This is a genomic window from Gottfriedia acidiceleris (genome assembly GCF_002128425.1).
Taxonomy (GTDB): domain Bacteria; phylum Bacillota; class Bacilli; order Bacillales; family Bacillaceae_G; genus Gottfriedia; species Gottfriedia acidiceleris.
In genome coordinates, this window is the sequence record NZ_NESS01000002.1 from 461,372 (window position 1) to 519,042 (window position 57,671).

The following is a 57,671-nucleotide window of genomic DNA, read 5'->3' on the forward strand; positions in this document are numbered from 1 at the left end:
AATTAGGTAAATTGCAATAGACCAAATTATAATAGCCGATATTTTATTCACAATTAGCATAAATTTACCGAATTGATCAAGTTTCCCTGCCGTTCTTCCGGCTATTGCGAGTAACAAAAACCAGATCCACGAAACAGCAATACAAGTTACCGAAAAAGCAATTTTTTCAATTCCGTCATATTGAAGTGAATTTGTTCAAATTACACCTATTGTATCTAATATTGCATGAGGATTTAAAAGTGAAACTGATCCAGCAAAAAGTATTTGTTTTTTACTGAAAAATGTTCTTGATTAGTATTTACATTTGAAGTTTTAGATTTCCATGTTTGCGAGCTCATATAAGTTAAAAATAAAACGCCAAAGCATAAAAGAGCGGTTTTTAAATAAGGTGATGTTAAAATTAGCATTGAAACACCTGTAACAGATAAAGTAATTAATAAAGTATCGCAAATCGATGCAGTTGTTACAGCAGGAAGTACATTAATAAATCTATTTTGAGTTGCACCTTGTTGAAAAATAAAACGTTTTGTACCCCTAAAGGAAGAATTAATTCAAAAGATAATAAAGTTGCGTGTAAAATAGTTTGAATCATAAGTCCACCTAACTAACCATTTTTATGTAAACATCAATTCTTTTTGCGAATCTTGACTAAATTTGTAAATTTTAGGAAAGGATAATAAGAAACTGTAAAAGGAAGTGATGAGTATGTCTCAACAATTTGAAAATCTACCCGATTATGAATTATTAGCGAATAATCCAGCATTATCTTTACATGAACTGTCATATCACTATGATATGAGTTTTAATGATATTGCTGAAATTAGAGGAATCTCTGTAGAAGATTTAGTAAATTACTATCAGACAAATACTTCTCACGATTCATTATTTTATTTTGAATAATGTATACATAAAGCTGAGCCAATATAATATTGGAATCGGCTTTTTTGCGTAATAAATCTTCTACTTATTATATTGAAAAATAGTGAGAATACTAGAATTTTAGACAGACATAGCGAACAGGCATAGGTATTGGAATTAAATAAAGAAAGTTAAGCCATTTATAGACTTAACTTCATTTTTACATCTATATTTTACTTATTGACAATTTTTTTCTCTATTGAATAAAGTCGAAAAGAACAAACATCAAGCTAATTAGAAATAAGAGCTGATTTTTGTTTATTAGAAAAAGAACTACAATCAAAAGTAGATGATAAACAGTTTCCAAGATAAAAAAATATCTTTTTTGACTTAGGAATTCGCGTAGTTTTCGATAAAAAGAAGTGTTTGTTACAAAAATTCCATTTAAAATAAGGATGCATATTAATAGTAAACTATACATTAATTCAAACGGTTTAAAACTCAATATCAATAATAAAAACGTGACTGATAAAAAATATATTATAAAAGAAGCCCATATTAAGATTCCTTTCATAACATGCTCACAACCTCTTTTAGGACTTGAATAATTACTATACCAATATTTTATATTTATTTCACATTAACTTTACCACAATTTAACATAAAGTTATTCCTTGAGATGTGACAGAACAATGTATTTTTCAAACGTTTTCAAAGAGTGATAGTGAGAATATTCGAATAGGAAAATATAGAGTAAGCTTAAAAGGGCTGATTGAAGATAGTTCATCTTCAATCAGCCCTTTTACTATATATTTTAAATTTAATCCTGTTCAGTAAATTTCATCTGATAAGCTCTTACGATAATCCCATCATTTGCTGGTTCAAAGTCAAACTTTGGCAAACGTTTAAATCCGATTCTTTCATATAAACTTATGGCATTTTTCATAAATTCTCCAGTATGTAATCCAACCGCATCGAATCCTTTTTCCTTTGTGCGATTAATACATTCTAAAATTAGCGCAGAAGCAATTCCTTGACCGCGGCACTCTGAATCAACAGCAAGCATTCGGATTTCTGGATAATCAAGCTCGTCGATATAATCCTCATAAGCATTTATTTTGGCTGGAAATAAAGCGACGCTTCCAACAATTTTTCCTAAAACCGTGGCAACAATTAATTCCACACCTTCTTGTTCATCAACATTCGAGGAGATGGCCTTCTTTAAAGCATTCCAATGATTAACCGGTAAATCGTTGACATACTCACTATAAGCGTTAATTCTTTGTTCGCGAATGAATTGCAACATCTCTTTTTCGGCATTACAAATTTCTATTTTTACCATTTGGATCGCATCCTTTTGCATTAATGAATGAGGAACTTTTCTTTTTGTCCACTTAAAACTTCTCGATTGTGCTTCGAGTTCCAAATCGTAAGTTCTGGACCTTTTGGTAAAACTTTTGGTTCTTCCTTGTCGGGCGATATGGTAATTGATAAATGATAATGTCGCTTAATCGCTTCAAAATCAGTCGTGTCCCAAAATCCTGGTGTTTGATATAAATCTCGTACATAGCCCCATAAGTTTTTATACTCACGTATTAAATTTCGATTCGTATTGAAGGCTGTAAAGTAAGCAGCATCGAACCGAACTAGTGTTGTAAATAACCTAACATCGGTATCAGTAATTTTATCACCAAATAAAAAACGTTGATTAGTTAGGCGTTGCTCTAGCTCATCTAATCTATTAAATAATGTTTCATAAGCATCTTCATAAGCTTTCTGCGATTGAGCAAAACCACATTTGTAAACGCCATTGTTTATATCAGAGAAAATAATTTCGTTTAGCGCATCAATTTCTTGACGGATAGATTCTGGGTATAAATCGGGTGCATTCTTTTTATGATATGGCTTCCATGCAGTTTCGAAATAATTTGTAAGCTTAAAATAATCATTATTGACAATCTTACCAGAGCTAATATCAATAATTGCAGGTACTGTCGGACGTCCGGAATAGTTTTGATCAGATTTATGATAAATTTCACTCATATATCGAACGCCTAATATTGGATCAACTCCACTTGTATCCAAAGAAAATTCCCAATCCACATGGGGTAATCTTGGACGCATTGGACTGACAGTTCCTAAACTGATCGCATTTTCTAAGCCTAAAACTTTTCGGACAATAACAGAGCGGTGGGCCCATGGACAAGCAGCTGACCAAATGAGACGATATCGACCTGCTTCAACAGGAAGTTCTCCTGACTTATTTCCAAATGGTGTAGAAAAACGATTTAATTGGCGTCTAAAGAAACCTTCAACTGTTATTTCAGTTGGTTTAGTTTGATTCATACTTAAACTTCCTTTCTCACTACTTTGGAGAATATTTTTTCTTAAGAATTTTTGAAGGGGCACATAGAAGTAATTCTAATACTCTATTATACTCTAAATATTCAGAATATGTATTTTTTCTGGAAATTGATATGGCGACAATACTATATATTTAACTGTTGTTAGAAATTATCTCGAATTTGAGATATATTTAAGTTGATTAATAAATTAAGCAAACGAATATGTAAGTCTACTTAAAAATAGAAAAACGGATGAATAGTTTTATGGAAATAGGAATCAGTACATTTGTAGAAACAACGTCTGATGTTAAAACAGGTAAAGTAAAAAGCCATGCCGAACGTTTGCATGAAGTTGTTGAGGAGATTATTCTTGCAGATCAAGTTGGATTAGATGTATTTGGAGTACGGGAACATCATCGAAATGATTTTGCAGCATCATCGCCAGCAGTCGTTTTGGCTGCCGCTGCATCACAAACAAATCGTATTCGGCTAACAAGTGCCATAACTGTACTTTCATCAGCAGATCCCGTATGAGTATTTCAAGATTTTGCTACGCTTGATGGTATTTCGAATGGACGAGCTGAAATCATGGCGGGACGTGGTTCATTTATCGAATCTTTTCCTTTATTTGGCTATAATGTAAACGACTATGATGAGCTTTTTGAAGAAAAATTGGATTTATTGTTATCATTACAAAAATCCGAATTTGTAACATGGAGTGGAAAACATCGACCATCCATTAATAATATAGGAATCTATCCACGCCCAGTACAGGATCCCCTACCAATTTGGATTGGTAGAGGAGGAAACAGTGAATCAGTCGTTCGTGCTGGACTATTAGGACTTCCACTAGTACTTGCAATTATAGGGGGACGCCCAATTTAGTTTGCACCACTTGTCGAGTTATATAAAAAAGCAGCAGCTCATGCCGGTCATGATGTAACCAAATTACAAATTGTATCCCATTCACATGGGTTCATCGCAGAGGATACAATGACTGCAGCTGATAAATTTTTCCCATCAACACAGCAAGTCATGAATAAGCTTGGAAAGGAACGGGGTTGGGGAATTTATGACCGAGCTGCCTACCATGCGGCACGAAGCTTTGAAGGTGCACTTTATGCCGGTGATTCCGAAACAGTAGCACAAAAAATAATCCATCTTCGAAAAAATGTAGGTATTAAAAGATTTATGCTTCACTTACCAGTTGGTTCGATGCCTCATGCAGACATAATAAAAGCAATCGAACTATTAGGTCAGGAAGTTGCACCAATCGTTAGAGAAGAAATTGCAAAGTGGGAAACAATTCAGTAACTTGCAATAAATGAAAACTGTTTTCTATAAAGAAGATAGTTTTCTTATCTCGATTTAATTAAAAAAATTGTGATAATTTTCCATCATATGGAAAAGAATATTACATAGGAAAGGAGGTAATGCGAGTGTTAATTAAAAATTGGTTAACAAGACTAATTGTTTTTGCAACAATTTTACTTTTGGCAATACCAGTTAATATCAAAGCCTTTGCAGAATCTCAGATTTCACAGTCTGAACAAAGAGCACAAATCTTAGTTGAGCTAAATGATGATTACTTTAATCCAAAAACCATCACGATTCCAAATGGGGCAAAAACAACTTTAATATTGAAAAATAAAGGAAGTAAACCTCACACATTTACTGTGAAGATGCTCAATATCGATGTAGAAGTTCAGCCAGGAAAAGAAACGGCTATTAACGTGGAACCAAAACAAGCTAATACATATGATCTTACTTGTAAATACCATTTTAATGTTGGAATGGTAGGAAAAGTAATCGTCAAATAAAGGCAAGGCCACTGGGCCTTGCTTTTATTTGACGATTACAAATTTTCACTGTAAAGTAACGCCATAATTTCCAACTTAGAAAGGTATTTCATTACTTTTTGGCAAAACTTCCTCATACACTTAAAATGAGGAGGGATATGGATGGAGAACATCGATTTTCATATACTTCAATGGTTTTTTGGTACTACACCGATTCTTGGTTTAACATTAATGATGTTTATTGCTTCATCGCTTGGGAAACGCCCGGCTATACCAATTATTACAGTTTTAGTAACATCATGCTTGTGGTTTATTTGGAAGGAGCTTCCAAACGATATATGGCATAATATGGGAGCAAACGATAATGTTGGGCTGTACCAACATATAACATTTGCCTTAATTCTTGGTTTTGCCACATCGAGTATTCTCGGTTCATTTCAAAAAACTCGTTATGCTAAACATCATTAAATATGTGAATATGTGAATTACTTATAGGCTATGAATATATAGAGATGTATGCAATATACCAATAACTATGAAATTGAGCTTCTATCTTAGAAGCTTTTTTTATATTTAATGAAAAAAAAATTAAAATCAATATTCTAAATATAAAAGAAAACGAATTCATAAAAACAGAATTAAAAATAATAAAAAAATCATTTGACTCTACCCTTGGGAGAGGCTTTACATTATGTTTTGTAGAGTTTTAAAAGGGAGTTGAGTTAAGATGAAAAAACAAAACATAATGTTATCTTTAGTATTAATGAATTTATTCATTATATTTTTAGGAATTGGCTTAGTAATACCAGTCACACCTTCAATTATGAATGAGTTAAATATATCTGGTACAATTGTGGGCTATATGGTGGCTGCATTTGCTATTACACAATTATTTTTTTCACCAATTGCAGGTCGTTGGGTAGACCAGTTCGGACGTAAAAGAATGATTATAACTGGTTTATTAATCTTTAGTATCTCAGAGTTTTTATTCGGAATGGGTAAAATGATTGAGGTTTTATTTATTTCACGTATGCTAGGTGGAATAAGTGCAGCATTCATTATGCCTGCTGTAACAGCATTTATAGCAGATGTTACAACGGTCGATACAAGAGCAAAAGCACTTGGGTATATGTCGGCTGCAATTTCAACGGGGTTTATTGTTGGTCCTGGTGTTGGCGGATTTTTAGCAGAATATGGTCCACGCATACCATTTTTCTTTGCAGCAGGATTAGCCGTTTTCGCTGCGGTATTATCTATTACAGTCCTTCCTGAACCTGAACGAAATCAAGAAAATATTGAAGAAAATGAACAAAAACCAGGTTTTAAACGTATTTTTGAACCGATGTATTTTATATCGTTTATAGTCATATTGATTTCACAATTTGGTTTGTCAGCTTTTGAATCATTATTTTCACTGTTCACAAATCATAAATTTGGTTTTACACCAAAAGACATTGCAATCATGATTACTGGCGGTGGGATTATTGGTGCGATTGCGCAAGTAGCATTATTTGATCGATTAACAAAATGGATGGGAGAAATTCGTTTAATTCGATATAGTTTAATTCTTTCTACAATACTAGTCTTTTTTATGACAATTGTGAGCTCATACTTTATGATTTTACTTGTAACGATTACAGTATTTTTAGGCTTTGATTTAATGCGTCCAGCTGTGACAACCTATTTATCTAAAATTGCAGGTAATGAACAAGGCTTTGTAGGTGGAATGAATTCAATGTTTACTAGTTTTGGTAATGTAATAGGACCAATCATAGGTGGAATCCTATTTGATATAGACTTAAACTATCCATTTTATTTTGCAACAGTCTTATTAGCGAGTGGTGTTGGTTTAACAATCGCATGGAAAATGCCAGTTTATCGCACTGCTTAAGTAATCCAAAAGCGTAATCTTTGTTTACGAATAAAGATTACGCTTCTTTTGCTAAAATAAGAATGTGGAGGTGATTGAAGTGAAGGAAAAACTATATACAATAGGTGAGGTTTCCAAATTAGTTAATATTTCGATTAAAGCACTCCGATATTATGATAAAATCAACTTATTTAAACCAGCATATGTCGATCCAGATACGAATTATCGATATTACAAAGACTCACAAATTCATCTTCTCGATTTAATTAAATCATTAAAATATATTGGTACTCCATTAGAAGAGATGAAAGAGGTACAGGGACTAGAAAGGGATGAATTTTTCGCCTTTTTAACGGAACAAGAAAAAATTGTAAGAGAAAAAATTAATTCATTAATCGAAATCGAAAAAATCATCGCAAATGCTAAAAAGGGATTGCAAAAACAAAAAGATTATCCTCATTTTGGTGAAGTATTTTATTCGTATGAAGAAGAAATGCAGATCATTCAGACGAAAGCAAATGGGATTGACCCAAAAAATATTCTAAATGCTTCATACAGTAAATTGAAGAAATTTGCTGCATCGACAGAAGGTTTTAGAAACAATGGCTATGGCGCCACTTTCCCTTATAAGTCTTATACAAATGTTAATGAAGTAACATATCAATATTTATTTACACCTGTTTTAACAAAAAAACAAATTTCATTATTATTGCCGGGTACTGAGGTTTCAAAAATCCCAGAAGGAAAATACTTATGCATTACATTTAAGAGCGTATCATCTGATGATTATTTTACTAACTTACAAAGGCTCATTAAATACATAGAAAAACACTTAATAACTGTTAAAAGTGATATATATGAATCATTAATACATAATAATTATTCTCCGAATCAGAAAGAAGAATTTTTAATTGAAATGAGAGTATTGGTAGATGACGAAAGAGTATAACAAGACACAAAAATGATACTAAAAGACTCTCAGATGATTAATTAGCTATTTAGATTTAGATTTTAGACAGACTTCTTTAAGAGTCTGTTTTTTATTTTTAATTTTTTTAATATACAAATTGAATTATTTAATAAAAATATAAAGATTTATAGAGAAAATTAAATTTACACGTTAGAGGAATCAAATTATTTAATATGTTAATTCAATTATTTAATAAAAATAAATATTTTTATAAATAATTTTAAATTATAGTTTGAAAAAATAAATATATGGTGTATGATATGATTAAATAAAAGAAAGGAGAACTGTATGACGTATCCTTTACTCACTAATTGTCCTGTTTGTAGCAAGGCACTTAAAATTACTAAACTTCATTGTAATCATTGTCAAACAACGATCGAAAACGAATTTGAAGTTTCAAAATTGGCGGCTCTAGGGCAAGAACAACTGCATTTTATTGAGATTTTTCTTAAATGTCGAGGGAATATCAAAGAGGTCGAAAAGGAACTAGGAATTTCTTATCCGACTGTCAGAGGAAAATTAGACGAAATTATTTCTACTCTTGGATATTCCACTCAAAAGAAACCAGAAATAGATAAGTCAAAAATCGTAACATTATTAGAAAAAGGCGAAATTACTGCTGAGAAAGCCATTCAATTATTAAAAGAGGGGGAATAATAATGAAAGACGAGATTTCAAGAATCTTAACGTTGATGGAAGAAGGAAAGATTGATAAGGATAAAGCAAGTGAATTAATTAATATTTTACAAGAGAAAGATCAGCCAGAACGTATAACATTAAAAAAAGAAGCATATGGAAATAAAATCTTAAAGATTCGTGTGAACTCTGAAGTAGGAGATAATGTAAATGTTAATGTACCGATTAATCTTGTAAAGGCTGTTTTAAAAGTAGGTACAAATATTGCTGAAAAAATACCAGAAGCCGAAAAATATGTAAAAGATATTAACGTTGATCTGCTAATCGAAGCAATTGAAAACGAAATGGTAGGACAAATCGTAGACATCACTTCTTCTAACGGTGATAAAGTTTTTGTCGTGATTGAGTAAATTATGTTAAAGGTCAAATTGAAAGTAGAGGGAAAACGATTCTCCATTCCAATTCCTTATGCGGTTTTAAATTTAGCTTGTATGATCATTTCATCCAAACAAATTAATCGTATAATAAATAAAGCAATTAAAAAAAGTGACAACAAATTCATTTTTCCTGAAATTGAAAGAAAAGATTTAAAGCCGCTACTACAGGAACTTTCTAAAAACAGTGGACTGATCCTAGTTGATATGAAACCAAAAGATGGAACAGAGGTAGTAGTAAAGCTTTAGTAGAAAAAGTGTAGTCTTAACTCGTTTTGTTCCATCAATACTAAATTTAAATTATATTTTCTTTTTTCTTCAATTTAATAAAAGTAAGTTATTTATAATAATATTATGTAAACAAAATAAATTTAAAAAGAACCCCCCTTTTTCAAAATGGGGGTTTTTTTAATACTCTTCATCATCCCAAACATTACTTGCATTTTGAGTTCGATTCATCATTTTTGCTAAATAAAGTTCAGTCGTTTGAATACTTTCATGACCTAAACTTCGACTAACTTGATATATGCTCGCACCTTTTTCAATTGAACGACATGCATAATGATGTCGAAAGAAGTGAGGACTAATATTGTTAGTTCGATTATGATCTTTCACAAAAGTTAACTCAGAATCTTTTATCATTTCAATTACATATTTCGATAAATATTTATAAGAATAATGTTGATTTCGTTTATTTGGAAAGAATGGATTTGAATCAGTTTTAGAAATTATATTTGATAGACCACGTCGACTCCTTAGTTTACATAAATCTACAAATACATGATTTAATAATTTAACTTCTCGTTTTTTATTTCCTTTTCCAACAATTTCGAGCCAATAACCGTTTGAATCCTTTGTAACTTTACCCCAATTTGCCTCTGCTAGTTCTCGAATCCGCATACCAGTTGTAGCCAATAATTTGATTATAGTCGTTTTTAAAATGTTTCCATTATAAAAATTCAATAATGCTTTAACTTCACTTTCTTCTAAATCGCGATTTGGTAAGTCATCTTTAGTAATTTTTGCATTCAATATTCGAGTATATAGAGGTAATTGAACGTAATGACTATCAAATAAATATTTAAAAAAGCTTTTTAATATCACAAGTTTTCTTGAAAGAGTAGTAACACGATATGGTTGTTTTTTCAGACCGTACTGGTAAGTAGAGAGCCATTGTTGATAGGAATCGATATGTCTTTGCTTTAAATTTTTGAAAAATGAAGTTTCTATATAAGATTCTACATCCTGTCGCAAAAATTCCTCACTCTTTAACAAGTACCGATAAAACTGCATTAATTCTCGTATGTATTCCATCTTAGTACTTTCTTTTCGCTGTTTCGATTTTTGAATATCTTTTCTCTGATGGACAAAGTAATAGATCATATCTAAATCAGAAAAACTTTCATAAATCATTCGATGATTTTTTTCATTTTCAAACTTTGTTTGTAGAAGAGTAGGGAAGTAACTTTCATCTATTAAATACTCAATTAGATTGGATTCATTAAGATTTGTAGTTGGTATATGTACTGAATTTGTAATAAGTAGACTTGATTTTACTAACATATTACTCACCTCATAATCTATTATACATAAATCAATGTATTTATAGTATTAATTTGAATACTTTTTCCAATTAAATAATATAATTCAATTTTTTATAAATAGGTAATTATAGTAAAAGATTAAGGTAGAAAAATACACTATTATTCTACTTTAAACAAATAACGTATATTTTATTATTTATATACAAATAGATTTATTTTTATCGCATTAATTACTTTTTAACAATTTGTTGGAAATAATTATGATATAATGAGTTTATAAAACATTAAAAAAGGAAGAATTCAAATGTTAGAACAAGATCAAAAAAGGAAAGAGATTGTTACAACAAATGAGGCTGTGGAACTGTTAGGTGTATCGAAACAAACGATTTACAATTATGTAAAGGCTGGAAAACTTAAACTTGTTTATGAAGATTGGCAAATCGATGGTACGATGAGGTTTTACCAAGAGGATCTTAATCAGTTCAAGTCCCAAGCTGTAAAACCGGTCGGGCTAACTGTTCTTGAAACTGCTAATTTATTAAGAGTATCCAAAGCGACAATCCATCAATATATAAAACTTGGGAAAATTAACGCAAGTAAAGTGAATTTTAAAGGAAGACTAACTGTTTTTATTCCAGAAGAAGAAATTGCAAAACTAAAATCCTCACATAAAAATGCTCCAAGAAAGAAGTCTTTTTTTACAAAAGACCTAGAATTTTATTTATTCGGGCTATATGAAATTCCAAATTCGAATGAAAAAGCCCGGATTATCGAACTTAATGAGACCACAGAGATCGTAGCAAAAACGAATATGGGGGAACTTTTAAATAAAGAAGAACTTACAAGCCGTGGTTTTAAAAAGGCTTATGAAATAAAAAAAGCCAGTCATAGTACTAAAAGAGGCATGATAACATTTCAATTTCCAATACCTCAGTCAATTAGTGCCCCGATTTTTGGCATTATCGATACATTTTATAAACATATTGGACATCAAAATATGAATCTTTATATAATGAACAACTCAATTAAAGTCGAAATAAAACCTATTAAACTACCGTATTTTGATGCACAAATTGAACAAGATATTGAAATTTTACAAAACTGTTTGATTGATGGTAAGCTTTCTACTAGACCAGGTTTTATTGTCTTTACAAGTAATCAAGAACAACTAACTATTTTCGTGAAAGATTCAATAAAAGAAAAGATAAAACAACTTGCAATAGATCATCACACTGGAATTGAAGATATTACTGAGAAGCTTTTGCATATGGGTTTAAAGGAATTTGAAAAAAATAACTCATTTAATGACTAAATTAATCCTCCAATTTCCGACAACGAGATGGGTACTTGTATTAGAAATCAAATCTCGATGCGTCTATCAATCTAGTTTAGATAATTCTGAAAACCATAAAAAGGGGAATGAAAATGAAGTTTATCGATCTAAGAAGTGATACTGTAACAAATCCTACAGATGAAATGAGACAATCTATGTTTTCAGCTGAAGTTGGCGATGATGTTTATGGGGATGATCCAACTGTACAAAAATTAGAAAATCTAGCTGCTTCCATGATTGGCAAAGAAGCTGCATTATTTGTACCAAGTGGAACTTTTGGTAACCAACTTGCATTGTTTACACATTGTGATCGTGGTACAGAAGTTATTCTTGGGGAGGATTGTCATATATTCGAACATGAGGTTGGTGCTGCTTCTATTATTGCAGGGGTTCACTTAAGAACATTACAAACAACTCACGGTAAAATGGATATTAAACGAATTAAACATTCTATCAGACCTGATGATATCCACTATCCAGAAACTTCTTTAATCTGTTTAGAAAATGCCTATTCAAATGGATCCGTAGTTGATATCGATTATATGAAGCAAGTTTATAGCATTGCAAAAGATGTAAATATTCCTGTTCATTTAGATGGAGCAAGGATTTTTAACGCCGCAACTTATTTAAAAACAGATGTTAAAGAATTATCTCAATATAGTGATTCAGTAATGTTTTGCTTATCAAAAGGTCTTTGTGCTCCAGTAGGTTCTATCCTTGCAGGAAGTAAAGAATTTATTGAAAAAGCGAAAAAGAAACGTAAACTATTAGGTGGAGGCTGGAGACAATCTGGTTTTTTAGCAGCCGCTGGTATAATCGCATTAGAAAAAATGACGGAACGATTACATGAAGATCATGAAAATGCTCTATATTTAGCTAATAGACTAACTGAAATCCCAGGAATTAATGTTGACACATCTCAACTTCATATCAACTTAGTATTCTTCCAAATGACTGATATGAAAAGAAGTCCTGAGGAAATTGAACAAATATTTAAAGAGAACGGAATTATTACTTTTGCGCCTGAAGAAGATGGTATGATGCGTTTTGCTACACATTACTGGATTAAGAAAAATGATATTGATAAAGTAATTGATGTGATGAAAACAATCTAAATTTTGGATGTAAAATTAAAAAAAGAGGAAAATTCCTCTTTTTTTTATGGACTGTTAGAGTAAATGGGAATCTTCTTACTATCCAATTGACAAGATATGATAGTTAAACAAGGATTTCAGTAATTCGTGTCGAATAACATCTAAAAAATAATGAATTTTTCAGGTGAAATTTCAAATGAAAAATTTGAGGATATAGTATCACTTCATTTAAAAATATTCGGGAAAAAAATGACACCATTTTTTAATAGAAGGGAAAAAAATAATAGATATGAATCTGATTATCCGATTTTTCTTGTAAATTATAAAGCAGGAAAATTCTTATTAGAAATGCATTATCAAAAAATAACAAGGTGTTTTGGCAGCGCGCTTTTTCTTCTTAAAGTAAATAGCAAGTTGTTCAATAAGTAGAAGTTTGATTTCCTATTTGAATATCCAACAGTGAAAATAAAAAGAACTGTACTAGCGGGACAGTTCTTTTAAAGAGGTATTAATTTACTTAATTTACTTTTTTAGAGGTGAAATTACTTTGTTATAAAAATATCTTTCCCATTTAGATAATAAACTGTTCCCATTTTCACCTCGTTGTATTTCACTTTCATGTTTTTTATGAAATTCGGCTACTCGCTTATTATGTTCTTTATGCCAATTATGGAGAGATGTTTGCTTCATTCTTATTCCTCCTTCTATTTTTATCATAATGATTATAGCAGTAGAATTATTAATTAAAAAGCTATTTTAGCCAACAAGTTTTGACATAGTGGATGCAAATATTTTCTATTGAGGAGAGAGGTTAATCTTTATGAAAAACTATTTTATAAGATTGATATTCGGACTCGTTACATATGCTATTATTTTAGTTTTATCTTTTATTTTTAAGATTGATTTGTACAATTCAAAGCACCCCTTTATTAATTTTATTTTATTACTTCTTATATTAGCCGGAGGTTGGGGTGGCTGGTTTTTCCACAAGTTAAAAAAGAATAGTTTTTTATAGAACTAACGTATTAATGGAACAAAACGATCGGCTGAATAGTCGCTATTTTTAGCAGCTAAATGACAGTTTAATTTAATAAGCAACGAACTTTCAACAGAATATTAATTACAAAATATTCCAATTTCATTTATACTAAAGATAGATTTTAATTATGAATATAGACTTAGAAAATCTCGAAATATTTAAGTGAATATACAGGTCGGCTTTTGAAAGGAATGATACGAAACAATGGGAAACATAAAGCAAAAATTTAAAAGTAAGGTGAGCATTTCTCAAATTTTTTTTATGTCAATGTTTTATGCAATTGCAAGTACAATATTTAGTGATATTATTCATAATCGATTTATTAATGGTATTTTTGGGGGATTATTCATCCTTATCGGTTGGATATTAGCCATATTACTTATAAAAAATGACTAAGAGTTTAAAAAATTACTTAAATAAAAGTATCGTTATTATTAACAGAATTATCAAGAAACTATTGTGCATTAGGATGACCTTTTATATATTAATAGTACAACATGAACGAAACATTTCTTATATTAAGTTGAATTTACTTAAAAGTTTTAAGGAGGATGTATGATGGAAAAAATAATTGAAAAAGCAATACAAGATGTCTACCCCGATGATTTCGCTTGGTGTTATGGGTGTGGTCGATTAAATAAAGATGGTCACCATCTTCGAACTGGTTGGCAAGGTGATAAAACTGTTACGATCTTTACACCGGAATCAAAATACATGGGAATTCCAGGTTTTATTTATGGTGGATTAATAGCTTCGTTAATTGATTGTCATGGGACAGGTTCTGCCTCACTTGCTTTACACCGTAAGAATGGAAACGAAATAGGAGATGGATCAGTACCTCCTAGATTTGTAACCGCTGCCCTCAATGTGGAATATCTTAAACCAACTCCACAAGATGTTCCACTAAAAGCAGTTGGAACTGTTGAAGAAATCCATCCTAAAAAATGGAAAGTTCATACAGAATTATTCGCAAATGATATTCTTTGTGCTCGTGGAGAGGTAGTTCTTGTTGTTATGCCAAGCACATTTTTAAAATAAAACAAGCTTGGAAGTTCTTTAAACAAACCAAGATGGTGTGAAGAAGTATTTACATTCCGTATTTTTAAAGTGGAGGAATGATTTAGAAGATTTTTGGAAGGATTCACAGAATAAGTTAGTGCTCCAAAAAAATAGTTCTTACACAACAAATGTTTCCTTTTGTTAAAGGTTATGAGTAGCTTTTCGCTACTCTATTTTTTCGTACTACTAAAAAATATAAATCTCTATCTAATTCAATTTCATTTGTTTTAATAAAGAGTATATGGTAAATTAAGGTCATTAACTTATTAAAGTCGTTTAATAAGTTTTTTAAGGTGGTGAATCTAGTGAATGAATTTTTAGCAACTCCAAACTCAATGAAGAAAATGATTCTTCGCGGCATTCGTACAACGCTTTTAAAACTAGGTAGTGCAACAAAAGTTGAATTAAGTCAAAAGCTAGAAATTAGTTTTCCGACAATTAGTAAGTTTCTAACAGAAATGGAAAAAGAAGGAGAAGTTCTTTTAGTTGGTCTAGATCATTCTAGTGGTGGAAGAAGGGCAAAAAGATATTCTTACAATCCTGAACATATGTTAGGATTAGTAATATTTTTAGAGAAAACAGAAACGAATTATATCATTTTTAATTGTGTCGGTGAAATAAAGGAACAAGGCGATACGCCAAGTGCATTAATAGACAATAGTTTGCATTTTTTAACTAAGACCATTGAAAATATAATCACTAAATATCCAAAAATCAGTTCAATGTCGATTGGTGTTCCAGCAGCAGTTGATAATGGAAAAGTATTTTATATCCCAGGATACGAACAGTTTCAAAACATTAATTTAAAAGAATATTATGAAGAGTATTTTTCGATCCCTGTCATAGTAGAGAACGATATGAATGCAGCGGTTTTAGGGTTTCACAATAATAGAGGCTTAAAAGATAAACAATCCCTTGTTTATTTGTATTCAGGTCAAAACGGTCCAGGTGCAGGAATTATGGTAAACGGTGATGTTGTTAGAGGAAGTACTTTTTTCTCTGGAGAGGTTTCATTCGTTCCTCAGTATGATGAAAAAAATTTTGGGCAGGCATTAGAAAATGGAAGAGGACTAAAAAATTTAATAATAAGTGAGGACTATGAAATTGATGCAATCAGCAGGCTATTGGCCTCATTTGTAGCTATTATTAACCCTCATATCATCATTTTTTGTAATGATGAAGTTGAAAATGTAATATTAGATAAAATTAGAATTACTAGCACAAATTACATTCCGTCCGAACATCTTCCTGTGCTTACGTCGAGTGATTGGAAACAAGACTATTTATTTGGATTACAAAGTCTTTGTCTTAAACTTATGATCGATTAAAAATTTAAAATAAAGTCATATAAGGTGGTGATCTTCTTAAATACTAAAGTGTAAAAAAATAATATTGGGGAGAGAAAAAAGAAATGAAAATTGAACACGTTGCTATATGGGTTAATGATTTGGAGGGGATGAGGAAGTTTTATGAAACTTTCTTTAATTGTAAATCAAACAATAAATATCATAATATTGAAAAGGAATTTGAATCTTATTTTCTTACTTTCGAATCTGGCGCACGATTAGAGATTATGCGAAAGGCGGGGATTGTTAAGACTAATCCTGCTGATCAAATTGGTTGGGCTCATATTGCAATCTCCTTAGGAAGTGAAGATGCTGTCAATCAGATGACTACCAAATTTAAAAATAGCGGTTATCCTCTTATTAGTGGACCTCGTTTGACTGGTGATGGGTACTATGAGAGTGTAATAAAAGACCCTGAAGGAAACCTTTTAGAATTGACAGTATAAACTTATTAAAGATATTAAATAAGTATTTGATTCGGCACTTTTTAAATCCGTTTAATAAGTTTGCATTTTCAGCACTTTTTAAACATATTTAAAAAGTAATATTATAACTAGGAGGTTAAGTATGGACTATTCATTGAATAGACGTCAAATTCAATTATGGCGTATCGCCATTTATTTCATTTTTGCACTGACTGGATTTGCATTCGCATCATGGGTATCTCGCACGCCTGCAATTAGGGATGCTCTAGGTTCTACTACAGCTGAGATGGGGGTCATCATATTTGGGCTTTCCGTAGGATCGATCATCGGACTGATAAGTGCCAGTATTCTTATCGCTCAAAAGGGCGGACGTTTTGTTATGGTTTTTGGTCTACTAGTTGTTTCTATTGGATTATTAATTGTTGGATTCAGTGGTTCGTGGCTGACAAATAGTATTATAGTATTTTTAGGGCTAGTCGTTTTTGGTTTCGGGCAAGGAATATGCGATGTAGCGATGAATGTAGAGGGAACCGCAGTTGAGATAGCCGCACAAAAGTCGCTCTTAACCGGTTTTCATGCAGCGTTCAGCTTGGGTACGCTTCTTGGTGCATTGGTCGGTTCGGCAATGACTAAATCAGGAATCATTGTACCTATTCACTTGACACTTACTGCCCTGGTTATTGTTCTAATTGTTTTGTCTTTATACCGTTTTATACCTGCCGATACAGGTAAAGAAGTTGCTAGTAATTCCGTTAAAGTAAACAGAACGCAGGAATATATGTCTGTATGGAAAGAGCGACGCACAATAATGATCGGTATCATTGTTCTTGGAATGGCTTTCGTCGAAGGATCAGCAAATGACTGGTTACCGTTAATTATGGTTGATGGTTACAATGTTACGCCAGCTATGGGTTCTATTGCATATGGTATTTTTGTAGGTTCAATGACTTTTGGACGTGCAATAGGTGATAAAATTTTAGACCGCTTCGGTAGAGTTATCGTTTTGCGTGCATCAACACTTTTGGCTTTTGTAGGATTGATTATTGTTATAATGAGTCATAATTTCAAGGTAGCCACTATTGGTATTGTTTTTTGGGGATTCGGGGCAGCATTTGGTTTTCCAGTTGGCCTGTCCGCTGCAGGAGACGATCCTCATAGAGTGGCTGCAAGAGTAAGTGCTGTATCGACTGCTGGATACCTTGCATTCCTAGTAGGACCACCATTTTTAGGAATGATTGGTGAACACGTAGGGCTACTTCGAGCTCTGATTTTCGTACTTATAGCTGTTACGATCTCTGGACTACTTTCAAAAGCTGCAAAACCGATTGGTAAACAAAATAATTTGGAAATGGACTCGAAAGTATCTAATTCCCTAAAGTTGTAAAATAAATATTCGACTTGCCTACCGAAACATTAAACGAAATACAGATAGCAAAACTGTGTGATTAAATGAATCTTATCCAACTAAACGCATGTGTTAGTTGTACACTCGTCAAGAGCTGAGAGATCAGCTCATTTTAGTACTTTAATAAAACAACTAGTATAATATTTCAAACAAAAAGTTCCTTATTTAAGATTTTTGCTTTATACTTAAGAACGGTAATTTGTCATCTTTTGATAAGGAGTTTTCCATTATGGGTTTTATCTATATTAATAACAATGTCTTGGATAATTTGTTTTATGTATTAGTGAGTATTTTTATATTTTTTGTTTTATACGATAATGTCAAAATGTTAATAAATTATAAAAAAACATTGCTTACTATATGCATGAGTTTACCAATAGTCTTATGTATGAAATTTCCAATTTATATAGATGAATATTGTGTTCATGATCTTAGGCAAATCCCACTATTCATTGGCACGCTTTATGGTGGATGGGTTGTTGGAGCAGGTTTGTTTTTCATTTTATTAGCTACTCGAATTGCTCTATATGGATTCAATGTTCTAACATTAATTGTTTATATTGTAATCTATTGTGCAACAGCAATTTTTTCAACAAAATTCAATCAACAAAATAAGAAGAACAAGTTAATTTCTTCTGTTATACTTACTTTATTACTTGAAATCCTAACTACATTTATTGCTTTAAAGATGTCTAAATATTTTGTCCTAACAGATGCTTATATTTTTTATTTTATTATTTTACCTCCTATCGTCATGTTTTTTGCCGTATATCTTTTAGAAGTATTAATGGATACCATTCATATAAGAACACACATCGTTAAGCTTGAAAAAATGGAGGTAGTTAGTCAGCTTGCAGCAAGTATTTCACACGAAGTTAGAAATCCTTTAACGGTTGTGAAGGGGTTTGTTGAGCTTCTAAAAGCTCCGAAACTATCTCAAGAAGAGAAAGAACGATACATTCATCATGTAGTGAATGAACTTAACAATGCAGAGTCTATTATTAATGATTACTTAGCGTTTGCGAAACCTGCACCTGATAAAGAGGAAAAAATTCTTATTGAACGTGAAATTAGAAATGTAATCGAAATTATTAAACCATTAGCTAATATGACCTCAGTGAAAATAACCGATGATCTAAAACAAGGAATTGTACTTGGAAATGCGAATCATTTCCGTCAATGTTTTTTAAACTTAATAAAAAATGGAATTGAGGCTATGCCAAACGGTGGAGAACTTCAAATTGTATCATTTTCTGATAAAAAAGTAGCAACAGTAATAATTAAGGATAACGGAATTGGGATGAGTAAAGAGCAAATTAACAGGTTTGGAGAGCCTTATTATAGCTGCAAAGAAAAAGGAACAGGACTAGGTTCAATGGTTGCTTTAAAGACCATTCAAACATTAAGAGGGAAATTGACTATTGAAAGTATTCTAAATGAGGGAACTACGATCAAGATTATATTTCCAATTAATTAATAAATTTCAGTTTGCATTATTATTATTTCTTAGTAAAAAGTAAAAATGATAGATTAGCAATAGGTTTAGATATTGTTTTAACAAATGGATACATCTCGATTTCTACTATCAAACATTATATATTATTGAACTAAAGTGGCAATTACAAGTGGCCCCAAGTGCAAACAAAGATTTTTATGTCAGATAACATTGATGAAAAGGTTATTCGAAATGAAATTGATTTAGCTTTGACAGTCATGCTTATAGAGATTGAAAAGCTAACGAATATCGATATATATATTGAAGAATATTATTTAGCAATTTCAAATGACCATCCATTGGCGGATAGGGATACAGTGGGGCTAGAAGAGATAAGGGACCTGTCACTTGTGTTATGTCCAATAAACCAAAAGCGCCGAAAGTTAATTGATGATGCCTTTACCTCAGTAGGATTTTCCAACCAGCCAATCATCGAATTAACAGAGATAAAATCTATATTGAGTTTAGTGAATGTAGGTATGGGAGCAACCATTCTTCCCAGAACACTTCTCGATTCTGAGAGGGATGAGACTCTAAAGGTAATTAAAATAGAAAACCCAACAATTTGTAACGAAATTGCCACTGTATATCATAAAGAAAAATATATTAGGTCAGCAGCAAGAAGTTTTATAGACTTGTTGGTTACTCATTTGAAAAAACAAAACTGAATGAGAGTGTGTATCCTTATTTTATATAAGTATATATAAGTATTAATTTTAAATATGTGAAGTATTCAAAGGTGCTACCCAATCCAATCAACAGGTAATTGAATGGATTTCTCAAAAAATTTCTGAAATCGAACGTATGAGAAATGAATATGATCAAATGCTTGTTACAATTAATATCATGTAGAATACAGGAAGACATTAAAGATTCGAAAAATGTATAATCTTGATATACTATTTTTTATTATTGAGTAGTTTGCAAACGGTTTTCTTTTAATAGAAATTTGTATATCCATTTTTTATAGGCTATAATACTTTAAACCATTTCTTTACCAGATCTCCACGTTTGATTTTACCCTTATTCTTAAATGAATAGGGGTTTTTATTTTATTAGATAAAAAAAGTCAGATTCTACTAAGAGAATCCGACATTTTTATTTATGCTTTTTTAACATTAGTCGCTTGTGGTCCGCGTTGTCCTTGTTCTACTTCAAATGTAACTGCTTGACCTTCATCTAATGATTTGAATCCGTCAGTTTGAATTGCTGAGAAGTGAACGAATACATCATCACCATTTTCACGCTCGATGAATCCAAAACCTTTTTCTGCATTAAACCATTTTACTTTACCTTGTTCCATTTTTTTTCCTCCTAGTGTGCTTTACACACGTTGTAATAATTCAATCTTACCATTAAATGGAAATATAATCAAATTCACCTAATAGAATATAAATCACATTACATTTCTTTATAGTTCAATACTTTTTTTATTGACATGACTTAATTGTTACTGATAAAATATTTATTTTGACAAAAAAATAATAAGTGTTATGCTTATATAGGTTAGTCATTAAATGGGGGTGTAGAGTATGTTTGAAGTTGGAGATAACATTTTTTATCCAATGCAAGGAGCAGGTGTAATCGAAGCTATTCAAGAAAAAGAAGTACAAGGTGAAATACAGCAATATTTTATAATAAGATTACTAATAAAAAAGATGGAAGTAATGATTCCAATTTCGAAAATGAGTAATTCAAGAATACGAATGGTTGTTGATACACATACACTCGACAATATATTAAAAAATTTCCATAATGGAGAATCTGATCGTTCTCTTTCATACAAACAAAGATTTAAGCTAAATACTGAGAAAATGAAAACAGGTAATATTGAAGAGGGCGCAGAAGTAGTACGTGATTTAATGCGTATAGATAAAGAAAAACCTCTTAATTCAAGTGAAAAACAAATGTTAGGTAACGCAAGTAAAATATTTATAAGCGAACTTGGATTAGTTAAAGGGATTACAGAAATTCAAGCAAAAGAACTATTATTCGGATAAAAAATCTTTATTTCATCTTACCTAATGAAGATGTGTTTAAAACGAAACTCCTTATATTAAGAAATTAAAAAACCACGTTTGGTCTATGCTATTTTTCCCCCTTTTTAAATTCGATTTATCATATTATGTTGCTAATTTAAAAAATTAATTAACACCAATTACATTTTATTGAATCTTTCAGTATTAATTAAAAAGCTACTTTTAAAATGACCGTATTGAATAACTGAAGTCAAGTAACTATATAATAATTAATTTATTCAACAACGAAAAAGCATCCAATTTAGTTGGATGCATATTTAAGTATTCCGCTTAAAAAGAGTGAATCTTCTAGATGTGTGCACTCTTTTAGTTTGATTAATCCATCTAGTTCTAGTTCCTTAGCCAGTTTTTCAATCATTTTTGTATCATTTTCCAAGGAATTTTTAATGTTGATTAAAAAGAAATTTCCTCTTGTTGCAAGTCGAAGGTTCTTTAATAAATTTTCCTTACTCATTTTCTCATCTCCCTTCTAAATTGATTAATTCGACACAAAAGAGGATTTGTCCTGTCTATTCAATTTAATTACAAATTTATTATCACTAGCGTATAACAGCTTCGTTCAAAATTAATTAATCGTTGCCAAGTACACGGTGAGGTAATAGAATTAGTAGATGCAATTATAGCCTATAAAAAATGAATGTTGTGTATTCATTTTTTATAGGCTATAATACTTTAAACCATTTCTTTAGCCGAGCTCCACGTTTGATTATTACCCTTATTCTTTATTGAATAAGGGTTTTTATTTTTTTAGATAAAAAAAATCAGATTCTACAATTAGAATCCGACTTTTTTTAATTATGCTTTTTTAACGTTAGTTGCTTGTGGTCCGCGTTGTCCTTGTTCTACTTCAAATGTAACTGCTTGACCTTCATCTAATGATTTGAATCCTTCAGATTGAATTGCTGAAAAGTGAACAAATACATCATCACCATTTTCACGCTCGATGAATCCAAAACCTTTTTCTGCATTAAACCATTTTACTTTACCTTGTTCCATTTTTGTTTCCTCCTTATGTGCTTGTACACATTTAATGTTTCTATAATAACAATTTAGATTAAGATAATCAAATTGCCTTAATAAAAAAATAGGTCTTTTCACTTAATTCCTTGATAATCCTAGTTATTTCCACATCTTTTTTATGAAATTTTTACTGTTTAGGAGCGTTTAACAAGCATTCACTAAGAATTAAGAGAGACACCAGCCCTTCATTTTCTAAATAAGATACTACGTAAATATAAAAGATATGAAGAGAGTGATGAATTTCTCAACTTGTCAAAAACTTGCTGATATGATCGGAGGAGAGGTTATTCAAGCTACACCTGTATGTGACATTATGCGTCTTCGAGATATTAATGCAACTATTTTAGGTCGTAGAACTCGTTCTCCATTAGCACTTCCATTTATGCTATCCTTTGAAGATAATGGCTTAAACCTTGGTGAATCTGTCGTACGTCAAAAAGAGATTAATCCATTAATGACTGCTTTACGAAAAAGGGGAATTACAGTAACTGCAGTTCATAACCATTGACTGTTTGATAAACCACGTTTAATGTATATGCATTGGGAGAATGTTAATTTAGATCCCGTTGAATTTACTAGAATTAGTTTTGAAGCTGCGAAAGAAGCAGGTCTTTTTTAGAGATACTTACTAAAATTGCATAAATTAGAAATCAATAGATGAAATATAAAAAAAGCAAATGGACAGTCCAATTCTTAGCCGTTTGCTTTTTTGTTTTTATACTTATTATTTTTAACGATTTTGTCATGAATTTTGTTTAGGTAGGACTGCGAGCATCGGATAATATTCCGTTGTCATAATCCCAGCAATAACGGCTGGATCTTCTTCGATAAGTTTTGGAACTTGAGCTTCATTTTTAACTTCAATTATTGCAATGCCATGAGGTGATGAGGAATTTCGGACAGGTCCGAAGACTAGAGCAATCCCTTCGTTTTGTTTGTCTGTCTAATAAGCAATATATTTTCCCATAATATTCCGTTCTTCAACTGTCATGACCTGTTGAAGGTTGTTCTTGTGGGATTAGATTTTAGCATAAAGTGCATTTTAACTGAAACATTAATTGGAGTGTTATTTGACATTCCTAATTTGCCTCCATTGATTCTGACTTTCCGATCTCAACTTCAATTATTTCACAAATCTCCTACGGATACACTTACCAAGTAAGATAAATTAAATGACTGTATAATTTAGGAAATGCAGTAGAAAATACCCTATTGAAATTTTTATTAACAATTTTTAATTGTACAAATGAACAATAAAGTTTTATTATTAGTTTACATTGTAAACAGTTCATAAGGTAAACTAATGGAAGGAGTATATGATGTCAGATTTTCAACAAGCAATCGATTTAACGAATTCGTTTGTTTCAATTGCGCACCAACTAAAAAAAATAAGCATACAAACAGCTACTAAACTTGGGATAACTTTCCAACAGTTAATTATCCTAAATTCAATTCGCAATAACGAGGGTTTAACACAAAAAGACCTTACTGAACGATTAAGAACTGCTAAAAGTAGAGTTAGTCTTAGTATTGATGAGTTAGAGAAGAAAAATTATGTAAAAAGAGAAACGTCAGCAAATGATCGTCGAGAAACTCAATTATTTCTAACGCCCGATGGAATACGATTATGTCAACGCTATCGCGAAGAATCAGAAGCATATAAGAGTTTAGCAAATTCACTGGAACAATTTTCAGAGGATGAGCTTAATATACTTATAGACATGCAAAAAAAAATTTTAACTGATTTATTAAATGAACAAACTAATTGTTCAAAATAAGGAGGAAGTTTAATTATGTCAGGATGGGGTGGAGGACCTCCGATGGGTCCCCATGGTTTTGGGCGAATGAAATTTGATGAAAACGCACAAAAACCAAATATATCAAAGGCAATACTACTTAGAATTGCAAAATATTTTATTCCGTATTGGAAGCAAACAATACTTGTCGTGCTTATATTATTAATTACTTCTGTACTAGGCATTTTACCGCCTATTATCATTCAACATATTGTTGATACTGCCTTACCAAATAAAGATTTAAGTCTTCTAATCTATCTCGTACTTGCCTCACTTAGTACTACGATTATTTCAGGGTTGTTAGGTGTATGGCAAAATTATTTAAATGCATATGTTTCTCAAAAAATTATTTACGATATGAGAAACCAGATGTATCTTCATTTACAACAAATGCCACTCCAATTTTTTTCAAATGTAAAGCAAGGTGAAGTAATCACTCGAATGACGAGTGATATTTCTGGTGTTAAAGCTGTGTTTGATAATACGATTGTGAGTTTTGCTAACAATCTATTCATTCTTATTTCAACCGCTGCCACTTTGTTAATAGTGAACTGGAGACTTGGAATATTAGGACTAATCATTGTCCCATTATTTATTCTACCGACTCGTAAAATGGGGAATGTTCGTTGGAGTATTTCAAAACAGACACAAGAAAAAACAAGTGAGCAAAATCATATTATACAAGAAACATTAAATATTAGTGGTTATTTATTAATGAAGCTTTTTACAAAGGAACAAAGAGAATTTCAAAATTTTGATGCTATTAATGTACAGGCTACAAATCTTAAAATAAAGGAATCTATGGCAGGTCGCTGGTTTATGATGATTCTATCAACCTTTACTAGCATCGGCCCAATGCTCATCTATTTATATGGTGGATATTTATTTATTCACGATCAGATTACGATCGGGGCTATAATTAGCTTTGTTGCATTACTTGGTCGTTTATACGGACCGGTTGGACAATTAACAAATCTTTATGTAAATATTACAAGTTCGATCGCTTTATTTGAACGTATTTTTGAATATTTTGATATGAAATTAACGATTAAAGATCGTGAAGATGCGATAAAAATGAATGTACCTCATTTAGATATTGAATTTAACGATGTATCATTTTCTTATCAGCAAGATAAAACTGCATTGCAAAATATATCCTTTATTGCTCCATCCGGTACTATGACTGCTCTAGTTGGACCTAGTGGTGCTGGTAAAACAACGATTACGAATTTAATTCCTCGTTTGTATGATTTTACATCAGGTTCAATAAAAATTGGTGGTCGTGATATTAGAGAATTTACATTAGAATCACTGCGGTCTCATATTGGACTTGTTACACAGGACAGTTATTTATTTAATGGAACGATTAAAGAAAATTTATTATATGCAAAGCCTGATGCATCAGACGAAGAAATTACAAATGCATGTAAGGCAGCGTATATTCATGATTTCATAATGGACTTACCAAATGGTTATGAGACAGTGGTAGGAAATCGAGGAATCAAACTTTCGGGTGGCGAAAAACAAAGAATTTCAATCGCTCGTGTATTATTGAAAAACCCTGAAATCATTATTCTTGATGAAGCTACTTCTTCATTAGATACTTTATCTGAATTTTATATCCAAAGTGCAATCCAAGGATTATTAAAAAACAAAACGTCTATCGTTATTGCTCATCGACTTTCAACCATTATGGCTGCCGATCACATCATTGTTTTAAAAGATGGTCAAATTGTTGAAGAAGGCAAAAATGAAGAGTTGCTGATGCAAAACGGATTATATAAAGAACTATATAATAAACAATTTGGTAGAAAAGCAATTGCAACAATTGAATAATTAAAAAGCACAGATTTATTTCTGTGCTTTTTTTATTATGTATGGTAGTTAAATTCAATTTTTGTTCTTACAAATTTTTTACATACTCTTCCTACTTTAATTATACCATAAAAAAAATGCCCAAAATAGACTTTATCTTCCTATTTTCAACTGATAAAATCAATAGACACTAAAGGTTAGGAGAGATGTGGAATGAATTCTTTAATTCTCGATTTCCAAGAGATTGATAAAAACCAACTTTTACTCGTTGGCGGAAAAGGGTTAAATTTAGGTGAATTATCAAAAATTCCAGATATAAAAGTACCAGAAGGATTTTGTGTTACAACAATGGGGTTTCAAAAAGCGATTGAACAAAACGAATTCTATCAGGCTTTGTTGGATCAACTAACTATGCTAAATGTAAAAGATCGAGCTCAAATTGGTGAGATTAGCAGGAAGATTCGAGACATTATTTTAGAAGTAGCAATCCCTTCTGAAGTTGTGAATGCAGTTTCTATTTATCTCTCCAAGTTCGGCGAGGAACATGCATATGCTGTACGTTCTAGTGCAACAGCTGAAGATTTGCCACATGCCTCTTTTGCTGGCCAACAAGACACCTATTTAAATATTATTGGGAAAGAAAACATCTTGCAACATATTAGGAAATGCTGGGCTTCCTTATTTACTGATCGAGCGGTTATCTACCGTATGCAAAATGATTTTGACCACAGTCAAGTTTATCTTTCGGTCATTATTCAAAGAATGGTATTCCCAAGGGCTTCAGGGATATTATTTACTGCTGACCCCATTACTTCGAATCGAAAGGTGCTATCAATTGATGCAAGTTTTGGACTTGGAGAAGCGTTAGTTTCTGGATTAGTATCTGCTGATTGCTATAAAGTACAAGAAGACGAAATCGTCGATAAAAGGATCGAAACGAAAAAATTAGCTATTTATGGTCGAAAAGAAGGCGGAACAGAGTCACAGCAGATCGATCCTAAACAACAAACCACTCAAACACTTACTGAACAACAAATTTTACAACTAGCTCAAATTGGTAGACAAATAGAAGCTTATTTCAGTTGTCCTCAAGATATCGAATGGTGTTTAGTTGATGATATATTTTATATTGTCCAAAGTCGACCAATCACCACTTTATATCCGATTCCTGAAGTAGTTGATAATGATAAACACGTCTATCTATCTGTCGGCCATCAACAAATGATGACTGATCCAATAAAACCATTGGGATTATCTTTTTGGATGTTAACAAGTAGGGCACCTATGCGTAAAGCTGGAGGTAGGTTATTTGTTGATATCTCACAAAATCTTGCTTCACCTGACAGAAGAAAAATGTTTATAGAGGCAATCGGAAAATCTGATCCGCTCTTAAAAGACGCTTTATTAAAGGTTGTAGCAAAAGAAGATTTTAAAGAATCATCATCTGAGAATAAAGGACCGACCCCAAATAAAAATAATCAAGAACAATCGAGTTTTAAACCACTAATCGAAAACGACCCAACAATTGTTTCTGATTTGATTAAGAAAAACCAAACATCAATCAAAGAGTTAAAACAAACGATTCAAACGAAATCTGGATCAGATTTAATCGATTATATTTTGGAAGATATTCAGAAATTACAAGAGTTATTATTTGACCCACGAAGTTCGGCAGTGTTTATGTCTGCGATGAATGCTACGGCATGGATCAATGAAAAAATGAACGAATGGTTAGATGAAAAGAATGTAGGAGATATCATTACGCAATCTGTACCAAACAATATTACTTCTGAAATGGGTCTAGACCTAATGGATGTCGCCGATGTAATTCGACCTTATCCAGAAGTAATCGATTATTTACAACATGTAGAAGATGAAAACTTTATGGTTGATTTGATTAAGATTGAAGGTGGCCAGGAAACAAAAGATGCGATCGATGAATATTTGAGAAAATATGGAATGCGTTGTACAGGTGAAATCGATCTTACTAGAACTCGTTGGAGTGAGAAACCATCTACGCTAATTCCAATGATCCTTAGCAACATCAAGAACTTTGAGCCGCATGCTAGTAAACGGAAATTTGAGCAAGGGCTAGAAAAAGCAACGAAAAAGGAACAAGAGCTATTAGAAAGATTAAAGCAATTACCGGATGGTAAACAAAAAGCGGAAGAGATAAAGGAAGTTATTAGTCTTATCAGGAATTTCATTGGATATCGTGAATATCCAAAATACGGAATGATTAGTCGCTACTTTGTTTATAAGCTAGCATTATTGAAAGAGGCCGAACAACTCGTAAAAACAAATGTCATTTCTGAAAAAGAAGATATATTTTATCTGACATTTGAAGAACTTAACGAAGTCGTACGTACAAATAAACTAGATCACCAAATCATCAACAAACGAAAAGACGAATACAAATTATATCATAAACTCACTCCTCCTCGCGTTATTACATCTGATGGTGAAATCATCGTAGGTGAGTACAACCGTGATGATCTTCCATCCGAAGCGATTGTAGGTCTAGCTGTTTCTACAGGTATCATTGAAGGTAGAGCTCGTGTTATTTTAAATATGGAAGATGCAAACCTAGAAGATGGTGACATATTAGTGACATCATTTACAGATCCTAGCTGGACACCATTATTTGTAGCAATAAAAGGACTAGTCACTGAAGTAGGTGGACTAATGACTCACGGAGCGGTTATTGCGCGAGAATATGGTTTACCAGCAGTTGTAGGTGTAGAGAATGCAACCAAACTAATAAAAGATGGGCAAAGAATACGAGTTAATGGTACAGAAGGGTATATTGAAATTTTATAATTATTGAATTCATTAAAAATATAGTCGTTTTCCATATGTGGAAAGCGGCTTATTTTTTATTGAAATAAATGTCAGTTTAGGCAATTCCTGCAAAATATTGTTGTATAATAGTCTAATAATAAATAACGAGAGGAGAATTCCATCATGCTTTCATTCATTTTAGTTGTTTTAACGTTATTTTTGATCCCAGGACCGGCTGTACTTTTAACATTATCCCAAACAATGAAAGGAGGGAAATGGAATGGAATCTTAACAGGCGTTGGTATTGCTGTCGGAGATTTAATTCATACATGTGCATCAGTATTTGGCCTATCTGCAATTTTAATGACTTCTGCATTTGCTTTTGAAATCGTTAAATATTTAGGTGCAGCCTATTTATTTTATTTAGGAATTACTGCAATCATTAAAAAATCTAAAAACAGTAAAAAACTAAATGAACAAAAAGAAGTAAATAGTAAACTTTCTTTTCGTCAAGCAGTGCTTATCGAAGTATTAAACCCTAAAACTGCACTTTTTTTCTTAGCCCTTTTACCTCAATTTGTTCAACATAATGGACATCCGGTATTCATTCAGCTTTTAACACTTGGTTTGACATTTGTATTACTTAGTATTTTGTACACAACTTTACTAGTGCTTTTATCAAGTTTAATCGGTAAAAAAATCTTTAGCAAAAAAACGAAAGGACCAAAATGGATGGGAAAAGCGATCGGGTTAGTTTATATTGGATTAGGCTTAAGGGTCGCTCTTCAAACACAATCTTAAAAGTTTAATAATATCCAATAATAAAAAGGAGGCCGACCGGCATCCTTTTTATTATGCTTAAATTACACACCCATTACCAGATTTGAGAAGTAATTTCATATTCACTCAAAATACAAATGATAATGATTTTTACACCCTGGATTAAAATCGGATTCACATTTAGGACATTTGTAGTTACAATCTTGATATTCTTGAATCGTTAATTCCTCATGACAGTTCCCACAAAGAATTGCTTTGGTTTGCCATTCGTCTTTACTCCAGACTTTCGGTTCATGATTAGTACTTTCCTCATGGCAATAATAACAGCCATAGTATTCATTACAGCACTTGAATTTAATGGCAATAATATCTTTTTCTGTATGGTAATGTTTACAGCGTGTATGCTGATCGATTGAACCGATTACTTTCATATTTTTTCCTCTCTTTATACTTCTAATTAGATCATGATTCTTTAATCTTATTTTACGATTTCGAATAAGACAGCTAATCCAATTCCACCTCCACTTCCAATTGCAGCCACTACATAAATTGATTTTAAGTCTTTTCTTCTTTGTACTTCATAAAAAAGTCTCGTGATCATGACACTCCCGGAAGCTCCATAAGGATGGCCGATGGTTAATGCACCACCACAACTATTTAACTTGGAAGTAGGGATGGAAAGTTCCTTAGAACAGGCTAGTACTTTTGAAGAAAAAGCTTCATTTATTTCAAAAAGTTCAATATCTGCAACTGATAATTTGTTTCTAGTTAATAAATCGTGAATAGCAGGGATCGGTGCTGCACCTGGAAAATTAGGATGAACACCACATACTTGACTATCCACAAATCTTAAAACAGGTTTTAATCCATTTTCTATTGCTTCATTTTCTTCCATAACTAGAACTGCGGATGCTCCATCATGAATACCACAACTGTTCGCCGCTGTGACTGTACCATTTTTTTTAAAAACAGGCTTTGCTCTTTTTAAAATTTCTTCCATTTTCCTTTTTTTGAAAAACACTTCATCTTCGTCGAAATCATTAACTGGAATGATTTCTTGATGGAAGTATCCATTATGTTGAGATTCCCAACTACGTGTATAACTTAATAGGGCATATTCATCTTGAGCTTCTTTTGAGATACCGTATTTTTCAGCTACATTTTCCGCAGCAATACCCATATCAGGGTCGCCAATTTTGTCTGGAGCAAATCTCGCTCTAGAAGGATAGGGTGAAGTGCTCGTACTTTCAACACCTCCAGCAAGATAGCAATTTCCAGCTCCACCTTGGACTAAGTAACAAGCCATCCGAATCGCTTCTAATCCTGCACTACATTGACGATCAATTGTGATTCCTGGCACTGTAAGAGGAAGATCCGCTTCTAATGCAGAAACTCGAGCGACATTTCCACCTGGACCTACAACATTTCCTAAGATGATGTCATCAATCTTATCTTCTAATCCATCTGCCAAACGCTTGAGCAATGGAGCAGCCAGCTCATGTGGTTGAAAATCTCGTAAAATTCCACCTTTTTTTCCGATAGGTGTTCGCTTTGCTTTGACTATGACCGCTCTTTTAATTTTGAGTCACCTGCATTTCGATTTGTTTAATTAGCTCAGCTCGTGCAATCTTTCCACTAGTCGTATACGGCATTTCATCTTGAAAAAACCATTTACGAGGTATTTTATAAGCAGATAAGTGTGTCTTACAAAATCTTTTTAACTCAAAAGAATTACATCTACCTTTAATGACTGCCGCAACAATTTGACCCCAATATGGGTTTGAAAGACCAACGACTGCAACTTCCTCAACATCCGGATGAAGAGAAATAACTTTTTCGATTTCTTCAGAAAATATATTAATACCACCGTATAGAATCATATTTTTTTCCCGTCCGTTAATTGTTAAAAAGCCGTCTTCATCAATAAAACCCATATCATGAACAGTAGCCCAGTCATCATCATCCTGTATTGAATGAATAGTTCTTTCATTTTCTTCAAAGTAGCCATTGATTAAATATTTACTTCTCACATATATTTTTCCAGTTTCATTCGCCTTAGCTAGCTCTTGATCTGGTCGACGAATTTGTATCTCCACACCATAACAAGGTTTTCCGACGGTTTTTGCCTTATGAACACCATCTTGATCAGACAAAACGGTAATGAAGCTAAGTTCACTTGCGCCAAAGAATTCGTAGATCGTCATCGCAGGAAACAAATGGCGAAATTCTATTTTGGATTTTTCGGTCCATTTTGCACCGGACGAAAGGATTTTCATCGCTTGATCGACTTGAATTCCTTCTTTTATTAATGCTTCAATCATTGTCGGAACAACAAAAATTGTCGTAATAGGAAACGTATTGATTCGTGATAGTACGTTTAAAGGAGAAAACTTTTCTAAAAGAATCACTGTTCCTCCTAAATATAAAGTACTAATGGCACCATATAGAAAATGAGAATGGATTAAAGCTCCTGGAATAAGAATTTGATCCGATTCATCTAATCCAAAATCAAAGCGATTGCAATCAAAACTAGCAACCCATGAATCTTGAGAGCGGATAAATGCTTTCGGATTCCCGGTTGTACCTGATGTAAATCCTACATAGAAAGGTAGGTCCTCATTTATTTCCATTGAAGATAAGGAATCAAATTGAACAATTTCTTGTAAGCTATCATCTAAAACCTTAACATTTGGTATGATCGATTCAATCTTATTGTAAATTTCTCTTGTTGTAACAATAATGGAAGGATTCGAAAGCTTTACTCTTTTTTCTAAATCAGCTAAATTCCATTTCATATCATATGGAACAGCAATCCAACCCGCTTTAGAAGCTCCTGCGAACATCTGTAAGAACGAGATCCCATTCGGCAAAAGGATACCAATTGTTTTCGTATTTGATCGATGAGAGAGTAACCAATTCGCTGTTTGATTGATTAAATGATTCCATTCTTTATAACTGATTTGTTTATTACTTGTATGTATCGCAATTTTGTCAGGCGATATTGAAGCGTTTTTCTTATAGGTTTCTGTAATATTTGCCATTTTAAATCACCTCTATAAAAAAGAGACACAACAAGAGTGTCCCATAAGATTTACATATTTTTTGCTGATTCGTTTGAATAGTTTGTTGTCAATGAGCTTGAAAAGACTGGATGCTTTCTTAGTCTGTAAACTAAAATTGATGCAAGGATTGCTTTTAGCACATCTCCTGGAATATAAACTAAACTTAATTTAACCGCTGTTAAAACAGGAATATTCATGATCATTGCTTGAATAGGGATACCGATTAAATAGATTAATAGAATACCAACAGTTAAATTAATTAATAAAACATGTTTTAATTTTAACGTTTTAAAACGTGATAATAAATAACCAATTACAAAAGCCGTAATAGGCCATGAAATTAAATAGCCAACACTTGGACCTGCAAATACACTAAAACCACCACGTCCACCAGATAAAAGAGGCATTCCAACAGCAACTAGTAATAAAAAGACTGATTGGCTTAGTGCACCTAATCTTGCACCTAACACTCCACCAGTAAGAAGAACACCAAGTGTTTGTAATGTAATAGGAACTGGTGTAAAGGATAACATAATCGGAGGAACTTGTCCAAGGACACCCATAACTGCTGCAAACATTGCTACAAATGTAATTTCTTTGATCTTCATTTTAATTCTCCTAATGTCAATTTTCTGATAACAATTATCATATTAATGAAACTTGAATTATATGTCAACTAAATATTTATTTTAGTTGACATATATTATTTTAAGATAGAAAACTTGAAAAATTAAAGAGGGAAGATATAAGGCTAGAGTAGGGATGGTAAGATTTTATAGATGGATAGACTAGTTTAATTTAATAATTTTAAAAGTTTATGATGGAGGTCATTCATGCGGAAAATAGGAATGACTCAAGCAACTTTCTAATATTTTAAGTCATTGAAGAAAGTACTTAAATTAAATAAGAGATAAAACTCAATCTAATTCGATTTAATCAAATCAAAAAAGAGCCGAACAGGGCTCTTTTATTTTTGTCTTATTTTTTCAATCACATCTTGGATTTCATCCGGCTTCAAAAACTCGATCGGAGAAAATCCCTTCTCAAATTGTAATGTATCAGCTTCTAAAATAACGACATATCGTCCATTTACTTTTGCAATATGGAGATTATCACCAAAATCAGCTAGCAATCCTTTTACGGAAAAGTGATCCGCTTTAAAAGATAATTCAATTTCTGGTGTATGTTCGACGATTTGTGCCGTTGCTTCGATTACTTCATTTGGTGTAAAATGCTCTTGGATTTCACGTTTAGGACTTGCTGCCCATACTTCCATAGCTGCATCGAATTGTTGTCTTTCCACACTTTCTTCTTCAAAAACGTCTTCAATTTTGTCATAAACCATTTCCATTACTTGAGATTTGACAATTTCAGGCATCGATTCAGAATAGGAAACAAATTTTAAAAAGTCCTCAAAATATCTTGCATGAGAGGCTTGGTGGATTTTTAATTCACTCTCGGAAATCATCCCTAATTCTTCCATATAAGGGTATTGAATCGATTTCATATTTTTTGTTGTAATCGCCATTTCAACTGTTTTAATGAGAGTAGATTCATCTGAAATGGAAGCTACTTTTGGTTCAAAATCGCATTTTAGTACAAATAAAAAAGGATCATCAAAATATTTTCTTAGTTTCGCTTGAATAACTAAAAATGCTCCTCCGCGAACTGCACTTGTATCAATATAATTAATGACTAAGGTCTCATTTTCAGCTTTAAAATCTTCAATTGATTTTGCACCACGTATTCGCTGGAATAAATTATAATTTGGATTAGAGTCTAAAGAGTGGCCTTCTTCGACGATAAAGTGACCTAATTTCGTAGGTACAGAATCAGATTTTGGATGTCTTTCAACTTTTCGATTTACGATTCTTTCAAGTTCACCTTCTAAAAAGCCTTTCAATGCGCTTTCTTCAAACATTGATTCGTCTAATGTTTGAAAATGTTTATATCGTTTATCTGATTGTTCACCTTTACCCTCAACCGTAACAACATAAAACGATAAATATGTAATTTCAAAATCCATCCAATCACCTTTTCCTATTTTTCTGTATTTAAGTATATGGATGAGGATAAGCTTTAGTCAATCATAAACAAAACAAGTTTTTTGCTAAATTTACATAAAAATTATCATAAAATAGAAATTTTACAGTTATGAGACAAATTCATTACACACTATGATAAAAAAAGGATATAATTAAATGTGGAACCAATAAAATTTAAAGTACTTGGATGTGGGAATATCACATCTTTTTTTTACGTTAAGTGAGTATAAATTGGCAGCAATGAAGTGAATTCGACGTAGTCGCGTAATTCTAGCAATTAAGTATAAGTGAAACTTCACTGCCTTCTTTACTAGCAATTTTATGGTACCAACTATATGGAGAGGGGATGAGAGACCTGAGAATAGATAGAATAGCTACATTCTCATTAATTATCGTAACATTACTTTGGGGCACGACATTTGTAGTAGTCCAAAATGCGATTGCATACGTTGAACCGTTTGCATTTAACGCATTTCGATTTATCCTCGCAACTTTAGTCCTTTTGCCATTTTTAGTAAAAAGAAAACAAAAAATGAAATTAACGCTTAAACAAATCGTTATTACTAGTGGTATTGGATTCATGTTGTTTTTAGGGTATTTACTTCAAACATTTGGATTGAAGTATACAGCATCATCAAAATCAGGTTTTATTACTGGTCTATGTGTTGTATTAGTACCTGTTCTTTTATACTTAGTCTATAAAGAACGGTCAAACTGGTCTACCGTAATCGCTTGTTTAATTGCATTACTAGGACTAAGCTTTTTAACTTTAGGTGATTCATTTTCTGTAAACCTAGGAGATGTACTAACATTATTTGGGGCAATTGCATTTGCATTCCATATTATCTTATCAGGAAAATATACAAAGCAAATGGATCCGCTCACCTTTACAACGATTCAACTAGCAACAGTTGGAATTAGTAGTACGATTTTCTCGCTAATTTTTGAAGATACGACCGTTTCATTTTCAAAAGAACTTTGGATCAATCCGACATTCATTTTTGCAGTGGTTATCACAGCAGTATTCTGTACGAGTATCGCATTTTGGGTTCAAATGTTTGCTCAACAACACATTTCTTCTACGAAAGCAGCATTAATTTTTATTTTTGAACCTGTTTTTGCCGCAATTACTGCAGTCATTTTTGCAAATGAAACATTATCAATCCAAACAATTATCGGTGGTACTTTTATTGTAGGCGGTATGCTTCTATCTGAAGTTCCTTTACCCAAGAGACGAACTAAAGAAGTAAAAAATGAAGCAATATAGCAAGAAATGTAAGAAATTTTAAAAAATGGGTAGTATACACATTGACAGATAGTATTTGTTCACGTATTATAGCTTTAAATTAATATATGACTTAGAAAAGGAATAGTAAGTTTATTAGCTTTTTTAGAGAGGGAATGGTCGGTGCAAATTCCTAAAGCAAGTATTCTGAACCAGCCTTGGAGTCTCTGTACCGAACTAAAAGTAGGCTACAGCGGTTTTCCCGTTAAAGATGTTAAGAGATTATGTAGATTTTTACATAATAAGTAGGGTGGTAACGCCATGAATGGTCCCTTTTGATCATTCATGGTGTTTTTTGTTTTTTATCCGCTTATTTTCGTATTAATAAACATAGTAATTAGGGTGGTAACGCCATGAATGGTCCCTTTAGATTATTCATGGCGTTTTTTGTTATCTAAAAATTGATTAGGAGTAAAAAAAATGACTACAAAAAAATTTGTTGAAGCGATTACAGATATGGATGTTGATTTTGCACAATGGTACACAGATATCGTAAAAAAAGCAGAATTAGTCGATTATTCAAGTGTGAAAGGATGTATGATTTTAAGACCTTATGGTTATGCATTATGGGAAAATATCCAAAAAGAATTAGATTTTCAATTTAAACAAACAGATCATGAAAATGTATATATGCCATTATTTATCCCTAAATCATTATTACAAAAAGAAGCTGAGCATGTAGAAGGATTTGCTCCTGAAGTTGCATGGGTAACACATGGTGGTCATGATGAATTAGCTGAACCATTAGCAGTTCGTCCTACATCAGAAACACTATTTTGTGAACATTTTTCAAAAACGGTTGAAAGCTATAATGACCTACCAAAATTATATAATCAATGGTGCTCAGTTGTTCGTTGGGAAAAAACAACAAGACCATTTTTAAGAACGACTGAATTCTTATGGCAAGAAGGTCATACAGCACATGCAACCGCTGAAGAAGCACAAGCTGAAACAATCCAAATGCTAAATGTTTATGCTAATTTCTTAGAAGACTTCCTAGCAATTCCTGTTATTAAAGGACAAAAAACAGAAAAAGAAAAATTCGCAGGTGCAAAGGCTACTTATACAATTGAAAGCTTAATGCATGATGGGAAAGCATTACAAAGTGGTACTTCACATAACTTTGGAGATGGATTTGCGAGAGCATTTGATATTCAATACACAGACAAAAACTCTAAAAGACAATATGTACACCAAACTTCTTGGGGTATGACAACAAGAGTAATCGGAGCTTTAATTATGGTTCACGGTGATAACAGCGGACTAGTATTACCTCCAAAAGTTGCACCAACTCAAGTAATGGTCATTCCAATTGCTCAACATAAAGAAGGCGTTATCGAAAAGGCAACTGAATTAAAAAACCGAATTTCAAAGATTGCTCGAGTAAAAATTGATACTTCTGATAAAATGCCAGGCTGGAAATTTAACGAATATGAAATGAAAGGAATTCCAGTTCGTGTTGAGATTGGGCCAAAAGATATTGAAAAGAATCAAGCAGTTTTAGTAAGACGTGACACGCGAGAAAAAACGATTGTTTCTTTAGACGCTTTAGAAGAAAATATTACAAAATTACTTGAAGAAATCCAAACATCTCTTTACGAAAAAGCATTAAACAATCGTACTGAAAAAACATATGTTGCTACTTCAATGGATGAGCTAAAACAAATCAGTGAAGAAAAACAAGGCTTTATAAAAGCAATGTGGTGTCAAGATCTAGCTTGTGAAGAACAAATTAAAGAAGAAGCTGGGTTAACGTCAAGATGTATTCCATTTGAACAAGAACAACTTGCTGATACATGCGTCTGCTGTGGAAAGAAAACGGATGTAATGGTCTATTGGGGTAAAGCTTACTAATATAATATCAATCTAAATAAAACGAAAAAGGTGAACGAATGATGGAAAGCTTAAATTTTTTAAAAGAGCATCTTTGTATGTTAGAAGAAAAATTACTTAAACCAGAAATTCGCACCTCACAAATTGAACTAAAAAATCTACTAGCCGATGAATTTTTTGAATTCGGGAGTTCAGGTAGAGTTTTATATAAAGATGAACAATTAGACAATGGAATCGGAATCGTAAAAATGACATTAAGTGATTTTGAAATTCATCCATTATCAAATGAAATTACATTCGTTACCTATCGGATTTTTAATGAAATAAAAAAACAACATACTTTACGTAGTTCCATATGGAAGTTTAAAGATGGTCACTGGAAAATGTATTTTCACCAGGGCACACCAACAGAGTTTTAGGTAAAAGAATAAAAAGAACTAACAAAAGAACACAAATCCTTCGATGATTAGTGTTCTTTTGTTAGTTAGATTATTTAATAATACAATTTCAATTCATTTTCAAATATATGGTAAGATAATGTAAGAATGATTAGGTAAGGAGAACAAAATGTATTTAACAATTAAAGAAACAGCGGAATACTTAGATCTTGATGAATCTTATATTAAACAATTAATTCAAGTAAAAAAAATAAGAGCAGTCCATGACGGTGAACAATATTTAATCTACAAAGAGCAATTTAATAATCATTTAGAACAAATGGAAAAAGCAAAAAAAATGATTGCTGATTACTATAACGAACCAATTCCTGAAGACCCAGATGTAAAGGACGAAGATTAAAATAAAATCAGATTGTAAGAGGTTGCTAAAATAAGTTACTTCTTACAATCTGATTTTTTCTATTTAGATCAAAAAAATAATCAACGTTTATTCAAATTCTCCTGCGCCATTCTCACTAACTCTTTCACCATATTCCCACCGATCCGGCCACCAACTTTACCGTTTTCATGAGACGTTAAATTGCCATTATATCCTTTCGTTAAAGGAACTCCTACTTCCTCAGCAGCTTCGAATTTAGCATCTTCAGGACTAGATGCATGCATTACTTTAGCTTTTAAAGCATCTAGTGCTTTTCTAGATTCAGGAACTAAGATTTTATTTTTTCTACTCATCAAACCCACTCCTTTTAGTCGTAGATTTCCCGTTTATTGATTTTTTTAATTATGGAAATAATTGCTATAAAATAGGGAATGTTACATAATGAAGACATGTGTTGATCAATACATATAAAAGGAGAATGATGATGAAATCTTTTAATGTTACTTTTCACAAAGAAGATAATGTAGATAATATGTTAATCCAAAAACTGAATGACGAGGAATACCATAAGTCAACTGAAGGTGGAACTAGACATTTATTTGAAATCGATACGAATATAGGCTTTTTTGTGTTTCTAGATTCAGAAGATAATGATGGAAATGTATCACATTTAGTCCTTCAATATAATGAAGAAGATGAAGATCCAGTTGCTTGCTATTCATTTGCAATGAAAGATTTTTATGAATTCATGGCTTTATATTTAAATGATCTTGAATTCGTTGATGAAACTGCTGAAGAAGATGAAGTTGAACTGGATGCTTCTAGTTCAATCCATCATTTAGTTCATCTATTATTCCATGTAATTGAAGAAGGCGAAGATCTAGAAGTATAAACTTCCATTTAAATGTATTTTCTTCCAAAAAATGCCGAGTTTATATGTTTAAAAATGGATATTTATGCAAAATATGGAAGTTTCACTAATTTGTTTTGGTCATTAATTTAAGACAGTAATTTCAAAAAGCTCTTGATAAAATATCAGGAGCTTTTTTTATTTTAAAGATTCTATTCTATCTATCATAAATAACTTTCGACTCAATAGAATTTATACAAGGATATTTCCAGAGGAGCTTGACTAAAAAAATAAAAGTAGAATAGGAGTCGATCATATTGAACCTGCCGCAGTCTGTATGTATAAAAGAAATTGGACCTCGTATTAATTTTCAATATGGATCACAATTATCTATTGAGCAAAAATTACAATGGATTAACTATCTTATTGATAGCGGATTAAATCACATCGAAGTTGCGACATTAATGAATTTTCCGAACCAACAACAGTTTAAAGAAGCTACGGAATTAGTATTGAAGCTAAAAAGAGATCATAACTTAACGTATGGAGTATTAGTACCGAATAAGAGAAGCTTAATGAGAGCTTTTGTCGTAGATGCAGATGAAATCAACTTTTTTATATCAGCAAGTGAAGCATATAATTTTAAAATTAAAAATTGCTCGATCAAGCAAACACTGAAAGATATAAAGCAGATGACTACAGTAACAAAAGATTATGAAAAGACTACGCGTGCTTATATTACATCGGTATTTGGATGTCAGGATGAAAAAGTAGGACATCAAAAAGCAATCGACTTGGCATCGCAATTATTAGATGATGGTGTGGAGGAGCTATCATTTGTTGATACTGCGGGAAAAGTAACGCCTCTTCAAGTTAAATTATTTTTGGAAGATTTATTAATAAAAATTCCAAAAGAGCGTTGCTCAATGCAATTTTATAATACTTTTAGGAATGGAATTTCGAATATATTTACCTCACTTTCGTATGGGATTGAGCGGTTTGAGTCATCAAATGGTGGGCTCGGAGGTTGTTTTCCATCTGCTGAACAAAATAGAATGATTGAAACGGAAGATTTAATTGCCTTTTTACATAAACTTGATATTCATACTGGGATTAATGAAGTAAAACTATTAGACGCTACAAACTATATTTCAAAGCAATTAAACGAAGAGCCTACTAGTAAGTTATTTACAAGATTACCATCCAAAAAGCATCTTACATGATGCTTTTTTATATTGTTTTTAATAATTTGGACAAGAATTGAATTTTAATTGCATATAATTTACTAATTTGAATGAAAGGAGCATTGATTATGTCTAACATTGAAGCAATTATATTAGGCATCATTCAAGGGTTAACTGAATTTCTCCCAATCAGTAGTACTGGTCACTTATATTTAGGTAGACATTTATTTGGATTAGATGATGCAGGTCTATTATTAGATACTTTAATGCATATTGGTACTTTATTAGCAGTGTTTGTTTTTTACAGTAAAGAATGGAAAAGTTTGATAAAAAATCCGTTTTCAAAATTAACTTTATTACTTTTTGTAGGCACATTGCCCGCAGTTATAGTTGGATTATTATTTAAAGATTTTTTCGATGAAATATCTGTTTCGGGTAAAACGATTGGATGGGAGTTTATATTTACTGGTATTATTTTATTTATTGCTGATAAAAGGAGAAAAGGGAAGAAAACGATGGAGGAGCTGACATGGGTGGATGCCTTATTTATCGGCTCATTTCAAGCACTTGCTATTTTTCCAGCTGTTTCTCGTTCAGGATTAACGATCGCTGCAGCGTTATTTAAAGGAATGGAACGAAAAAGCGCAGCGTATTTTTCATTCTTATTATCTACTCCTGCAATTTTAGGTGGAATCGTATTTCAAGGAAAAGATCTTCTTGGCGGAAAAGCGGAGCAAATCGCATTTTTCCCACTATTTCTTGGTACATTAGCTGCAGCTTTATTTGGTTATCTGGCAATTAGTTGGATGATCAATTTATTAAAAAAGCAATCACTGAATATTTTTGGGTATTATGTTATTTTCTTAGGGGTTAGTATCGTAGTACTTCAGTATTTGAAGATATTTTAATACAATTCATTTTAAATTGATATAAAAAAGAGCAGGAATTCTGCTCTTTTATTTAATCGCATTTCTTTAGATAAGTATTTAATTATAGTCGTAGCAACATGAAAAATAAAACAATAAAAAGCACAGGTAGTGATTAACCTGTGCTTTTTTGACATTACTTAAAGTTTTTTAACTTTTTCTTCGTCACCAGTTGTTGCATTAATAAAGATATCATATGTATCGTGATTATATGTACCTAAAAATTCATACGTTAGCACTTCTTTATTAAAATCATTTAAAATGACCGCTAGACGTTCTTCCTCAACTTTAACATTTTTATTAAGCTTTGCTCTTGCTTGCTCAAGAGTAAGCTTAGGAGTAGGGACTTTACGTACATGGTTTGAAGTAATATAGTTTTTAGCATTAAATCCGATTATTTGTCCGTTATCCAATGCAACTTTTAATTGAATTGCTTCTGGATAAATGCGTACATTGTCAATTGCTTTTACATATTGAAGTACGCCAATCGTATCGTATTGTGAACTATCGTATAATTCCATGTTCTTATATTTTTTTGAATTTAGATAACTTAAACCTTTTTTCACTGCATCATCTAAACTGATTTGCTGTTTACTTATTGGTCTATTTGTAATAAAGAAGATAGGCAAGCCTGCCGTTTCAGTTATTTCCATATACGTATCTGCTGTTGGGTTAGTGTGAGCCATTGAAACTGAGTAAAAAGGTTCAAATCGTTCATTATCGCTTTTACTTCTAGTCACTTGAATTTTAGTAACATGTTTGAGCGGTACAATGTCCTCAGCAATTTTTTTAGCTTCATTTTGGTCAATTTTTTTACCAGTAAGCTTCTTTAAGCCTTTAGATTCTTCTTGACCATTCGAAAAGGTTGGACCAAAATCATTGTCTGTCGTTGCTTTTACTTGTTCAATATGCTTAAATCCATCCACGATACTATTGTCTCTGGGTGCATTTTTTTCTTCAGACATTTGACCAACATCAATCCAACTTAAGTTTTTATTCATGATGTTTGTTTGTACATTACGTAGTCCATCTTGAATTTTTTCAGCGGTTGAATACATATTACGTAAAGAAGTATATTCTTTTGCAGTTAAAGGTTCTTTATTTAAATCTCGAACGGCTGTTTTATAGCTAAAATTTCCTACTCCAGTCAAAAAGGCCTGTGTTTTATCAAACGGTACAAATTTTAGCGGAAGTTGTGCAATGTCAGATTTAGCTTGAATCGAAAGACGCCAAACATCTGCTAAAGCAGGGGAGAGGGACGTTCTAGAATTCATAGCAAGTGTTGTACCGATTTTATCATGTAATAAATCCATATCAAATGTTAATTCATTAAATGCTCGCTGATAACTATTTTCGGCTTTTAAGTTCATTTCATTCAGTTCACGATGTTGCGTATATCCCCAATAACCAGATCCGATTAGAGCGGCTGCTAAAGCGCCTGCAACAATCCAACTACCTTTCATACTGACACCTCACTACTTTTATTTGCAAAATATATGTTGACCAATCGTTAAAATAATAGGGCGGCCACGAATCCATTGATTTGTTGCTGTTTTAGGATTGTAATAATAAATACATCCAGTAGTTGGATCCCAGCCATTTATCGCATCTATTACTGCTTTTTTAGCTTGAACATTAGGTGTTAAATTAATTTGACCGTCGGCTACTGCTGTAAAAGCACCCGGCTGATAAATGACACCTGCTATTGAATTTGGAAAAGAAGCGTTCGTTAAACGGTTTAGAATGACTGCAGCAACAGCAACTTGACCAATATATGGCTCACCACGTGATTCTCCATATACAGCATTTGCCATTAATTTAATATCGTTATCGGTATAACCGTTTGGCGCATTTGCAATCGGTTTATTATTTGGTTTTGCATTCGAATTATTAGGTTTATTTGTATTCGGTTTAGCTGGTTTATTATTCGATGCATTATTATTTGCTGTGTTATTTGATATTGTACCTTTATAATTTTTAGTAGCTTTTGTCAGCATTTCTTTTAATTTAGTACCAGCAATTCCATCAACCTTCATACCAAATTTCTTTTGAAAATTACGGAGAGCCCAGTAAGTATTCCAACCAAAAACCCCATCAGCTTTATCGTCTAGAAAACCAATAAATATAAGGCGCTCTTGAAGCTCTTTTACATCTTGGCCTGTTGAACCGCGGCTAAGCACTTGACTACTAAACGCATCAACTTGTTTTTTAGGTAAGTATGTATTTACCGTAATCATTGAGATACAGATTATGCAAAAGATAATAAATGCAGTTTTATAATGAAAATTTTTTTGCAAAATAAATCCTCCTTAATCAAATACATATAGGATTACTATCTGTAAAAAATTTCTTTTTATTACTAAAAAGCGTAAAAACTGATATAAATTGCACAAACAAGAAACGGATAGAGAGAGTAGAGGGGTCAAATAGTAAGGTTAGTAGCAAAAAGGAGGTATTATGAAAAGAACATACAAAACCATTTTTATTTTTACATTCTTATTTTGTATTTTTAGCAAACTAAACCTAGCTTCTGCAGAACCTGTTTATGAGCCTCCATATGCAAAATGGGGGAAAATAGCAGTAGAAAAAACGATCCAAAGATACCCACAATCGGATGTAATAGATTATTTACACATAGGAAGAGAACAAAAAACACCAACAGTCTCAATAGAAAAATTCAAGTTATGGTTAAGAGTAAAAGATGGAAGTAGAGAATTTGGGGTATATGTGAATGTTGAATTCGAACCAAGAACTGATAGGTACTTAGGAATTACTTATACAGAAACAGATCGATAATAAACGATCAATAAAAAACAAAAACATCGCTTTAATTTTAAAAAGTGATGTTTTTTATTGAAAATCCATTTTGTGAGGAAAATCACATAAAGGAAAATTTTAAGGAGAGAATTAGTTGAATAAAGGCTAAATGATTTTAAATTAGTAAAAATGAAGATTTTAAACGATGAATTTAATGATGGAACGGTAATTGAAATCAATAAAAAAATTAACTTAATCATTAAGTGTAAATAAACAATAAAGATTTAATTGTTGTAGAAACTTATAAACATTACAAACACAATTTTATATTGATTATTGAAGAACTTTTTTAAATCTAATTTTTATTTTAACAAAGTTTTAAATTATTATATAAATTTGAGTTTTGATAAATAATTGAGTTTTTTTGATCTGATTAACTAAATTGATGATTTTTTCTCTTTCATCTCAAAACACTAAGAATACTTGCTAATTGAGATGAATTGTAGTGATTTTACTTTAACTTCCTATAATATATATTATGTAAACTAGCAACAGTTAACATAAAAAATATTATGGTCCACTTCTCTTTTGTCCTCAGACACAAATTTGTTTTCCCGCGGTAAGAATTTTTTTGAAAAAAAATAAGCAAGTATGAACTTGCTAAATATATCTCCCAACCACATCGCACCATAAACTTGTTTTTTGAAAATTCTCTTTGCTTCGAATATATGTTAGTTGACGATTGTTAACAAAATTATTTAAATTAATATACACTTCTTGTAACTGTTTAAGTGGATCAAACGGAATCTCGTGATAATAGGTATTCTCATATGTTTTTGCATTCTGAAAAATCTCTACCCAATGATAAAAATTATTTATAATAAGATCCGCAAATAGACGATTACGTATAGTTGTGGATAGCCGCTCTACATCAATAAAACAACCATCCCCTGTCTCATAGATTTCTCTCTTAATTCCCTTTTCACATTGAATTACAAATGAACGTAAAGCATCATCATATATGGGTGAGTAATAAGATTTAGGTGTTGTAGCGAATCTATTTTTAGTAGTAACTCCATTTTGCACATTGTACGAGTCTCTTTTTTATTTAACCAAAAGTTGTAACTTCTAGATTTATTACTTAATTAACTCGATTTTACTGGATACCTATTTTAATGCAATGAAAAATAACAAAATTTTTTTAAATGACCTTATAGGTCTACCTTGTCGAACAGATTTGAAATGAAAAAATCCTAATCGTCTAGGAACGATCAGAATTTCACTTCTTTACTATAAGATGTCTTGCTCCCTCTTGCAGAGTCCCCTATATTGAGTTGGGTGCTGATTACTTTGATAAACGAAAGAAAGAAATTGTCATCAAGCAATCTATTAAACGATTAGAGACTCTTGGTTGTAAAGTATCGATTGAAGCAATAGCTTAATATGATCTATAAAAATCCTAAAAGAAAAGACCCGTTTTAAAAAATTAATTGAACAGGGTCTGGTTTCATATTGCCTAAAAAGTGCAATAATGGATTTATATAATTTTCAGGATAGTTGAATAAGGAATAGATCATTAATAATAATTAATATGCAAAGTATTGTTCATTGTCCAAGTGCATTTTTTGAATAATAATCTAGAACTATAATAAAGAAGCAGTTATCAGAAAACCGTTTTATAGAATTTATGGCCTGGATATAATATTTTTACTTTGAACAAAACCACCAATCATAGCATTGTATCTGTCCTTCTTTTGATTGTTCCATACGTTTATTTGCATCCTGAATAGTATTTGGTGGCTGCATAATTAAGCGGTCACCTACTAGTTCATTTTCTGGCCAGTTTGCTGGTGTCCCTGCTTTATTTGCATCAGCTATTTGCAATGCTTTTACAGCTCTTATAATTTCATGGATATTACGTCCAACATTCTCTGGATATGCCAACATTAACCGTATCTTTCCTGTCGAATCAACTATAAAAACGCTTCGAACGGTTCTTGTGCCCATCGTTGGATGGATCATCCCTAATTTAGAAGCTGTTTTGCCAAGGCTATCTGCAATGATTGGAAAAGTGATTTCCACATTAAGATTTTGCTTTATCCATTCAATCCATTTTATATGGGAGAAAACTTGCTCAACAGATAATCCTATTAAATAAGTATTCAGCTTCATAAATTCTGGCATCATTTTTTGGAAGGCTACAAATTCTGTTGTACAAACGGGAGTAAAATCGCCCGGATGACTAAATAATACATACCAATGTCCTTGAAAACTTGTTGGAAGAAGTAATTCACCAAGAGTGGTTTGAACCTTTACCTCAGGAAACAGATCACCTATAAATGGTTTTGTATAAGGCTCATTTTGCTCCATTACTATACCTCCATTTTTTAAGAAATACCTTTTGGTAGTTCTAAGCTTCTTATGCTTTCTTAATAAATTAATTTAACTACTCTTTTCAATTTTTAAAGGAATACTATCATCTCTATTAATATTCAAAAAGGTTCATTTAATGCTACTAACTTTAAATGCCGTCATTAAATCTTTAATATGAATTTGTGAATTCTTATAAGGTTTTGGTGAGCTATATTATATTGAGAAATTTAAAACAATAAAAAAATGATCCTCTAATTGAAGATCATTTTTTGCAAAATCTAAAAATAATGTCTTAGTCGTTTAAAACAGTCCCCAAACATCCAAATAATATACTTCAAAAATAAGAAAAATAAGAATTAAGGCAACCGATAAATAAATAAATAACTAATATCCTTGAAAATTTAAATGATTGACTATTAATATCGTTTCCTTTGGTAAAATAACTGATCGTTGAAATGATTAAGCAAAGATTCCAACAATAATTACATCAATTCGCTTGTCAACACCCGCTCTTCCTACGCACTGCGCTCCATATATTTTTCCTGTCTCTTTACAGAACAATAATTTAATTAACAAAGGATGTGCACCAGGATAATAACCAGCATGTGAATTATATTGAACATGTACTGCTTCATAAGGTATGCCTAATCTTTTCAATGTTTTTTCGTTATTCCCTGTTGAAGCAACAGTCGTTTCGAACACTTTAACAATCGATGTTCCCATTGTTCCAGGGTAGGTATGCCATTCTTGATTGACAATATCAGCAACCATTCGTACTTGTCTATTTGCTGGCCAAGCAAGAGGAACCATTGTCTCAGTTCCATTTATGTAATCTTTTACTTCAATCGCATCCCCTATCGCATAAATAGAGGAGTCACTTGTTTGAAGATTCTCATTTACTTTAATCGTATTTCGGAAACCTAATTCTAAATTTGCTTCTGTAGCTAATTTATTTTCTGGTTGAACACCTATTGATAAAATGATCATATCCGCTTCAATTTCTTTTCCACTTTTTAATCGAATAACATTCCCGTTTTTTTCAATTGAGTCAATACCATCTTCTAAAATAAGTTCTATTCCTTTTTGAACTATTAAATGCTGAACACCTGCAATCATTTCATAATCAATAGGTGTCATTATTTGATTGGCCATTTCTACAAGTGTAACTTGTAAACCTTTTTCAAATAAGTTTTCAGCCATTTCAACTCCGATAAAACCTCCACCAATGACAACTGCTCTTTTTGTTTGTTTCTGTTCTATATATGCTTTAATTCGATCCATATCTGGTATATTGTGTAAAATAAATAAATTATCTGGCTCTTTTATGCCTGGTATAGGGGGAACAATAGGATTTGCACCTGGAGATAGAATTAAAAAATCATAGGATTCATCGTAAGTATCGTTAGTTTTATTGTTACTTACTGTAATCTTCTTTTGATCACGATTGATTTTTATTACCTCAGTCTGGACTCTTATGTATAAATTAAAACGTTTAGACATTTTTTCAACTGTTTGTACAAGAAGCTTTCCTCATTCTTTTATTACATCACCTATATAATATGGTAATCCACAATTTGCAAAAGAGATATATTCCCCTCTTTCGAATAAAATAATATGATCTTGCTCATTAAGCCTACGTAGACGAGCTGCTGCAGAAGCTCCACCTGCTACTCCACCTACTATTATTATTTTTCTAATCATTTTTAACCTCCATTGTATAAAGTTCATGTTGTAGTACAACTAGAAAAAATCTTAATTTATCATTATCATTCTATAAATGCAATTTTCTTGAGTATTTTATTTATTACCTCTAACTATTTTGATAATAAAATAAACAATAATTGAGATTACAAAAATTATTATTAAAGCTGGTAAGACTGCAAGCAAATTTTTTCCTCCTAATAATTATTGCTCAAATGTGATTATACAAATACATATTTTATTGTGTACCTTATCCTTGTAAAACTATACTGCCAGAAAGTAAAATGGGAGCCGATGATCGACTCCCAAAACTTTATTGTAGCTAAAGCTAGCGTTATTTGCATAAGGATAGTAATTGATTTAAAAAATAGCTATCAAAATATATAGAATAAAAACTTTTCATGTTAGCACAAAAAGTTAAAGGATTTAACAGATTAGCTTACTATAGTAATACTTCTATTTCACTAAATTAAAATAAATTTAACTATTGTACTTTTTTATTGATAAATTTGAACGAACGATGAACTCAAACTAGGAATAAGATGTAAAGAAATTTAGGTGAAAGGTTGTGTTTTTCCTGTACTACTATAATACTTATCCACAAATAAAAAATCTTAACCAACAATTGTATTATCGCTATCCAATCGTATCAACTTCAGATCAAGGTACTTGTCAAAAAGTTTTTGAAGCAATCCTTAAAGGCATACAAGGTGAAGCTACTGCGATCGAATTTTATTCTCGCTTAGCCAAAATAGCACCAAATCAAACTGCTCAAGAGGATGTTCTACATGCATTAGAAGATGAAAAAGTTCATTTAAACGAATTTACAAAACTTTATGTAAAAATGACTGGAATACAACCGAATATTCAAATCACTCCAATTCAGTTCAATACCTTTAAAGAAGGATTGAATATTGCTTATCGTGATGAATTAGAAGCTTATGAATTTTACAGGAATGTCTACTTAATGACTCAAAATCTTACTGTCCGAGATGTATTACTTCGCGGATTTACAGACGAGATTGAACATGCAACACGTTTTGGGTTTCTTTTATTAAATTTATAAATATCACCATTTGTTAAGGCTGAGATAAACATCTCGGCTTTTTTATTATCATATCTCTTTCTTAAAATACACTAATTCGTTATTTATTGAAAAAAACACTTTAACTCTATAAGAATAGGCATAGGCATACAAATCAAACTCGTAATCAACCGCTCTTTTGGCTTTTTCTTTCCATACTTTAGCTGGTGGAATCACAGACGAGATCTCTTCTGCTAACTGGTCAAAGGATGTTTGAAGAGATTGAATTACCTAATTTTGAACAAATTCGGGCATGTGATCTATAAACTGTGACCAATCTAATGTCATCTCTTCATCTGTTAATAAACATTGATCCAACGATTTTTCTATTTCAGCTTGTACTAAATCAATGCCTATAAAGACAAGCTCATTCAATCGATCTCCAAATTTTTCATCCCATTTTTTTTCAAGCAATGGATCTTCCAACTTTAATTCTTGTTGCTCACTTTCTGGAAGAGTAGCTATCCATTCACCTGCACCTTGTATTGTAATCGTCGATCCAGCCTGAGATAAAAGTCCAACCAAGTCATTTCTTGTTGCTAACCAGAAGAATCCTTTAGCTCTTACAACATCAACTGGCCAATTCTCTAACCATTTTAACAATCTTTCAGGGTGAAATGGTTTTTTTCGACGATAAACAAATGAACTAATTCCATACTCTTCTGTTTCAGGAACATGTTCTTCATTTAATTCTTTAATCCAACCTGCAGATTGGCTTGCTTTATCAAAATCAAATTTGTGTGTGTTTAAAATTGATTTTAGATCTACATTCGAAAAACTAGTTGGAATAATATCAGCATCAGCATTCATTTTCTTTAAAAACGAAACTAGTTCGTTTATATCAACTTCTTCTAATAAATCTGTTTTATTTAGGATAATTACATCTGCAAATTCCATTTGTTCTATTAGTAAATCGGCGATTTCACGTACGTCACTATCATCTGTACCCTGCTTTCTGTCAAGAAGTGTTTCCCCTGACACATAATCCTCCCAAAAACTATTTGCATCTACTACAGTTACCATCGTATCTAATCTAGATTTTTTGGTTAAATCAATACCGATTTCTTCATCAATATACGTAAACGTTTGTGCAACAGGAATTGGTTCACTAATACCTGATGATTCGATAACAATATAATCAATCTCTCCTGCATCTATAATACGTTCAACTTCAATCATTAAATCTTCTCTTAATGTACAGCAAATACAGCCATTTTGTAATTCAACTAACTTTTCTTCTGTTCGTGAAAAACCTGCATTTTTAACAAGTTGTGCGTCTATATTTAATTCGCTCATATCGTTTACGATAACTGCGATTCTTAATCCATCTTTATTGTTTAAGATATGATTCAATAATGTGGTTTTTCCTGCACCTAAATATCCACTTAATACTGTAATTGGTACTCTCATTTTTTACTTCCTCCTGATTTTTATATCTTTTAGTTTAAGATTTTTCTTCTTATTTGAATGACTACATTTTGGGTAATAAAACCTACTAATAAAATAATGACTAATAGCAATGTAACAGTTGCACCAGGTGGGGTTCCAAATGAATATGAAGAATACAGTCCTGCTAAAATGCTAAATATTGCTGTTAATACTGCAATAAAAAGTACCCATTTAAAACCCTTGGCAATTTTAATTGCAAAGGCAGCAGGTAGAACCAATAATGCCGATACTAGTAACACACCTATAGTTGGGATAATAACTGAAATGACAATCCCCGTTAAAATACTAAAAGATAATGACAATAGATTTGTGTTTACACCACTTGTATACGCAGTATCTTCATCAAATGTCATCAAATACAACGGTCTTCTTAATATGACAAAATATAGTAAAACACCTATTGTTACACCTGATGTCAGATAAACTTGTTCTTTACTAACTGTAACAATCGATCCAAATAAATATTGTTCTACATTCGTTGTCATTCCTCCGGCACTGATACTCATTAAGAATAGTGCAAATGAAAGTCCTGCTGCCATTAAAATGGCTATCGATACCTCTGAATACGAACTATATGCCCGACGCATGTATTCAATTGATATAGCTCCTAATATTACTATTAATATGCTAGAAAATGTTAAGTTCTCATGTAGAAAAAAACCGATTGCTACACCTGCTAATGAAATATGAGAAAGTGTATCGGCCATAAGTGCTTGTCTCCTTAGCACTAAAAAGACTCCTAAAATAGGAGCAATAATTGCAATTAATCCGCCAACCCAAAATGCCCGTTGCATGAATTCAAGGTTAAACATTTCCATAACCCATGGTCTCCTTTTTCTAGATGTATTATTTTATCAAGATACGATTCTACATCTGCTTGTTCATGAGTAACCATGATAACTGTTAAGTGATGCTCTCTTACTTGATGATGTAAAAATTCATAAAAACTTACTCGTGACTCTTTATCCATTCCTGTAGTCGGTTCATCTAAAACTAAAAGATCTGGATTAGATGCTAATGCACGAGCGATACAAATTTTTTGTTTTTGTCCTCCTGATAATGCTCCAATTTTCTCATGTCGATATTCCCACATTCCAACCATTTCGAGAGCATTTTGAATAACTTCGTGATCCTCCGAATTCAATTTCTGAAACCACTTTTTCTTGTTAAACCTACCAGATCTTACAAGTTCAATGACTGTACTTGGGAACCCAATATTAAATGATGCAATTTGTTGAGGGACATATCCAATGTTTAGAGGTTCTTTTTTACCATTCACTTTTTTTAATTCAACCTCGCCACTCCATGGAGTTAATAATCCTAATATTATTTTTAGTACAGTTGATTTTGAGGCTCCGTTTTGTCCAGTTATTCCTACAAATTGACCTTTATCAATTTCAAAACTTACATTATCTACTACAGAGGTATGATGATATCCAAAAGTAACATCCTTTACCGCGACTATTCTCATCGTAAAATTCCTTTCATTATTCTCAAAGAACGATAAAAGCGTGACTAACAATTTAGCACGCTTTTACCGTTCTATTTATTAGTTTTCTAATACTTCTTTCAGGATTTTTAAATTATTTTCCATAACAGAAAAATAATCAATTCCTTGTTTTTGTTCCTCTTCACTTAAACCTTCAAGTGTATTTAACACTTGCGTCTTTGCACCTATTTCACTCGCTAATGCTTCAGCGACTTTAGGAGATGCAACTTCTTCAAAAAAGATTGTATTAATGTTATGATCTTCAGCAAAATGTTTAAGGTCTGCTAATTTAGATGGGCTAGGCTCATTTGACGGTGATAATCCAGCTATTGGAACCTGCGTTAAACCATATTCTTTTGCTAAATAACCAAATGCAGCATGCTGTGTAATAATTTCTTTATTCTTGATATTATTTAATGAATTTTTAAACTGCTGATCTAATTTTTTCAATTTAGCAATATAATCACTGCTATTTTTTTCATATTCTTCTTTATTTTTGGGGTCGACTTTAATTAATGCAGCGGTAATATTTTCAACCTCTTTTTGTGCCAGCACTGGACTTAGCCAAACGTGAGGATCCATTTCATGTTCGTGTTCATGCTCACTATCTTCATGTTCCTCTTCCTCCTCATGACCTTCCATAAGAGTGATCCCTTTGCTAGCTTCAACAAAAATTGATTTTTTATCGTTTAAACTTTTCTCGATATTCGGTACCCAAGTTTCCATATAAGGACTATCAAATACAAACAAATCTGCATTTTGTATATTCCCAACATCCTTTGGGGTTGGCTCCCATTCATGCGGCTCAATTGATGACGGAATCAACAGCTCTACATTCGCATTGTCCTTAGCAACATTTTTCGTAAATTCATACATTGGATAAAAAGTTGTTACGATATTGATTTTCTCCGATTTATTGGATGATTGATTTTTAGATTCATTTGAGGAAGTCACATTATTTGTTGAACAACCTGCAAATAAAAATAAAGAAGCACTAATACCTACGATCGTTTTTAGTTTTTTCATATTAGATATCACAAATGGCAAAGTGTAATACTCTACCAATTTGTGCACCACCTTTCTTAGTTTGTATTTAAAGCGTAACAATTACGATTTACAAAGTGAAAATATAGTCCTTGCTTGTTAACTTACAAGCAAGAAACTCGAATATGTTCATTTTAAACCGAAACCATTACGTTTTTCAAGTATTTTTTTTAAATAGTTTGTTAAAGTTTTTTAATCGAAGTAAACATATGGTTCAGCTAGTGGTTTAACAGCTTCTACGTTTTCTAATTTGATAAGTGGCAAGTAGTATTTCCCTTTTTTTACTTTCTCTATGATTCCAGTGACTTTAACCCATTGGTCATTTTTCAAACTTTTTGTTATCTCACCTTCTGCCATGATCCCAAAAACTTGCGCATCTGCCACACAACACGTAATGGCAAAACGCGAAACATATACTTGGTTATGTTTTGTTTCTTTATCACGATAAACAAATCCTTTATAGGTGATTTTGGCTCCAACATATTGATCTAAATTATCTTGTACATCTAAAATAACATGTCCATACATTGAATCTTCTACAACAATTTCATTAATTTTTTCTCGGTTTTGATGTTGATTACTTTCAACCTTTTTTGCTTGTTTTTTTACAATATTCTCACTGTAAGTGATTCCTCTTTTCGCAGCAACGCTTGAACCTATCACGTGATTTGAAAACAAATTACCAGTAACAATCGGTAAACTAATTAATATTATTAAACTAATTGAAATCGTGTTTTTATGATGAAATCCACAAAAACAATCTGCCTCACTATCTGAAAGAATTTCGAAAAAATGAAGTAAACAAATCACTATAAAAGCGAGTAATGTAAAGTAAGTAAATTTCAACATTTTTGGAGCAATGAAATATTGAATATCACCCGTAAGTAACAGTTTCAACAACAATAAAACCATCCCAAATAACATGACAGCTCGAATTCTATTTTGGAAAGAAGACACTTACTCACCTCCCAAAGTACAAATCCCATAAAAATGTTACCAAGTAAACTGAACTAGCTGTGACTAGTATATAAAATAAGACAAATCGTCTTTTAAAATATGCGAACATCATAAATGTATTTTTCAAATCGATCATTGCACCAAATATTAAAAAAGCAAGAATTGATTTTAGTGGAAATGTACTAGAAAATGATGTGGCTATAAATGCATCTGACCCAGAGCATAGTGATAAGATATACCCTAGTCCCATCATCGAAATGCTTGAAAGATAGTCATGATTTGAAAGTTGTAAAAGAAAATCTCGGTTTACAAATGTTTGTAAAATACTAGCAACAAGAGCACCTATTAATAAAAACTTGCATGTAGAGAATAGTTCATCGCTTGAATGAGTCAAAACGTCTTTCCATCGATTACTTTTATTATGAGTATGGGTATGATCTGTAAAACTACTTTCTAGTAACACATTTTTTCTACCATAGAATAGAAACGTTACACATCCAATTAATAAGACAACAATAAAAGCTAATCCTAAGCGTAGGTATGCCATGTTAAGATTTGACTGAAATGCATAGAAAGTGGAAGTAAACACAATTGGATTAATAATAGGAACACTACTTAGAAATACAACCCCAATATGTAATGACATTCCTTTTTTCAATAAGCTCCTAACAATTGGTACAATTCCACATTCACAGATAGGTGCAACTATCCCAATTATTGCTACAGGTATGATTGCTAAAATCGCACTTTTCGGTAATGATTTTTGTATCATTTCAGGGGTAACGAACACTTGAATTACCGAAGAAATGATAATTCCAATTAATATAAACGGGAGTGCTTCTAAAAAAAGACTAATAAAGATCGTGTTCATATTTAATACTTCTTTTGGTATATGAGAAAAATATGACGATAGATTCGTAAAATCAAATACAATGTAGAAAAATAAATAAGAAAATAAAACAAATAATATTAATACTTCCTCACTAAATCTTCTTAACATATTCCACCACCAACAAATTCATTTTTGGGATTTCTCAACCTTTATGATTATTCATTTGCTCGTCCACCTAATTAATTCTAATTTTGTTTTTACAAAACCTTTGATTACTTTTCGCTTTACATATAAGCCGGTTATTCTATAATATGTTAATAAAGCGTAATTATTACGGTTTATTAACATATTTCTAAGGAGCTTCGGAAATGAATGAAATAAATTTTAAACGTCACCGCTCTCTCCGTTCTTCTGTCACACTTCGTGATATGGTGAGAGAAAATTCAATTGAGCTACGAAATCTTATTCAACCAATCTTTGTAGTTGAAGGAAAAAATATTAAAGAGGAAATTAAAAGTATGCCGGGTATATACCGATTTTCTTTAGATACCTTAATTGAGGAAGTTAAACTTTTAAATTCTCTAGGCATAAAATCAATTATCTTATTTGGTATTCCAAATGAAAAAGATGACTTAGCTACTTCTGCATATAACGAAGTTGGAATCGTTCAAAAAGCGATAAGAGTCGTAAAAGAACATTGTAATGAAATGGTTGTAATAGCGGATACCTGTATTTGCCACTATACTAATTCAGGGCACTGTGGAATATTAGAGAATGGAAAAATCTTGAATGATGAAAGTTTACTTCTCCACGGAAAAGTTGCAGTATCACAAGCTGAGGCTGGAGTTGATATTGTAGCTCCATCTAGTATGATGGATGGCTATGTTACGTTTATTCGAAAATGCCTTGATGAAAACGGATATGAACATATCCCTATCATGTCGTATGGCGTAAAATTCAGTTCGGCTTTTTATGGTCCATTTCGCGATGCTGCAGACAATGCACCTCATAACGGTGACAGAAAAACTTATCAAATGGACCCAGCGAACCGATTAGAAGCGTTGCGAGAACTAGAATCAGACATAAAAGAAGGTACAGATTTCATGATTGTTAAACCTGCTCTAGCATATCTTGATATCATTCGTGATATACGCAACAACTGTAATCTACCAATTGTTGCCTATCATGTAAGTGGCGAATACTCATTAATTAAGGCAGCTAGTATGAATGGATGGGTAAATGAAAAAGAAATAGTTCTTGAATCTTTGTTAAGTATGAAACGGGCAGGTGCAAACTTAATTATCTCGTATTATGCGAAAAGTGTTGCCCAATGGTACAAAAATCAAATTTAATATGTTCTGATCAAACTTTAATCTTACCAGGCTCTTTAATTCGAAGAGCCTTTCCTATACAACCTAATTATTCAAAACTAAATATTAAAAAAACTTAAGAATAATAAATCAGTCTTATCATAATATTTTAGTAAATTTATTTGATAGTTTATTTATATTTATTTGAATTTATAACATTAGACTGGAGGAATACATATGAAAAGATTTTCTATTAAAACTTCGGAATGGTTTTATGAATAAGTTAGCTAGTTACTTCTGGATAAATCTTTTTCTTGTTATCCTTTTAGTAGTAATTGTTCCTACCGGAATTGTTATGTTTTTTGGAAAAACAGAAACGTTTCATATTGGGACTAGTGTTGCATCACAATTTTCCAATACTATACCGCAACTTTCTGATCCCCTAAATGAAATAAATCTATCAAAGACTATTACTTTAGGTTGGGTGACTGGTAATAACGTACAAGTTGGAAAATACACTACCTATCAAGGATTAAATATAGTTTCGCCCGCCCTCCTAACAATTAATGAACAGTTTAATCTAAATATAAAAATGATGAATAAAAATTTATCTACAAATAATCAGATAGCTATCTGGCCACGAATTGTAATCAATAAAGATAGTAATAAAAATATCCATGCTTTTTTATCCAATGAAAAAAAGAAGAAACAAATAATAAATGCTATTCGAAATTCAACTATAAAAAACAATTGGACTGGAGTAAACATGGACATTGAAAATGTTGGAGTTCAAGATCGTAATAATTTTTCAATGTTTATTAATCAGTTAT

The 57,671-nt window shown here is 31.9% G+C and carries 56 protein-coding genes, 3 pseudogenes and 1 other annotated feature (2 of these 60 running past the window's edge); of the genes and pseudogenes, 34 read left to right on the forward strand and 25 right to left on the reverse strand.

All coding sequences use genetic code 11. From position 1 onward, the window contains the following. Positions 1–592 (reverse strand): annotated as a pseudogene (locus tag B6K90_RS06150) (LysE/ArgO family amino acid transporter); it reaches 21 nt to the left of the window's first position. A 113-nt stretch (positions 593–705) separates the two neighbouring features. Here B6K90_RS06150 and B6K90_RS06155 point away from each other — a divergent pair. Then, a complete protein-coding gene (locus tag B6K90_RS06155) occupies positions 706–900 on the forward strand; it encodes a hypothetical protein (RefSeq protein ID WP_088011853.1) in 195 nt (64 codons plus the stop codon). Between the two features lie 778 nt (positions 901–1,678). Here B6K90_RS06155 and B6K90_RS06160 read toward each other — a convergent pair. After that, positions 1,679–2,221, reverse strand: a complete 543-nt coding sequence (locus B6K90_RS06160; protein ID WP_235821729.1) for a GNAT family N-acetyltransferase — start codon at positions 2,219–2,221, stop codon at positions 1,679–1,681. After that, positions 2,221–3,204, reverse strand: coding sequence for a glutathione S-transferase family protein (locus tag B6K90_RS06165; protein WP_088011854.1), 984 nt, complete (start codon positions 3,202–3,204; stop codon positions 2,221–2,223). Before B6K90_RS06165 ends, B6K90_RS06160 begins: the two co-directional genes overlap by 1 nt. Positions 3,205–3,467: 263 nt before the next feature. On the opposite strand from B6K90_RS06165, the pseudogene B6K90_RS06170 reads away from it, so the two are divergent. The 8 genes and pseudogenes from B6K90_RS06170 (at position 3,468) to B6K90_RS06205 (ending at position 9,161) form a co-directional block, all read left to right on the forward strand. After that, positions 3,468–4,517 (forward strand): annotated as a pseudogene (locus B6K90_RS06170) (LLM class flavin-dependent oxidoreductase). Positions 4,518–4,636: 119 nt separating this feature from the next. Beyond that, positions 4,637–5,023, forward strand: coding sequence for a cupredoxin domain-containing protein (locus B6K90_RS06175; protein ID WP_407920496.1), 387 nt, complete (start codon positions 4,637–4,639; stop codon positions 5,021–5,023). 141 nt (positions 5,024–5,164) lie between these two features. Continuing rightward, positions 5,165–5,470, forward strand: a complete 306-nt coding sequence (locus B6K90_RS06180; RefSeq protein ID WP_088011856.1) for a hypothetical protein — start codon at positions 5,165–5,167, stop codon at positions 5,468–5,470. Positions 5,471–5,729: 259 nt separating this feature from the next. Continuing rightward, entirely contained in the window at positions 5,730–6,893 is a 1,164-nt protein-coding gene (locus B6K90_RS06185) for an MFS transporter (protein WP_088011857.1), read from the forward strand. Between the two features lie 79 nt (positions 6,894–6,972). After that, positions 6,973–7,821: a MerR family transcriptional regulator gene (locus B6K90_RS06190; RefSeq protein ID WP_088011858.1), complete on the forward strand. Its 849-nt coding sequence runs from the start codon at positions 6,973–6,975 to the stop codon at positions 7,819–7,821. Positions 7,822–8,130: 309 nt separating this feature from the next. Further along, a complete protein-coding gene (locus tag B6K90_RS06195) occupies positions 8,131–8,499 on the forward strand; it encodes a DUF2089 domain-containing protein (RefSeq protein WP_088011859.1) in 369 nt (122 codons plus the stop codon). Between the two features lie 2 nt (positions 8,500–8,501). Next, positions 8,502–8,888 (forward strand): hypothetical protein, encoded by a 387-nt coding sequence (locus B6K90_RS06200; RefSeq protein WP_088011860.1) that lies wholly within the window; start codon positions 8,502–8,504, stop codon positions 8,886–8,888. 3 nt (positions 8,889–8,891) lie between these two features. Continuing rightward, complete coding sequence (locus B6K90_RS06205; RefSeq protein ID WP_088011861.1) at positions 8,892–9,161, forward strand: hypothetical protein; 270 nt, start codon at positions 8,892–8,894, stop codon at positions 9,159–9,161. Between the two features lie 159 nt (positions 9,162–9,320). Here B6K90_RS06205 and B6K90_RS06210 read toward each other — a convergent pair whose 3' ends face one another. Beyond that, entirely contained in the window at positions 9,321–10,475 is a 1,155-nt protein-coding gene (locus B6K90_RS06210; protein WP_088011862.1) for a tyrosine-type recombinase/integrase, read from the reverse strand. A 285-nt stretch (positions 10,476–10,760) separates the two neighbouring features. Here B6K90_RS06210 and B6K90_RS06215 point away from each other — a divergent pair, with 285 nt between their 5' ends. Together B6K90_RS06215 and ltaE are read left to right on the forward strand one after the other, a co-directional pair. Continuing rightward, positions 10,761–11,768, forward strand: coding sequence for a helix-turn-helix domain-containing protein (locus tag B6K90_RS06215; RefSeq protein WP_088011863.1), 1,008 nt, complete (start codon positions 10,761–10,763; stop codon positions 11,766–11,768). 113 nt (positions 11,769–11,881) lie between these two features. Then, on the forward strand, positions 11,882–12,904 hold the full coding sequence (ltaE, locus tag B6K90_RS06220; RefSeq protein WP_088011864.1) for a low-specificity L-threonine aldolase: 1,023 nt from the start codon (positions 11,882–11,884) through the stop codon (positions 12,902–12,904). A 501-nt stretch (positions 12,905–13,405) separates the two neighbouring features. Here the strand turns inward: ltaE and B6K90_RS23625 are convergent. Continuing rightward, positions 13,406–13,573, reverse strand: a complete 168-nt coding sequence (locus tag B6K90_RS23625; RefSeq protein ID WP_167555290.1) for a hypothetical protein — start codon at positions 13,571–13,573, stop codon at positions 13,406–13,408. Between the two features lie 907 nt (positions 13,574–14,480). On the opposite strand from B6K90_RS23625, the gene B6K90_RS06240 reads away from it, so the two are divergent. From B6K90_RS06240 to B6K90_RS06265, 6 genes are all read left to right on the forward strand, one after another. After that, positions 14,481–14,960, forward strand: a complete 480-nt coding sequence (locus B6K90_RS06240; RefSeq protein ID WP_088011868.1) for a PaaI family thioesterase — start codon at positions 14,481–14,483, stop codon at positions 14,958–14,960. Positions 14,961–15,286: 326 nt separating this feature from the next. Continuing rightward, a complete protein-coding gene (locus B6K90_RS06245; protein WP_407920497.1) occupies positions 15,287–16,309 on the forward strand; it encodes an ROK family transcriptional regulator in 1,023 nt (340 codons plus the stop codon). A gap of 83 nt (positions 16,310–16,392) precedes the next feature. After that, positions 16,393–16,773 (forward strand): VOC family protein, encoded by a 381-nt coding sequence (locus B6K90_RS06250; protein WP_088011869.1) that lies wholly within the window; start codon positions 16,393–16,395, stop codon positions 16,771–16,773. A 121-nt stretch (positions 16,774–16,894) separates the two neighbouring features. After that, positions 16,895–18,136: an MFS transporter gene (locus B6K90_RS06255; RefSeq protein ID WP_088011870.1), complete on the forward strand. Its 1,242-nt coding sequence runs from the start codon at positions 16,895–16,897 to the stop codon at positions 18,134–18,136. Positions 18,137–18,386: 250 nt separating this feature from the next. Next, positions 18,387–19,634 (forward strand): ATP-binding protein, encoded by a 1,248-nt coding sequence (locus B6K90_RS06260; RefSeq protein ID WP_088011871.1) that lies wholly within the window; start codon positions 18,387–18,389, stop codon positions 19,632–19,634. A gap of 158 nt (positions 19,635–19,792) precedes the next feature. Then, the gene (locus tag B6K90_RS06265) at positions 19,793–20,320 is read left to right on the forward strand and encodes a LysR family transcriptional regulator substrate-binding protein (RefSeq protein ID WP_088011872.1); all 528 of its coding nucleotides are present in this window, start codon (positions 19,793–19,795) and stop codon (positions 20,318–20,320) included. Positions 20,321–20,754: 434 nt separating this feature from the next. On the opposite strand, the gene B6K90_RS06270 is transcribed toward B6K90_RS06265, so the two are convergent. Beyond that, positions 20,755–20,955 carry a cold-shock protein gene (locus B6K90_RS06270; RefSeq protein WP_088011873.1) on the reverse strand — a complete coding sequence of 67 codons (201 nt, stop codon included), beginning with the start codon at positions 20,953–20,955 and terminating at the stop codon, positions 20,755–20,757. Between the two features lie 229 nt (positions 20,956–21,184). Between B6K90_RS06270 and B6K90_RS06275 the strand changes: the two genes are divergently transcribed. Further along, complete coding sequence (locus tag B6K90_RS06275; protein ID WP_139840691.1) at positions 21,185–21,652, forward strand: CarD family transcriptional regulator; 468 nt, start codon at positions 21,185–21,187, stop codon at positions 21,650–21,652. A 280-nt stretch (positions 21,653–21,932) separates the two neighbouring features. Here the strand turns inward: B6K90_RS06275 and B6K90_RS06280 are convergent, their stop codons facing one another. Next, entirely contained in the window at positions 21,933–22,145 is a 213-nt protein-coding gene (locus B6K90_RS06280) for a hypothetical protein (RefSeq protein WP_088011874.1), read from the reverse strand. 341 nt (positions 22,146–22,486) lie between these two features. Beyond that, on the reverse strand, positions 22,487–22,687 hold the full coding sequence (locus tag B6K90_RS06285; RefSeq protein WP_088011875.1) for a cold-shock protein: 201 nt from the start codon (positions 22,685–22,687) through the stop codon (positions 22,487–22,489). Between the two features lie 259 nt (positions 22,688–22,946). Here B6K90_RS06285 and B6K90_RS06290 point away from each other — a divergent pair, with 259 nt between their 5' ends. From B6K90_RS06290 to B6K90_RS06315, 5 genes are all read left to right on the forward strand, one after another. Then, positions 22,947–23,219 carry a DUF1259 domain-containing protein gene (locus B6K90_RS06290; protein WP_328588104.1) on the forward strand — a complete coding sequence of 91 codons (273 nt, stop codon included), beginning with the start codon at positions 22,947–22,949 and terminating at the stop codon, positions 23,217–23,219. An 811-nt stretch (positions 23,220–24,030) separates the two neighbouring features. Next, on the forward strand, positions 24,031–24,489 hold the full coding sequence (locus B6K90_RS06300; protein ID WP_167555291.1) for a MarR family winged helix-turn-helix transcriptional regulator: 459 nt from the start codon (positions 24,031–24,033) through the stop codon (positions 24,487–24,489). A 15-nt stretch (positions 24,490–24,504) separates the two neighbouring features. Beyond that, positions 24,505–26,343 (forward strand): ABC transporter ATP-binding protein, encoded by a 1,839-nt coding sequence (locus B6K90_RS06305; protein ID WP_235821730.1) that lies wholly within the window; start codon positions 24,505–24,507, stop codon positions 26,341–26,343. 192 nt (positions 26,344–26,535) lie between these two features. Beyond that, the gene (ppsA, locus tag B6K90_RS06310; RefSeq protein ID WP_088011877.1) at positions 26,536–29,142 is read left to right on the forward strand and encodes a phosphoenolpyruvate synthase; all 2,607 of its coding nucleotides are present in this window, start codon (positions 26,536–26,538) and stop codon (positions 29,140–29,142) included. Between the two features lie 144 nt (positions 29,143–29,286). Further along, positions 29,287–29,904 carry a LysE family translocator gene (locus B6K90_RS06315; protein ID WP_088011878.1) on the forward strand — a complete coding sequence of 206 codons (618 nt, stop codon included), beginning with the start codon at positions 29,287–29,289 and terminating at the stop codon, positions 29,902–29,904. A 101-nt stretch (positions 29,905–30,005) separates the two neighbouring features. Here the strand turns inward: B6K90_RS06315 and B6K90_RS06320 are convergent, their stop codons facing one another. From B6K90_RS06320 to B6K90_RS06340, 5 genes are all read right to left on the reverse strand, one after another. Further along, the gene (locus tag B6K90_RS06320; protein ID WP_088011879.1) at positions 30,006–30,314 is read right to left on the reverse strand and encodes a CHY zinc finger protein; all 309 of its coding nucleotides are present in this window, start codon (positions 30,312–30,314) and stop codon (positions 30,006–30,008) included. A gap of 47 nt (positions 30,315–30,361) precedes the next feature. Beyond that, positions 30,362–31,462: an acetyl-CoA C-acyltransferase gene (locus tag B6K90_RS06325; RefSeq protein ID WP_088011880.1), complete on the reverse strand. Its 1,101-nt coding sequence runs from the start codon at positions 31,460–31,462 to the stop codon at positions 30,362–30,364. Further along, complete coding sequence (locus B6K90_RS06330; protein ID WP_088011881.1) at positions 31,458–32,924, reverse strand: AMP-binding protein; 1,467 nt, start codon at positions 32,922–32,924, stop codon at positions 31,458–31,460. The genes B6K90_RS06325 and B6K90_RS06330 overlap by 5 nt, the downstream gene beginning before the upstream one ends. 50 nt (positions 32,925–32,974) lie before the next feature. Next, a complete protein-coding gene (locus B6K90_RS06335) occupies positions 32,975–33,553 on the reverse strand; it encodes a biotin transporter BioY (protein WP_088011882.1) in 579 nt (192 codons plus the stop codon). Positions 33,554–33,912: 359 nt separating this feature from the next. Next, positions 33,913–34,971 (reverse strand): DUF3900 domain-containing protein, encoded by a 1,059-nt coding sequence (locus B6K90_RS06340; protein ID WP_088011883.1) that lies wholly within the window; start codon positions 34,969–34,971, stop codon positions 33,913–33,915. Between the two features lie 365 nt (positions 34,972–35,336). Here B6K90_RS06340 and B6K90_RS06345 point away from each other — a divergent pair, with 365 nt between their 5' ends. From B6K90_RS06345 to B6K90_RS06360, 4 genes are all read left to right on the forward strand, one after another. Continuing rightward, a complete protein-coding gene (locus B6K90_RS06345) occupies positions 35,337–36,257 on the forward strand; it encodes a DMT family transporter (RefSeq protein ID WP_088011884.1) in 921 nt (306 codons plus the stop codon). A gap of 83 nt (positions 36,258–36,340) precedes the next feature. Further along, positions 36,341–36,552, forward strand: a binding site (T-box leader). A 143-nt stretch (positions 36,553–36,695) separates the two neighbouring features. Next, the gene (gene proS / locus B6K90_RS06350; protein WP_088011885.1) at positions 36,696–38,129 is read left to right on the forward strand and encodes a proline--tRNA ligase; all 1,434 of its coding nucleotides are present in this window, start codon (positions 36,696–36,698) and stop codon (positions 38,127–38,129) included. Between the two features lie 41 nt (positions 38,130–38,170). Beyond that, positions 38,171–38,527, forward strand: coding sequence for a nuclear transport factor 2 family protein (locus B6K90_RS06355; protein WP_088011886.1), 357 nt, complete (start codon positions 38,171–38,173; stop codon positions 38,525–38,527). Between the two features lie 148 nt (positions 38,528–38,675). Further along, positions 38,676–38,906 (forward strand): excisionase family DNA-binding protein, encoded by a 231-nt coding sequence (locus B6K90_RS06360; RefSeq protein ID WP_088011887.1) that lies wholly within the window; start codon positions 38,676–38,678, stop codon positions 38,904–38,906. Between the two features lie 80 nt (positions 38,907–38,986). Here the strand turns inward: B6K90_RS06360 and B6K90_RS06365 are convergent, their stop codons facing one another. Continuing rightward, positions 38,987–39,238: an alpha/beta-type small acid-soluble spore protein gene (locus tag B6K90_RS06365; RefSeq protein ID WP_088011888.1), complete on the reverse strand. Its 252-nt coding sequence runs from the start codon at positions 39,236–39,238 to the stop codon at positions 38,987–38,989. A gap of 131 nt (positions 39,239–39,369) precedes the next feature. On the opposite strand from B6K90_RS06365, the gene B6K90_RS06370 reads away from it, so the two are divergent. The 3 genes from B6K90_RS06370 (at position 39,370) to B6K90_RS06380 (ending at position 41,827) form a co-directional block, all read left to right on the forward strand. Next, positions 39,370–39,777 carry a cytosolic protein gene (locus tag B6K90_RS06370; RefSeq protein WP_088011889.1) on the forward strand — a complete coding sequence of 136 codons (408 nt, stop codon included), beginning with the start codon at positions 39,370–39,372 and terminating at the stop codon, positions 39,775–39,777. 275 nt (positions 39,778–40,052) lie between these two features. Then, a complete protein-coding gene (locus tag B6K90_RS06375; RefSeq protein ID WP_167555292.1) occupies positions 40,053–40,958 on the forward strand; it encodes a beta/alpha barrel domain-containing protein in 906 nt (301 codons plus the stop codon). 89 nt (positions 40,959–41,047) lie between these two features. Continuing rightward, entirely contained in the window at positions 41,048–41,827 is a 780-nt protein-coding gene (locus tag B6K90_RS06380; protein ID WP_088011891.1) for an undecaprenyl-diphosphate phosphatase, read from the forward strand. Between the two features lie 158 nt (positions 41,828–41,985). On the opposite strand, the gene ypeB is transcribed toward B6K90_RS06380, so the two are convergent. Together ypeB and sleB are read right to left on the reverse strand one after the other, a co-directional pair. Then, positions 41,986–43,308: a germination protein YpeB gene (gene ypeB, locus B6K90_RS06385; RefSeq protein WP_088011892.1), complete on the reverse strand. Its 1,323-nt coding sequence runs from the start codon at positions 43,306–43,308 to the stop codon at positions 41,986–41,988. 18 nt (positions 43,309–43,326) lie between these two features. After that, entirely contained in the window at positions 43,327–44,082 is a 756-nt protein-coding gene (gene sleB / locus B6K90_RS06390) for a spore cortex-lytic enzyme (RefSeq protein ID WP_088011943.1), read from the reverse strand. Between the two features lie 220 nt (positions 44,083–44,302). On the opposite strand from sleB, the gene B6K90_RS06395 reads away from it, so the two are divergent. Continuing rightward, positions 44,303–44,641: a DUF3889 domain-containing protein gene (locus B6K90_RS06395; protein ID WP_088011893.1), complete on the forward strand. Its 339-nt coding sequence runs from the start codon at positions 44,303–44,305 to the stop codon at positions 44,639–44,641. Between the two features lie 621 nt (positions 44,642–45,262). Here the strand turns inward: B6K90_RS06395 and B6K90_RS06400 are convergent. The 3 genes and pseudogenes from B6K90_RS06400 to B6K90_RS06410 all read right to left on the reverse strand — a co-directional run. Continuing rightward, a complete protein-coding gene (locus B6K90_RS06400; RefSeq protein WP_088011894.1) occupies positions 45,263–45,688 on the reverse strand; it encodes a hypothetical protein in 426 nt (141 codons plus the stop codon). A 621-nt stretch (positions 45,689–46,309) separates the two neighbouring features. Continuing rightward, a complete protein-coding gene (locus tag B6K90_RS06405) occupies positions 46,310–46,972 on the reverse strand; it encodes a peroxiredoxin (RefSeq protein ID WP_088011895.1) in 663 nt (220 codons plus the stop codon). Positions 46,973–47,437: 465 nt separating this feature from the next. Beyond that, positions 47,438–48,676 (reverse strand): annotated as a pseudogene (locus B6K90_RS06410) (FAD-dependent oxidoreductase); the annotation flags it as partial. A 568-nt stretch (positions 48,677–49,244) separates the two neighbouring features. On the opposite strand from B6K90_RS06410, the gene B6K90_RS06415 reads away from it, so the two are divergent. Continuing rightward, positions 49,245–49,742 (forward strand): ferritin-like domain-containing protein, encoded by a 498-nt coding sequence (locus B6K90_RS06415; RefSeq protein WP_235821731.1) that lies wholly within the window; start codon positions 49,245–49,247, stop codon positions 49,740–49,742. A 249-nt stretch (positions 49,743–49,991) separates the two neighbouring features. On the opposite strand, the gene B6K90_RS06420 is transcribed toward B6K90_RS06415, so the two are convergent. From B6K90_RS06420 to B6K90_RS06445, 6 genes are all read right to left on the reverse strand, one after another. Then, positions 49,992–51,170: a GTP-binding protein gene (locus B6K90_RS06420; protein WP_088011896.1), complete on the reverse strand. Its 1,179-nt coding sequence runs from the start codon at positions 51,168–51,170 to the stop codon at positions 49,992–49,994. A gap of 29 nt (positions 51,171–51,199) precedes the next feature. Continuing rightward, complete coding sequence (locus tag B6K90_RS06425; RefSeq protein ID WP_088011897.1) at positions 51,200–52,027, reverse strand: metal ABC transporter permease; 828 nt, start codon at positions 52,025–52,027, stop codon at positions 51,200–51,202. Then, positions 51,973–52,680: a metal ABC transporter ATP-binding protein gene (locus tag B6K90_RS06430; protein WP_088011898.1), complete on the reverse strand. Its 708-nt coding sequence runs from the start codon at positions 52,678–52,680 to the stop codon at positions 51,973–51,975. Before B6K90_RS06430 ends, B6K90_RS06425 begins: the two co-directional genes overlap by 55 nt. A 78-nt stretch (positions 52,681–52,758) precedes the next feature. Continuing rightward, positions 52,759–53,724: a metal ABC transporter substrate-binding protein gene (locus B6K90_RS06435; protein WP_088011945.1), complete on the reverse strand. Its 966-nt coding sequence runs from the start codon at positions 53,722–53,724 to the stop codon at positions 52,759–52,761. 210 nt (positions 53,725–53,934) lie between these two features. Then, the gene (locus B6K90_RS06440) at positions 53,935–54,699 is read right to left on the reverse strand and encodes a TIGR03943 family putative permease subunit (RefSeq protein WP_088011899.1); all 765 of its coding nucleotides are present in this window, start codon (positions 54,697–54,699) and stop codon (positions 53,935–53,937) included. 4 nt (positions 54,700–54,703) lie between these two features. Next, the gene (locus B6K90_RS06445) at positions 54,704–55,699 is read right to left on the reverse strand and encodes a permease (protein ID WP_088011900.1); all 996 of its coding nucleotides are present in this window, start codon (positions 55,697–55,699) and stop codon (positions 54,704–54,706) included. Positions 55,700–55,899: 200 nt separating this feature from the next. Between B6K90_RS06445 and hemB the strand changes: the two genes are divergently transcribed. Together hemB and B6K90_RS06455 are read left to right on the forward strand one after the other, a co-directional pair. Beyond that, positions 55,900–56,883 carry a porphobilinogen synthase gene (hemB, locus tag B6K90_RS06450; RefSeq protein WP_088011901.1) on the forward strand — a complete coding sequence of 328 codons (984 nt, stop codon included), beginning with the start codon at positions 55,900–55,902 and terminating at the stop codon, positions 56,881–56,883. Positions 56,884–57,115: 232 nt separating this feature from the next. Further along, positions 57,116–57,671, forward strand: partial view of a glycosyl hydrolase family 18 protein gene (locus B6K90_RS06455; protein WP_088011902.1) — the beginning only. It continues 557 nt past the right edge of the window; the window shows 556 of its 1,113 coding nt (coding positions 1–556); its start codon is at positions 57,116–57,118; its stop codon lies beyond the right edge, outside the window.

What these genes read in the sequence shown, in the direction of transcription:
- B6K90_RS06155 (WP_088011853.1), top strand. Translation starts at nt 706, where the DNA reads ATGTCTCAACAATTTGAAAATCTACCCGATTATGAATTATTAGCGAAT.
- B6K90_RS06160 (WP_235821729.1), bottom strand. Translation starts at nt 2,221, where the DNA reads ATGCAAAAGGATGCGATCCAAATGGTAAAAATAGAAATTTGTAATGCC.
- B6K90_RS06165 (WP_088011854.1), bottom strand. Translation starts at nt 3,204, where the DNA reads ATGAATCAAACTAAACCAACTGAAATAACAGTTGAAGGTTTCTTTAGA.
- B6K90_RS06175 (WP_407920496.1), top strand. Translation starts at nt 4,637, where the DNA reads ATGCGAGTGTTAATTAAAAATTGGTTAACAAGACTAATTGTTTTTGCA.
- B6K90_RS06180 (WP_088011856.1), top strand. Translation starts at nt 5,165, where the DNA reads ATGGAGAACATCGATTTTCATATACTTCAATGGTTTTTTGGTACTACA.
- B6K90_RS06185 (WP_088011857.1), top strand. Translation starts at nt 5,730, where the DNA reads ATGAAAAAACAAAACATAATGTTATCTTTAGTATTAATGAATTTATTC.
- B6K90_RS06195 (WP_088011859.1), top strand. Translation starts at nt 8,131, where the DNA reads ATGACGTATCCTTTACTCACTAATTGTCCTGTTTGTAGCAAGGCACTT.
- B6K90_RS06200 (WP_088011860.1), top strand. Translation starts at nt 8,502, where the DNA reads ATGAAAGACGAGATTTCAAGAATCTTAACGTTGATGGAAGAAGGAAAG.
- B6K90_RS06205 (WP_088011861.1), top strand. Translation starts at nt 8,892, where the DNA reads ATGTTAAAGGTCAAATTGAAAGTAGAGGGAAAACGATTCTCCATTCCA.
- B6K90_RS06210 (WP_088011862.1), bottom strand. Translation starts at nt 10,475, where the DNA reads ATGTTAGTAAAATCAAGTCTACTTATTACAAATTCAGTACATATACCA.
- B6K90_RS06215 (WP_088011863.1), top strand. Translation starts at nt 10,761, where the DNA reads ATGTTAGAACAAGATCAAAAAAGGAAAGAGATTGTTACAACAAATGAG.
- ltaE (WP_088011864.1), top strand. Translation starts at nt 11,882, where the DNA reads ATGAAGTTTATCGATCTAAGAAGTGATACTGTAACAAATCCTACAGAT.
- B6K90_RS23625 (WP_167555290.1), bottom strand. Translation starts at nt 13,573, where the DNA reads ATGAAGCAAACATCTCTCCATAATTGGCATAAAGAACATAATAAGCGA.
- B6K90_RS06240 (WP_088011868.1), top strand. Translation starts at nt 14,481, where the DNA reads ATGGAAAAAATAATTGAAAAAGCAATACAAGATGTCTACCCCGATGAT.
- B6K90_RS06250 (WP_088011869.1), top strand. Translation starts at nt 16,393, where the DNA reads ATGAAAATTGAACACGTTGCTATATGGGTTAATGATTTGGAGGGGATG.
- B6K90_RS06255 (WP_088011870.1), top strand. Translation starts at nt 16,895, where the DNA reads ATGGACTATTCATTGAATAGACGTCAAATTCAATTATGGCGTATCGCC.
- B6K90_RS06260 (WP_088011871.1), top strand. Translation starts at nt 18,387, where the DNA reads ATGGGTTTTATCTATATTAATAACAATGTCTTGGATAATTTGTTTTAT.
- B6K90_RS06270 (WP_088011873.1), bottom strand. Translation starts at nt 20,955, where the DNA reads ATGGAACAAGGTAAAGTAAAATGGTTTAATGCAGAAAAAGGTTTTGGA.
- B6K90_RS06275 (WP_139840691.1), top strand. Translation starts at nt 21,185, where the DNA reads ATGTTTGAAGTTGGAGATAACATTTTTTATCCAATGCAAGGAGCAGGT.
- B6K90_RS06280 (WP_088011874.1), bottom strand. Translation starts at nt 22,145, where the DNA reads ATGAGTAAGGAAAATTTATTAAAGAACCTTCGACTTGCAACAAGAGGA.
- B6K90_RS06285 (WP_088011875.1), bottom strand. Translation starts at nt 22,687, where the DNA reads ATGGAACAAGGTAAAGTAAAATGGTTTAATGCAGAAAAAGGTTTTGGA.
- B6K90_RS06290 (WP_328588104.1), top strand. Translation starts at nt 22,947, where the DNA reads ATGAATTTCTCAACTTGTCAAAAACTTGCTGATATGATCGGAGGAGAG.
- B6K90_RS06300 (WP_167555291.1), top strand. Translation starts at nt 24,031, where the DNA reads ATGTCAGATTTTCAACAAGCAATCGATTTAACGAATTCGTTTGTTTCA.
- B6K90_RS06305 (WP_235821730.1), top strand. Translation starts at nt 24,505, where the DNA reads ATGTCAGGATGGGGTGGAGGACCTCCGATGGGTCCCCATGGTTTTGGG.
- ppsA (WP_088011877.1), top strand. Translation starts at nt 26,536, where the DNA reads ATGAATTCTTTAATTCTCGATTTCCAAGAGATTGATAAAAACCAACTT.
- B6K90_RS06315 (WP_088011878.1), top strand. Translation starts at nt 29,287, where the DNA reads ATGCTTTCATTCATTTTAGTTGTTTTAACGTTATTTTTGATCCCAGGA.
- B6K90_RS06320 (WP_088011879.1), bottom strand. Translation starts at nt 30,314, where the DNA reads ATGAAAGTAATCGGTTCAATCGATCAGCATACACGCTGTAAACATTAC.
- B6K90_RS06330 (WP_088011881.1), bottom strand. Translation starts at nt 32,924, where the DNA reads ATGGCAAATATTACAGAAACCTATAAGAAAAACGCTTCAATATCGCCT.
- B6K90_RS06335 (WP_088011882.1), bottom strand. Translation starts at nt 33,553, where the DNA reads ATGAAGATCAAAGAAATTACATTTGTAGCAATGTTTGCAGCAGTTATG.
- B6K90_RS06340 (WP_088011883.1), bottom strand. Translation starts at nt 34,971, where the DNA reads ATGGATTTTGAAATTACATATTTATCGTTTTATGTTGTTACGGTTGAG.
- B6K90_RS06345 (WP_088011884.1), top strand. Translation starts at nt 35,337, where the DNA reads ATGAGAGACCTGAGAATAGATAGAATAGCTACATTCTCATTAATTATC.
- proS (WP_088011885.1), top strand. Translation starts at nt 36,696, where the DNA reads ATGACTACAAAAAAATTTGTTGAAGCGATTACAGATATGGATGTTGAT.
- B6K90_RS06355 (WP_088011886.1), top strand. Translation starts at nt 38,171, where the DNA reads ATGGAAAGCTTAAATTTTTTAAAAGAGCATCTTTGTATGTTAGAAGAA.
- B6K90_RS06360 (WP_088011887.1), top strand. Translation starts at nt 38,676, where the DNA reads ATGTATTTAACAATTAAAGAAACAGCGGAATACTTAGATCTTGATGAA.
- B6K90_RS06365 (WP_088011888.1), bottom strand. Translation starts at nt 39,238, where the DNA reads ATGAGTAGAAAAAATAAAATCTTAGTTCCTGAATCTAGAAAAGCACTA.
- B6K90_RS06370 (WP_088011889.1), top strand. Translation starts at nt 39,370, where the DNA reads ATGAAATCTTTTAATGTTACTTTTCACAAAGAAGATAATGTAGATAAT.
- B6K90_RS06380 (WP_088011891.1), top strand. Translation starts at nt 41,048, where the DNA reads ATGTCTAACATTGAAGCAATTATATTAGGCATCATTCAAGGGTTAACT.
- ypeB (WP_088011892.1), bottom strand. Translation starts at nt 43,308, where the DNA reads ATGAAAGGTAGTTGGATTGTTGCAGGCGCTTTAGCAGCCGCTCTAATC.
- sleB (WP_088011943.1), bottom strand. Translation starts at nt 44,082, where the DNA reads ATGATTACGGTAAATACATACTTACCTAAAAAACAAGTTGATGCGTTT.
- B6K90_RS06395 (WP_088011893.1), top strand. Translation starts at nt 44,303, where the DNA reads ATGAAAAGAACATACAAAACCATTTTTATTTTTACATTCTTATTTTGT.
- B6K90_RS06405 (WP_088011895.1), bottom strand. Translation starts at nt 46,972, where the DNA reads ATGGAGCAAAATGAGCCTTATACAAAACCATTTATAGGTGATCTGTTT.
- B6K90_RS06420 (WP_088011896.1), bottom strand. Translation starts at nt 51,170, where the DNA reads ATGAGAGTACCAATTACAGTATTAAGTGGATATTTAGGTGCAGGAAAA.
- B6K90_RS06425 (WP_088011897.1), bottom strand. Translation starts at nt 52,027, where the DNA reads ATGGAAATGTTTAACCTTGAATTCATGCAACGGGCATTTTGGGTTGGC.
- B6K90_RS06430 (WP_088011898.1), bottom strand. Translation starts at nt 52,680, where the DNA reads ATGAGAATAGTCGCGGTAAAGGATGTTACTTTTGGATATCATCATACC.
- B6K90_RS06435 (WP_088011945.1), bottom strand. Translation starts at nt 53,724, where the DNA reads ATGAAAAAACTAAAAACGATCGTAGGTATTAGTGCTTCTTTATTTTTA.
- B6K90_RS06445 (WP_088011900.1), bottom strand. Translation starts at nt 55,699, where the DNA reads ATGTTAAGAAGATTTAGTGAGGAAGTATTAATATTATTTGTTTTATTT.
- hemB (WP_088011901.1), top strand. Translation starts at nt 55,900, where the DNA reads ATGAATGAAATAAATTTTAAACGTCACCGCTCTCTCCGTTCTTCTGTC.